Annotated in this window: 51 protein-coding genes (2 of these 51 cut by a window edge); 19 read left to right on the top strand and 32 right to left on the bottom strand. The window is 71.8% G+C overall.

What is annotated here, in order from left to right; genetic code table 11:
* Both guaB and EBO15_RS10955 read left to right on the top strand, forming a co-directional pair.
* A protein-coding gene (gene guaB, locus EBO15_RS10950) for an IMP dehydrogenase (protein WP_122194224.1) crosses the window boundary here: on the top strand, positions 1–1209 show its 3' portion. 291 nt of this gene lie to the left of the window's left edge; only the last 1209 of its 1500 coding nucleotides appear in the window; its start codon lies off the left edge, out of view; its stop codon occupies positions 1207–1209.
* Positions 1210–1339: 130 nt separating this feature from the next.
* Complete coding sequence (locus tag EBO15_RS10955; protein WP_122194225.1) at positions 1340–2449, top strand: GuaB3 family IMP dehydrogenase-related protein; 1110 nt, start codon at positions 1340–1342, stop codon at positions 2447–2449.
* A 113-nt stretch (positions 2450–2562) separates the two neighbouring features.
* Here the strand turns inward: EBO15_RS10955 and EBO15_RS10960 are convergent, their stop codons facing one another.
* Positions 2563–3153: a hypothetical protein gene (locus EBO15_RS10960; protein WP_122194226.1), complete on the bottom strand. Its 591-nt coding sequence runs from the start codon at positions 3151–3153 to the stop codon at positions 2563–2565.
* A gap of 148 nt (positions 3154–3301) precedes the next feature.
* On the opposite strand from EBO15_RS10960, the gene glpD reads away from it, so the two are divergent.
* Positions 3302–5041 (top strand): glycerol-3-phosphate dehydrogenase, encoded by a 1740-nt coding sequence (gene glpD, locus EBO15_RS10965; RefSeq protein ID WP_122194227.1) that lies wholly within the window; start codon positions 3302–3304, stop codon positions 5039–5041.
* A gap of 622 nt (positions 5042–5663) precedes the next feature.
* A complete protein-coding gene (locus EBO15_RS10975) occupies positions 5664–6878 on the top strand; it encodes a phospholipase D-like domain-containing protein (RefSeq protein WP_122194229.1) in 1215 nt (404 codons plus the stop codon).
* A 57-nt stretch (positions 6879–6935) separates the two neighbouring features.
* Here EBO15_RS10975 and EBO15_RS10980 read toward each other — a convergent pair whose 3' ends face one another.
* Positions 6936–7655 (bottom strand): TetR/AcrR family transcriptional regulator, encoded by a 720-nt coding sequence (locus EBO15_RS10980; protein WP_122194230.1) that lies wholly within the window; start codon positions 7653–7655, stop codon positions 6936–6938.
* A 264-nt stretch (positions 7656–7919) separates the two neighbouring features.
* On the opposite strand from EBO15_RS10980, the gene EBO15_RS10985 reads away from it, so the two are divergent.
* The 3 genes from EBO15_RS10985 to EBO15_RS10995 all read left to right on the top strand — a co-directional run bounded on the left by EBO15_RS10985 (position 7920) and on the right by EBO15_RS10995 (position 12122).
* On the top strand, positions 7920–9503 hold the full coding sequence (locus EBO15_RS10985; RefSeq protein WP_122194231.1) for a succinic semialdehyde dehydrogenase: 1584 nt from the start codon (positions 7920–7922) through the stop codon (positions 9501–9503).
* 16 nt (positions 9504–9519) lie between these two features.
* Positions 9520–11322 (top strand): GMC oxidoreductase, encoded by a 1803-nt coding sequence (locus EBO15_RS10990; RefSeq protein ID WP_122194232.1) that lies wholly within the window; start codon positions 9520–9522, stop codon positions 11320–11322.
* A gap of 62 nt (positions 11323–11384) precedes the next feature.
* Entirely contained in the window at positions 11385–12122 is a 738-nt protein-coding gene (locus tag EBO15_RS10995) for a DNA alkylation repair protein (RefSeq protein ID WP_122194233.1), read from the top strand.
* An 88-nt stretch (positions 12123–12210) separates the two neighbouring features.
* On the opposite strand, the gene EBO15_RS11000 is transcribed toward EBO15_RS10995, so the two are convergent.
* Positions 12211–13008 carry a zinc metalloprotease gene (locus EBO15_RS11000; RefSeq protein WP_158628182.1) on the bottom strand — a complete coding sequence of 266 codons (798 nt, stop codon included), beginning with the start codon at positions 13006–13008 and terminating at the stop codon, positions 12211–12213.
* A 542-nt stretch (positions 13009–13550) separates the two neighbouring features.
* On the opposite strand from EBO15_RS11000, the gene guaA reads away from it, so the two are divergent.
* Together guaA and EBO15_RS11010 are read left to right on the top strand one after the other, a co-directional pair.
* Positions 13551–15116, top strand: a complete 1566-nt coding sequence (guaA, locus tag EBO15_RS11005; protein WP_233616110.1) for a glutamine-hydrolyzing GMP synthase — start codon at positions 13551–13553, stop codon at positions 15114–15116.
* A 184-nt stretch (positions 15117–15300) separates the two neighbouring features.
* Positions 15301–16989, top strand: a complete 1689-nt coding sequence (locus tag EBO15_RS11010; protein WP_122194235.1) for a cation:proton antiporter — start codon at positions 15301–15303, stop codon at positions 16987–16989.
* A gap of 92 nt (positions 16990–17081) precedes the next feature.
* On the opposite strand, the gene EBO15_RS11015 is transcribed toward EBO15_RS11010, so the two are convergent.
* Together EBO15_RS11015 and EBO15_RS11020 are read right to left on the bottom strand one after the other, a co-directional pair.
* Positions 17082–17624, bottom strand: coding sequence for a carboxymuconolactone decarboxylase family protein (locus EBO15_RS11015; RefSeq protein WP_122194236.1), 543 nt, complete (start codon positions 17622–17624; stop codon positions 17082–17084).
* 162 nt (positions 17625–17786) lie between these two features.
* Entirely contained in the window at positions 17787–18347 is a 561-nt protein-coding gene (locus EBO15_RS11020; RefSeq protein WP_122194237.1) for a peroxiredoxin, read from the bottom strand.
* Positions 18348–18526: 179 nt separating this feature from the next.
* On the opposite strand from EBO15_RS11020, the gene EBO15_RS11025 reads away from it, so the two are divergent.
* The 3 genes from EBO15_RS11025 (at position 18527) to EBO15_RS11035 (ending at position 26574) form a co-directional block, all read left to right on the top strand.
* Positions 18527–19453: a hydrogen peroxide-inducible genes activator gene (locus EBO15_RS11025; RefSeq protein WP_122194238.1), complete on the top strand. Its 927-nt coding sequence runs from the start codon at positions 18527–18529 to the stop codon at positions 19451–19453.
* Positions 19454–19570: 117 nt separating this feature from the next.
* The gene (locus tag EBO15_RS11030) at positions 19571–22897 is read left to right on the top strand and encodes a bifunctional glycosyltransferase/CDP-glycerol:glycerophosphate glycerophosphotransferase (protein ID WP_122194290.1); all 3327 of its coding nucleotides are present in this window, start codon (positions 19571–19573) and stop codon (positions 22895–22897) included.
* 179 nt (positions 22898–23076) lie between these two features.
* Positions 23077–26574 (top strand): bifunctional glycosyltransferase/CDP-glycerol:glycerophosphate glycerophosphotransferase, encoded by a 3498-nt coding sequence (locus EBO15_RS11035; RefSeq protein ID WP_122194239.1) that lies wholly within the window; start codon positions 23077–23079, stop codon positions 26572–26574.
* 4 nt (positions 26575–26578) lie between these two features.
* Here the strand turns inward: EBO15_RS11035 and EBO15_RS11040 are convergent, their stop codons facing one another.
* The 9 genes from EBO15_RS11040 to EBO15_RS11080 form a co-directional block, all read right to left on the bottom strand.
* A complete protein-coding gene (locus EBO15_RS11040) occupies positions 26579–28138 on the bottom strand; it encodes a DUF6056 family protein (protein ID WP_122194240.1) in 1560 nt (519 codons plus the stop codon).
* 104 nt (positions 28139–28242) lie between these two features.
* Positions 28243–28971 carry a class I SAM-dependent methyltransferase gene (locus EBO15_RS11045; protein ID WP_122194241.1) on the bottom strand — a complete coding sequence of 243 codons (729 nt, stop codon included), beginning with the start codon at positions 28969–28971 and terminating at the stop codon, positions 28243–28245.
* A gap of 122 nt (positions 28972–29093) precedes the next feature.
* Positions 29094–29924: an SRPBCC family protein gene (locus EBO15_RS11050; protein WP_122194242.1), complete on the bottom strand. Its 831-nt coding sequence runs from the start codon at positions 29922–29924 to the stop codon at positions 29094–29096.
* Between the two features lie 133 nt (positions 29925–30057).
* Positions 30058–30918, bottom strand: a complete 861-nt coding sequence (locus EBO15_RS11055) for an FAD binding domain-containing protein (protein WP_122194243.1) — start codon at positions 30916–30918, stop codon at positions 30058–30060.
* Positions 30915–33254 carry a xanthine dehydrogenase family protein molybdopterin-binding subunit gene (locus EBO15_RS11060; protein WP_122194244.1) on the bottom strand — a complete coding sequence of 780 codons (2340 nt, stop codon included), beginning with the start codon at positions 33252–33254 and terminating at the stop codon, positions 30915–30917. Before EBO15_RS11060 ends, EBO15_RS11055 begins: the two co-directional genes overlap by 4 nt.
* Complete coding sequence (locus tag EBO15_RS11065; protein WP_122194245.1) at positions 33251–33736, bottom strand: (2Fe-2S)-binding protein; 486 nt, start codon at positions 33734–33736, stop codon at positions 33251–33253. Before EBO15_RS11065 ends, EBO15_RS11060 begins: the two co-directional genes overlap by 4 nt.
* Before the next feature lie 102 nt (positions 33737–33838).
* Entirely contained in the window at positions 33839–34471 is a 633-nt protein-coding gene (locus EBO15_RS11070; RefSeq protein ID WP_122194246.1) for a Type 1 glutamine amidotransferase-like domain-containing protein, read from the bottom strand.
* 2 nt (positions 34472–34473) lie between these two features.
* Entirely contained in the window at positions 34474–35184 is a 711-nt protein-coding gene (locus EBO15_RS11075; RefSeq protein WP_122194247.1) for an alpha/beta hydrolase, read from the bottom strand.
* 145 nt (positions 35185–35329) lie between these two features.
* Entirely contained in the window at positions 35330–36058 is a 729-nt protein-coding gene (locus tag EBO15_RS11080) for an alpha/beta fold hydrolase (RefSeq protein WP_122194248.1), read from the bottom strand.
* An 80-nt stretch (positions 36059–36138) separates the two neighbouring features.
* Here EBO15_RS11080 and EBO15_RS11085 point away from each other — a divergent pair, with 80 nt between their 5' ends.
* Complete coding sequence (locus tag EBO15_RS11085) at positions 36139–37104, top strand: helix-turn-helix transcriptional regulator (protein WP_122194249.1); 966 nt, start codon at positions 36139–36141, stop codon at positions 37102–37104.
* On the opposite strand, the gene EBO15_RS11090 is transcribed toward EBO15_RS11085, so the two are convergent.
* Positions 37093–37692: a hypothetical protein gene (locus tag EBO15_RS11090; protein WP_233616111.1), complete on the bottom strand. Its 600-nt coding sequence runs from the start codon at positions 37690–37692 to the stop codon at positions 37093–37095. The two genes, EBO15_RS11085 and EBO15_RS11090, sit on opposite strands and share 12 nt — an antisense overlap.
* Before the next feature lie 204 nt (positions 37693–37896).
* Here EBO15_RS11090 and EBO15_RS11095 point away from each other — a divergent pair, with 204 nt between their 5' ends.
* Positions 37897–38619 (top strand): hypothetical protein, encoded by a 723-nt coding sequence (locus tag EBO15_RS11095; protein WP_199744458.1) that lies wholly within the window; start codon positions 37897–37899, stop codon positions 38617–38619.
* A gap of 415 nt (positions 38620–39034) precedes the next feature.
* On the opposite strand, the gene EBO15_RS11100 is transcribed toward EBO15_RS11095, so the two are convergent.
* The 3 genes from EBO15_RS11100 to EBO15_RS11110 are packed head-to-tail and all read right to left on the bottom strand — an operon-like array spanning position 39035 to position 41279.
* The gene (locus EBO15_RS11100) at positions 39035–40492 is read right to left on the bottom strand and encodes an MFS transporter (RefSeq protein WP_122194250.1); all 1458 of its coding nucleotides are present in this window, start codon (positions 40490–40492) and stop codon (positions 39035–39037) included.
* Positions 40489–40938, bottom strand: coding sequence for an SRPBCC family protein (locus EBO15_RS11105; RefSeq protein WP_122194251.1), 450 nt, complete (start codon positions 40936–40938; stop codon positions 40489–40491). Before EBO15_RS11105 ends, EBO15_RS11100 begins: the two co-directional genes overlap by 4 nt.
* Complete coding sequence (locus EBO15_RS11110) at positions 40935–41279, bottom strand: ArsR/SmtB family transcription factor (RefSeq protein WP_199744459.1); 345 nt, start codon at positions 41277–41279, stop codon at positions 40935–40937. The genes EBO15_RS11105 and EBO15_RS11110 overlap by 4 nt, the downstream gene beginning before the upstream one ends.
* A 155-nt stretch (positions 41280–41434) precedes the next feature.
* On the opposite strand from EBO15_RS11110, the gene EBO15_RS11115 reads away from it, so the two are divergent.
* Positions 41435–42229, top strand: a complete 795-nt coding sequence (locus tag EBO15_RS11115) for a nucleotidyltransferase domain-containing protein (RefSeq protein ID WP_122194253.1) — start codon at positions 41435–41437, stop codon at positions 42227–42229.
* Positions 42230–42237: 8 nt separating this feature from the next.
* On the opposite strand, the gene EBO15_RS44120 is transcribed toward EBO15_RS11115, so the two are convergent.
* The 7 genes from EBO15_RS44120 to EBO15_RS11145 form a co-directional block, all read right to left on the bottom strand.
* A complete protein-coding gene (locus EBO15_RS44120) occupies positions 42238–42384 on the bottom strand; it encodes a hypothetical protein (protein WP_158628183.1) in 147 nt (48 codons plus the stop codon).
* A 17-nt stretch (positions 42385–42401) separates the two neighbouring features.
* Positions 42402–43010, bottom strand: a complete 609-nt coding sequence (locus EBO15_RS11120; protein WP_325051893.1) for a DUF6879 family protein — start codon at positions 43008–43010, stop codon at positions 42402–42404.
* Entirely contained in the window at positions 43003–43272 is a 270-nt protein-coding gene (locus tag EBO15_RS11125; RefSeq protein ID WP_122194255.1) for a hypothetical protein, read from the bottom strand. Before EBO15_RS11125 ends, EBO15_RS11120 begins: the two co-directional genes overlap by 8 nt.
* 407 nt (positions 43273–43679) lie before the next feature.
* On the bottom strand, positions 43680–44582 hold the full coding sequence (locus tag EBO15_RS11130) for an aminoglycoside phosphotransferase family protein (RefSeq protein ID WP_122194256.1): 903 nt from the start codon (positions 44580–44582) through the stop codon (positions 43680–43682).
* A gap of 75 nt (positions 44583–44657) precedes the next feature.
* The gene (locus tag EBO15_RS11135) at positions 44658–45116 is read right to left on the bottom strand and encodes a hypothetical protein (RefSeq protein ID WP_122194257.1); all 459 of its coding nucleotides are present in this window, start codon (positions 45114–45116) and stop codon (positions 44658–44660) included.
* A 104-nt stretch (positions 45117–45220) separates the two neighbouring features.
* Positions 45221–45781 (bottom strand): class IV adenylate cyclase, encoded by a 561-nt coding sequence (locus EBO15_RS11140; RefSeq protein ID WP_199744460.1) that lies wholly within the window; start codon positions 45779–45781, stop codon positions 45221–45223.
* Entirely contained in the window at positions 45768–46628 is an 861-nt protein-coding gene (locus EBO15_RS11145) for a helix-turn-helix domain-containing protein (RefSeq protein ID WP_122194259.1), read from the bottom strand. Before EBO15_RS11145 ends, EBO15_RS11140 begins: the two co-directional genes overlap by 14 nt.
* A 529-nt stretch (positions 46629–47157) precedes the next feature.
* Between EBO15_RS11145 and EBO15_RS11150 the strand changes: the two genes are divergently transcribed.
* From EBO15_RS11150 to EBO15_RS11165, 3 genes are all read left to right on the top strand, one after another.
* Positions 47158–47610, top strand: a complete 453-nt coding sequence (locus EBO15_RS11150) for a hypothetical protein (RefSeq protein WP_122194260.1) — start codon at positions 47158–47160, stop codon at positions 47608–47610.
* A 651-nt stretch (positions 47611–48261) separates the two neighbouring features.
* Positions 48262–49146 carry a radical SAM/SPASM domain-containing protein gene (locus EBO15_RS11160; protein WP_122194262.1) on the top strand — a complete coding sequence of 295 codons (885 nt, stop codon included), beginning with the start codon at positions 48262–48264 and terminating at the stop codon, positions 49144–49146.
* 12 nt (positions 49147–49158) lie between these two features.
* Positions 49159–50289 (top strand): methyltransferase domain-containing protein, encoded by a 1131-nt coding sequence (locus EBO15_RS11165; protein ID WP_122194263.1) that lies wholly within the window; start codon positions 49159–49161, stop codon positions 50287–50289.
* A gap of 50 nt (positions 50290–50339) precedes the next feature.
* On the opposite strand, the gene EBO15_RS11170 is transcribed toward EBO15_RS11165, so the two are convergent.
* Entirely contained in the window at positions 50340–51938 is a 1599-nt protein-coding gene (locus EBO15_RS11170) for an alkaline phosphatase D family protein (RefSeq protein WP_233616112.1), read from the bottom strand.
* A gap of 330 nt (positions 51939–52268) precedes the next feature.
* Here EBO15_RS11170 and EBO15_RS11175 point away from each other — a divergent pair, with 330 nt between their 5' ends.
* Positions 52269–52718 (top strand): cupin domain-containing protein, encoded by a 450-nt coding sequence (locus tag EBO15_RS11175; RefSeq protein WP_122194265.1) that lies wholly within the window; start codon positions 52269–52271, stop codon positions 52716–52718.
* A 116-nt stretch (positions 52719–52834) separates the two neighbouring features.
* Here EBO15_RS11175 and EBO15_RS11180 read toward each other — a convergent pair whose 3' ends face one another.
* From EBO15_RS11180 to EBO15_RS11200, 6 genes are all read right to left on the bottom strand, one after another.
* The gene (locus EBO15_RS11180) at positions 52835–54721 is read right to left on the bottom strand and encodes a Vgb family protein (protein WP_147481450.1); all 1887 of its coding nucleotides are present in this window, start codon (positions 54719–54721) and stop codon (positions 52835–52837) included.
* Positions 54722–54991: 270 nt separating this feature from the next.
* Positions 54992–55525, bottom strand: coding sequence for a hypothetical protein (locus tag EBO15_RS44125; RefSeq protein ID WP_122194267.1), 534 nt, complete (start codon positions 55523–55525; stop codon positions 54992–54994).
* A gap of 211 nt (positions 55526–55736) precedes the next feature.
* Positions 55737–57053, bottom strand: a complete 1317-nt coding sequence (locus EBO15_RS11190) for a dicarboxylate/amino acid:cation symporter (protein WP_158628185.1) — start codon at positions 57051–57053, stop codon at positions 55737–55739.
* 185 nt (positions 57054–57238) lie between these two features.
* Positions 57239–57325, bottom strand: coding sequence for a putative leader peptide (locus tag EBO15_RS47270; RefSeq protein ID WP_378236937.1), 87 nt, complete (start codon positions 57323–57325; stop codon positions 57239–57241).
* Between the two features lie 91 nt (positions 57326–57416).
* Positions 57417–57641 (bottom strand): hypothetical protein, encoded by a 225-nt coding sequence (locus EBO15_RS11195; RefSeq protein WP_122194269.1) that lies wholly within the window; start codon positions 57639–57641, stop codon positions 57417–57419.
* Positions 57638–57671, bottom strand: the 3' end of a protein-coding gene (locus EBO15_RS11200; protein ID WP_158628186.1) for a PspC domain-containing protein. 1322 nt of this gene lie beyond the right edge of the window; 34 of the gene's 1356 nt are visible here — the last part of the coding sequence; its start codon lies off the right edge, out of view — the gene reads right to left on this strand; the stop codon is at positions 57638–57640. The genes EBO15_RS11195 and EBO15_RS11200 overlap by 4 nt, the downstream gene beginning before the upstream one ends.

The following is a 57671-nucleotide window of genomic DNA, read 5'->3' on the forward strand; positions in this document are numbered from 1 at the left end:
GGGATGATCACCAACCCGGTGACCTGCCTGCCGGACGCGACGCTCGCCGACGTCGAGCAGATGTGCGCCCGCTACCGGATCTCCGGCGTCCCGGTGACCGATGTGCGCGGCGTCCTGGTAGGAATCGTGACGAACCGCGACATGCGGTTCGAGACCGACCTCTCCCGGCCCGTCCGCGAGGTGATGACGGCGATGCCGCTGATCACCGCGCCGGTGGACGTGGCGAAGGACGAGGCGTTCCGGCTGCTCGCCACCAACAAGATCGAGAAGCTGCCGCTGGTCGACGACCAGAACCGGCTGCGCGGCCTGATCACCGTCAAGGACTTCACCAAGAGCGAGCAGTACCCCGCGTCCAGCAAGGACGCCGAGGGCCGCCTGCTGGTCGCCGCCGCGGTCGGCGTCGGCCCGGACGCGCTCGCCCGCGCCTCCGCCCTGATCGAGGCCGGCACCGACGTGATCATCGTGGACACCGCGCACGGCCACTCCAAGGGCGTCGCCGACACCATCGCCACGATCAAGGCGAACGCGAAGGGCGTCCAGGTCGTCGGCGGCAACATCGCCACCTACGCGGGCGCGAAGGCCCTGGTCGAGGCGGGCGCGGACGCCGTCAAGGTCGGCGTCGGACCGGGCTCGATCTGCACCACGCGCGTCGTCGCCGGCGTCGGCGTCCCGCAGGTCACCGCCATCCACGAGGCGTCCCGGGCGGCCCAGGAGGCCGGCGTCCCGGTGATCGGCGACGGCGGCATCCAGTACTCCGGCGACATCGCCAAGGCGCTCGTCGCGGGCGCCGACACCGTCATGCTCGGCAGCCTGCTCGCGGGCATCGAGGAGTCGCCCGGCGAGCTGATCTTCGTCCACGGCAAGCAGTACAAGTCGTACCGCGGCATGGGCTCGCTCGGCGCGATGCGCAACCGCGAGCGCGGCGGCTCGTTCTCCAAGGACCGGTACGCCCAGGCGGACGTGTCGTCCGAGGAGAAGCTGATCCCCGAGGGCGTCGAGGGCCAGGTGCCCTACCGCGGCCCGCTCGCGAACGTCGCCCACCAGCTGGTCGGCGGCCTGCACCAGTCGATGTGGTACGCGGGCACCCGCACCATCCCGGAGCTCCAGCGCACCGGGCAGCTGATGCGCATCTCCAGCGCCGGGCTGCGCGAGAGCCACCCGCACGACATCCAGATGACCGTCGAGGCCCCGAACTACCAGGGCCGCTGACCGACGGTAGTCTCACGGGCGTGTTCTCCGGTCCGACGGGGAATGCCGTAGACCATGGCGTCCGCCGCGCGCGGCGGACGCCTCTTCGCGACACCGAGACTGGGGAAAAGGAACCGCTGTGGCTGCAGAGGTGGAGATCGGCCGGGGTAAGAGCGGCCGCCGGGCCTACGCGTTCGACGAGATCGGCATCGTGCCGTCCCGCCGGACCCGCGACCCCGAGGAGGTCAGCGTCGCCTGGCAGATCGACGCCTACCGGTTCGAGATGCCGCTGGTCGTCGCGCCGATGGACAGCGTCGTCTCGCCCGCGACGGCGATCGCCGTCGGGCGCCTCGGCGGCCTGGCCGTGCTCGACCTCGAGGGCCTGTGGACCCGCTACGAGAACCCCGAGCCGCTGCTCGCCGAGATCGCCTCGCTGGACGACGTCCGCGCCACCCAGCGGCTCCAGGAGATCTACTCCGCGCCGATCAAGGAGGAGCTGATCGGCCGCCGGATCGCCGAGGTCCGGGAGGCGGGCGTCACGGTCGCGGCGCGGCTGTCCCCGCAGCGCACGGCCCAGTTCCACAAGGCCGTGATCGACGCCGGGGTCGACCTGTTCGTCATCCGCGGCACCACGGTCTCGGCCGAGCACGTGTCCGGACGCGCCGAGCCGCTGAACCTCAAGCAGTTCATCTACGACCTGGACGTCCCGGTCATCGTCGGCGGCTGCTCCACCTACACCGCCGCCCTGCACCTGATGCGGACGGGCGCGGCGGGCGTGCTGGTCGGCTTCGGCGGCGGTTCCGGCCACACCACCCGCACGGTGCTGGGCGTGGCCGTCCCCATGGCGACCGCGGTCGCCGACGTCGCCGCCGCGCGCCGCGACTACATGGACGAGTCGGGCGGCCGCTACGTCCACGTCATCGCGGACGGCGGCATGACCAACTCGGGCGAGATCGCCAAGGCGTTCGCGTGCGGCTCCGACGCCGTCATGGTCGGCTCCCCGTTCGCCCGCTCGACCGAGTCCCCCGGCCGCGGCTACCACTGGGGCTCCGAGGCGCACCACGGCGACGTCCCGCGCGGCACCCGCCTCGACCTCGGCACGATCGGCACCCTGGAGCAGATCCTGCACGGCCCGTCCCACGTGGCGGACGGCTCGATGAACCTCATCGGCGCCCTCCGCCGCTCGATGGCCACGGCCGGCTACACCGAGCTGAAGGACTTCCAGCGCGTCCAGGTGGTCGTGGCCCCGCACGGCCACTGATCTCTTCGAAGTTCCTCGAATTCGAGCGGCCTCGCCCCCAACGGGCGAGGCCGCTCGAACGTTGTTATGGGTGAGGGCCGTCGGAGGGGGCTGGTCGGGCGGGTCGGGCGGGGTTACGGGTGAGGGGTCTGGAGGGTGAGGGTGTGCGGGCCGCTGGGGAAGTGAGGTGATGTCAGGGTCGCGCGGGAGTAGTAGAGGGCGCCGCTGTGCTGGGCGGGGGCGCTGAGGGTGAGCGTGGACGGGGTGCCGTGTTCGCAGTCCGGTGTGCACCAGAGCGCGTCGACGCGGGCGTCGGCGACGGCCGTCCGCCCACCCCAGCGGTGCCAGCGCAGGTCACCGGCCACGGTGAACTCGTCCAGGGCCAGCTCACGCGGCTGGATGAGCTGCTTGCCCGAGTCGTCCAGCACATAGGTCACCGGCGCCCCCGCCCTGCGCTCCGCCGCCCCGGACACCGGGTCATGGACAGGCGAGCCGACGGGGGAGCGGGTCGGCGGGCCGGTGTAGGCGAGGGCGTGGACAGGCGGGCCGGTATGGGTGTGGGCCGGCCGGTCGGCAGGGGTGCGGGTCGGCGGGCCGGTGGGGGGGTGGGGTGCCGGGATGGTGAACGGCGTGGACAGGGGGTGGGAATTTCCGTGGGCCGCCAGGGGCGGGGGCAGGACGGTCAGCAGTGCGGTCGCGAGCGCGATCTTGGCAGGTCGTCGCATGGGTGGCCTCTCCCGTCGGCGTCCCATTGTCGGTGCGGGGGACGGGGCGAGGGCGGGCTGACACGCGGGCGGTGGTGGCCCGGGGGTGGCGCACTCCTTACTGTTGGGTAGGAAACGGACCTGACGACCGGGTGCAAGGGGAGACGCGATGACGGGATCACCGGTGACCGCTCTCGGGAGCTCGCGGCTCGGGCCCGCCGAGCGCGCGGCGGCGTGGGACGAGATGGTCCGCGAGGAGTACGACGTCGTGGTCGTCGGCGGCGGGATCGTCGGCGCCGGCGCGGCGCTGGACGCCGCCACCCGCGGCCTGTCGGTCGCCGTCGTCGAGGCGCGCGACTTCGCCTCGGGCACCTCGTCGCGGTCGTCCAAGCTCATCCACGGCGGGCTGCGCTACCTGGAGCAGTACAACTTCGAGCTGGTCCGGGAGGCGCTGACCGAGCGGAGCCTGCTGCTCCAGCAGATCGCGCCGCATCTCGTGCGACCGGTGCCGTTCCTGCTGCCGACCACGCACCGGGTGTGGGAACGCGGGTACTTCGGCGCGGGCGTGGCGCTGTACGACGCGCTGGCGTTCCAGATGGGCAGCACCCGGGGCGTCCCGCACCACCGGCACCTGACGCGGCGCGGCGCGCTGAAGCTGGCCCCGTCCCTGCGCAAGGACGCGTTCGTTGGAGCGATCCAGTACTGGGACGCGCAGATGGACGACGCCCGCTACGTGATGATGGTGCTGCGCACGGCCGCCGAGTACGGCGCGCGGATCTCCTCGCGCACCCAGGTCACCGGCTTCCTGCGGGAGGGCGAACGGGTCACCGGGGTGAAGATCCGCGACCTGGAGAGCGGCACGACCGGCGAGGTCCGCGCGAAGCAGGTCGTCAACGCGACCGGGGTGTGGACCGACGACATCCAGGAGCTCGTCGGCGGGCGCGGGCAGATCCACGTCAAGGCGTCCAAGGGCATCCACCTCGTGGTGCCGAAGGACCGCATCCACTCGGCCACCGGGATCATCCTGCGCACCGAGAAGTCGGTCCTGTTCGTCATCCCCTGGGGACGGCACTGGATCATCGGCACCACCGACACCGCCTGGGACCTGGACCGCGCGCATCCCGCCGCGTCCAAGGCCGACATCGACTACATCCTCGACCACGTCAACTCCGTCCTGAACACGCCGCTCACGCACGACGACGTGGAGGGCGTGTACGCGGGGCTGCGGCCGCTGCTGACGGGCGAGACCGACGAGACGTCCAAGCTGTCCCGCGAGCACGTCGTCGCGCACCCGGTGCCGGGGCTGGTCCTGGTCGCGGGCGGCAAGTTCACCACCTACCGGGTGATGGCCAAGGACGCCATCGACGCCGTGGTGCACGGCCTGGACGGCAGGATCGCCGAGTCCTGCACCGACCGGGTCGCGCTCGTCGGCGGTGACGGATTCCTCCCGATGTGGAACTCTCGGCACCGGCTCGCGGCGCGCTCGGGGCTGCACGTCGCGCGGATCGAGCACCTGCTGCGCCGGTACGGCACGCTCACCGACGACCTGCTCCGGCTGATCGCCGACAAGCCGGACCTCGGCCGTCCGCTGGGCGGCGCCGACGACTACCTGCGCGCCGAGATCGTCTACGCCGCGACCCACGAGGGCGCGCGCCACCTGAACGACGTCCTGGCCCGCCGCACCCGCATCTCCATCGAGACCTGGGACCGCGGCGTCGGCGTCGCCGAGGAGGCCGCCGGCCTGCTCGCCCCCGTCCTCGGCTGGTCCGAGAGCCAGCGCGACCGCGAGATCGAGTACTACCGCAAGCGCATCGAGGCCGAGCGCGAGTCCCAGACCCAGGACGACGACCAGGAAGCGGACGCCCGCCGTCGAGGCGCCCCCGACATCGTCCCCGTCACCACCCCCTAACCCCCACCACCCCCTAACCCCCACCATCCCCTCACCCTCTTCCCGCCGCCCCGCCCGCCCGTTCTGCCAGGTCCGCCCGCCCGTCCCGCCCGTTCTGCCAGGTCCGCCCGCCCGTCCCGCCCGTCCTGCCAGGTCCGCCCGCTCGCCCGGCTGCCAGGCCCGCCTGCCTGGCCGGCTCACCGGCCGGGCCGACGGGTGGGCCGGCGGGTGGCTCAGCGCCCGCGGCTTGCCCGCGCCGCGCAGTCCGTTCAGCCGCGCGGTCGCGGGGGCTGTCGTCCTCTCTCGTTGTGCCCGGTCCGGCCCGCTGGCCTGGGCCTGTCGGGCGCGTTCGGCTCAGCCGACTCACGTGACTCGTCGGGCCGCTTGCGCTGCTGCGTTCTGTTCGTCGTGTTCGGCCTGGGCGCGGGTTGGGGTGGTCGGTTTTGGGTGGGGTGTAGCTGTTTGTCGGGGTGGGTTGTGGTGGGGCGCCAGGGGCGGCGAGAACTGTTGGTTTGGGGGATTTTCTTGGGGGGTGATTGTTGGTAATGTCCCGAACTTGTCGTGTTCGGTGGACGTGGGGGGTCTCTTGCGACGTGTCGCCCTTGCCTTGAGTGGGCTGGTCGTTGCGGGCGCGGTGACGGGGATGGGGACCGCTTCGGCCGCGGAAGGCGTGCGCCCGGCGGATCCCTCGCCCGGCGGGAAGCGGGTCGCGACTCCCGGACGGGACGTCATCGAGTCCGGCAAGCGGGTGTACGTCACCCAGGGGCCGCGGTTCAACCTGCCCAGCAAGGACAAGCAGAAGGCCGGGGCGCTCGACCTCTACGTCAAGAGCCTGATCCAGCACACGCCCGCGAAGGCGGAGATCGACGTCGCGCTGTTCCGGCTGCGTGAGACGAGCATGGCCAAGGAACTGGTCGCCGCCAAGAAGCGCCAGGTGCGGGTGCGCGTCGTCGTCGACAACGACTCCCTGTCCCAGAACCGGGACGTCTACAACTACCTGGCCAAGAACCTGGGGACGAAGACCAGCGCGTCGTCCTGGATCATGGTGTGCCCCAAGAACCGGGGCTGCATCGCGCCGTCCACCCAGGGTGTCTGGGGCAAGAACCACAACAAGTTCTACGCGTTCTCGCGCACGTTCGACTCGCGGAACGTGGTCGTGCAGACGTCCGGGAACGCGACCGGCGGCATGTACGCGGACTACAACGACGCCTACACGCTCGTCGACACCAAGCTCTACGCGGCGTACCGCAGCTACTTCTACACGCTGGCCAGGCACCAGGCGAACGGGGACTACTACCGGCAGATCTGGTCCGGGAAGCGCGCCGTCGCGTTCTTCCCGAAGGCCGCCGGCGACCCCGTCCTGGACGTCCTGAACCGGGTGCGGTGCTCGGGCGGGACGAAGATCCGGCTGTCCAGCGGCATCTTCAACCGCGCCGAGGTCGCGACGGCGCTGTCGCGGCTGGACGACCAGGGCTGTGACGTGCAGGTCGTCGCCGCGACCTTCGGGGTGGCCACGCTGAAGGCGCTCTCCAAGCCGGGCAGCCACGGCGGGCCGAACGTGCACTACTTCACGGGCGATTCCGTGAACCGGGCCCACTCCAAGTACCTGCTGATCGACGGGTTCTACAACGGGGCACGGCACCGCGTCATCCTCACCGGCAGCCACAGCTACACGGTGGACGCGCTGCGGCACAACGACGAGGCGATGCTGAGCCTCATGGACAGCTCGGCGTTCCCCGCGTACGTCTCCAACTTCGGGAAGGTGTTCGGCGCGGCCAAGGGCAAGCTGTGGATCCTGCCGGGCGTCCAGTCGCAGGGCAGCGTCCCGACGGCCGGGGCCGGCGCGTCCGACGACTGACGTCCGCAGACCGGAATTCCGGGCCGTGTCAGAGTCGGGCACGGCCCGGACGCGTGATCAGCCCTCGCCGAGGATGAGGCGCATGGCGGTCCCGTACAGCTCGGCCGGGACGCGGTCGGGGTCCAGCAGGTGCTGGAGGGCCAGGCCCGCGTCGAGGGCGACCGCGAGCGTGGCGCGGTCGCGGGGGGACACCCCGCCCGACTCGGGGAGGTCGCGGGCGAGGTCGTCGCGGCACTCGGCGTACCAGTCGGCGATCCGCCATCCCGCCGCGTAGTCGCGCATCCCGAACAGCCAGAACTCGACCAGCAGGAGGGCGGTCAGGCGGGCCTGCCCGCCCTCGTGGCGGCGGCGGAAGGCGGCCGCGGCGCGCTCGTAGCGCTCCTCGGGCGGACGGCCGGTGTCGTGCAACTCCGCGCATGGCAGGGGGCCGACGCGCTCGCGCGTGCAGTGCTCGAGCAGGGCGAGGAGCAGGTCGGTCTTGCCCGCGAAGTTCGAGTACACCGCCCCTTTGGTCAGCCCGGCGGCGGACGCCACGTCGTCCAGGGACGCGCCATGGATGCCGTGCTCGGCCCACAGCCGCTCGGCGGCCTCGAGCAGCGCGGCCCGCGTCAGCTCGCGCCGCTCCTGCCGCGTCGCCTTCCGCTCCCCCTGCCCTGGCGAAGGAACCGCGCTCAGCCCGCCTCCGTACGCGCCGGGGCCATGGGAGCCGGGAGTTCGGGGGGTGGTGCTCTGCCCGGGGGGTCGGTCCTGTTCCGTCGCGCCGCCCGCGAAGGTCATGGGGGTTCCCTTTCGTCGGGCACGCTGCCGCCGGGCCCGGGTCGGGCGGCAGCGGTACGGCCCGGGCGGCGCGACGGCGACGCGCCTGGTGTCTCCTCCTGCGTCCGGCTTACACCGCCCGGACGTTCCCGGTCAGGGCAACTGACCAAGTCGGTCAACCTGGAACGTTCCGTTCCTTCGCAGGTGAGATGTGCCGTATTTCACGGAAAGCAAGTCGTTACTCGTGGGTAGCCACCGGCGGGCGGGGAGTCATAGTCTGCACGCATGGCAACTCCGACGGTCCCCGCCCCGGGGGCGGCCGCGTACCGGCTGCCGCAGCACAAGATCGACCGGTTGGCCTCCCACATCGCGTCCGGTGAGGACGCGCCCACGGCGACCATCCCCACCCCCTTCACCGGGGAACCCCTCGCTGTCCTGCCGCTGACCACGTCCGGCGACATCGCGCGCGCGTACGAGCGTGCCCGGCGCGCCCAGAAGGAATGGGCGGCGCTCCCCGTCCGGGAGCGCGTCAAGCCGTTCCTCGCGCTGCCGGAGGCGCTGGTCGCGCGGCGCTCGGAGATCCTCGACGTCATCCAGATGGAGACGGGCAAGGCCCGGCGGCACGCGCTGGAGGAGTTCCTCGACGTCGCGCTCTGCTCGCTGCACTACGCGCGCCGGGCCGAGAAGCTGCTGAAGCCGCAGCGACGCCGCAGCACGATGCCCGGCCTCACGCGCGTGCAGGAGCTGCGCCACCCGAAGGGCGTCGTCGCGCTCATCTCGCCGTGGAACTACCCGTTCTCGCTCGGCGCGTCCGACATCGTCCCCGCGCTGCTGGCCGGGAACGCCGTCATCCACAAGCCGGACACCCAGACCTGCCTGTCCAGCCTGTGGGTGCTGGACCTGCTGGTCTCCCTCGGCCTTCCCCGCGACCTGTGGCAGGTCGTCATCGGCGACCCGGCGGAGATCGGCGACCCGCTGCTGGACGGCGCCGACTACGTGTCGTTCACCGGGTCCACGCGCGGCGGCAAGGCGATCGCCGAGCGGGTCGCGCCGCGCCTGGTCTCCTACTCGCTGGAGCTCGGCGGCAAGAACCCCATGATCGTCCTGGACGACGCGGACGTGGAGCGCGCCGCGCGCGGGGCCGTCCGGGCGTGCTTCACCAACGCCGGGCAGCTGTGCATCTCGATCGAGCGCCTGTACGTCCACGAGGCGATCCACGACCGGTTCGTGCCGCGGTTCGTGCAGCTCGTCAAGGAGATGCGGCTCGGCACCGGGCTCGACTTCGAGACGTCCATGGGGTCGCTGACGTTCCAGCGGCAGCTCGACAACGTCACGGCGCACGTCGACCAGGCCGTCAAGGAGGGCGCGACCGTCCTCGCCGGTGGGAAGGCCCGCCCGGACATCGGGCCGCTGTTCTACGAGCCGACCGTCCTCACCGGGGTCACGTCCGACATGGACCTGTGCGCCAGCGAGACGTTCGGGCCGGTCGTCTCGATCTACAAGTACTCGGACGTCGACGCGGTCATCGACCTCGCCAACGACACGCCCTACGGGCTCAACGCGTCCGTCTGGACCAGGGACGTGGCGCGCGGACGCCGCGTCGCCGCCCGCATCCAGGCCGGGACGGTCAACGTCAACGACGGCTACGGCGCCGCGTTCATCTCCTACGACGCGCCGATGGGCGGGTTCAAGCAGTCGGGCGTCGGACGCCGCCACGGCTCCGAGGGCCTGCTGAAGTTCACCGAGCCGCAGACGGTCGCCAGCCAGCACTGGATGGACCTCGAACCCCCGGGCGGGCTCGGCTACGAGCAGTTCGCCGACCTGCTGGCGAACAGCGTGAAGGTCATGAAGAAGCTCCGGATCAAGTAGAGGGACGGCGCGGGCGATGCACGACAACCGGGCACACGGCCACGAGGACCGGACGCACGACTACGACGTCCTGGTCGTCGGGTCGGGGTTCGGCGGCAGCGTGACCGCGCTGCGGCTGACCGAGAAGGGCTACCGCGTCGGCGTGATCGAGGCGGGCCGCCGCTTCGACAGCGGCCAGCCGGGGACGGCGGGGACGGCGGGCGCGGCAGGCCCGCGGCACCCGGGCCTGCCGAAGACCAACTGGCACGTCGCCCGGTACATCTGGGCGCCCGCGCTCGGCCTGACCGGCATCCAGCGGATCCACCTGATCCGGGGCCGCAAGGCCAGCCGCGTCATGGTGCTCGCGGGGGCCGGGGTCGGCGGCGGATCGCTGAACTACGCCAACACCCTCTACGTCCCGCCGGAGCCGTTCTTCAAGGACCGGCAGTGGGCGCACATCACCGACTGGCAGGCCGAGCTCACCCCCCATTACGACCAGGCGAAGCGGATGCTCGGGGTCGTCCGGAACCCGACGATCACGTCCGCCGACAAGGTGATGCGCAGCGTCGCCGAGCGGATGGGCAAGGGCGACACGTTCGTCCGGACGCCCGTCGGGGTGTTCTTCGGGGACGGCCCGGGACGCGCGTCCGACGACCCGTACTTCGGAGGCGCGGGCCCGCGGCGGCGCGGCTGCACCGAATGCGGCGAATGCATGGTCGGCTGCCGGCACGGCGCGAAGAACATGCTCACCGAGAACTACCTGTACCTCGCGGAGAAGGCGGGCGCGCGGATCATGCCGCTCAGCCGCGTCACGCAGGTCACGCCGCTGACCGGCGGCGGGTACGAGGTCGAGATCGTCCGGACGGGGTCGTTCGGGCGCGACCGCAAGACGCTGACCGCCGGGCAGGTCGTGTTCGCCGCCGGGACCTACGGGACGCAGAAGCTCCTCCACAAGCTCAGGACGACGGGCAGGCTCCCGCGCCTCTCCGACCGGCTGGGCCACCTGACCAGGACGAACTCCGAGGCGATCCTCGGAGCGGGACGCCGCAACGGGCACGCCGGGGAGGACTTCTCGCGCGGCGTCGCGATCACCTCGTCGTTCCACCCGACGTCCGACACGCACATCGAGCCCGTCCGGTACGGGAAGGGCTCGAACCTGATGGCGACCCTCCAGACGCTGCTGGTCGACGGCGACCGGCCGGGCGAGAGGCACCGTCCGCGGTTCGCGAAGTTCCTCCGCGAGGTCACGCGGCGCCCGGCCGACCTCGTCCAGCTGCTCGACGTCCGGCACTGGTCGGAGCGGACCGTCATCGCGCTGGTCATGCAGACCCGCGACAACTCGATCACGCTGCGCCCGCGGCGCGGCCCGCTCGGCTGGGACGTCCGCGCCGAGGCCGGGCACGGCGAGCCGAACCCGACCTGGATCCCGGACGGGCACACCGCCGCGCGCGAGATCGCCGAGGAGATCGGCGGCATCGCGGGCGGCTCCTGGGGCGACCTGTTCGACATCCCGATGACCGCGCACTTCCTCGGCGGCTGCGTGATCGGCGACTCCCCGGAGTCCGGCGTCATCGACCCCTACCACCGCGTCTACGGCCACCCCGGCCTGCACGTCGTGGACGGCTCGTCGGTCTCGGCGAACCTGGGCGTCAACCCGTCCCTGACGATCACCGCGCAGGCCGAACGGGCGATGTCGCTGTGGCCGAACAAGGGAGAGGACGACCCGCGCCCGACCCTGGGGGCGTCCTACCGGCGGGTCCGGGCCGTCGCGCCGAAGAACCCGGTCGTCCCGTCCGACGCCCCGGCAGCCCTGACCCTCCCCATCGTCGACATCACCTGAGCCCACCCGGAAGCGGTGCGGTGGGGCGTCCTGAGGGGATGGACGCGCGTTAGGGTTCGGGCGTGGACGTGCCCGAAGAGGTCACCCGGATCGTTCGCGAGCTCCGCGCGCAAGGGAATCCCGTGCGCGCGGAGGCCGAGCGGCGTTACCTGAAGAGCTCCTTCGCGCACCTCGGGGTGCCGGTGCCCGCGGTGCGGCGTGTGGCGGTCGCGTCCGTGCGCGTCCGGCCGTCCCGGGACGACCTGTTGGCGCTGGCCGACGGCCTGTGGACGGTCACGGAGTCCGGCCGTCCGGTGCACGAGGTGCGCCTCGCCGCCGTCGAGGTGCTGGCCCGGCGGGTGGACGTCCTGGAGGCGCGGGACCTCGCGGCCGTGGAGCGGCTCGTGCGCGACTCCAGTACGTGGGCCCTCGTGGACCTCCTCGCCGAGAAGGTCGTCGGAGTGATGGCGCTGAGTTGTCCACAGGTCGCGGGCGTGCTGGATACGTGGGTCGGCGACGAGTACATGTGGATACGGCGCACGGCGATCCTGGCGCTGCTGGCCGGAATCAGGCGGGAGACCCCCGACCTGGCACGCATCGATCACTACGGGGAGGTGTTGCTCGACGAGAAGGAGTTCTTCATCCGCAAGGCCATCGGCTGGGTGCTGCGCGCACTGTCCAAGAAGGACCCGGCGTGGGTCACGGACTGGACGTCCCGTCACCTCGCGCGCATGTCGGGCGTCACCTTCCGCGAGGCCGTCCGCCGGCTTCCCCCCGACACCGCCAAGGCCCTTACTCAGGCCCGGGCCGCCACCTCCTGACCGCGTCCGTCCACGCTGGGGCGGCCCCCTCCGCACCCCGGGCAGGCCGGGCCTTGGCAGGGCAAGTGGGAGGCTGGTCAGGTGCGGGTCAGGTGCGGTAGGCGGTGAAGACCTGGTGGGCGCGGACGCCCTGGCCGTGGGTGAACTGGTTCATGCAGATGTCCCAGGAGTAGTCCATGAAGTTGTGGATGGGGTCCGTGCCGGGGGCCGGGCAGGTGTCCTTGAAAGCCGGGCAGCCGTTGGTGGCGTCACGTTCGGGCGGGGTGTCGTCGACGTAGTCGCCGGGGGGCGTGCAGCCGCCCTCGAACGGGTGGAAGAGACCGAGCCAGTGGCCGGTCTCGTGGACGGCGCTGAAACCGCGGTTGAAGTGGTCGATCGTGCCGCCCGGCATGCTGCCGACGTGGACCACCACGCCGTCCATCTTCGGCGCGCCCTTGTACAGCCACGGGAAGGTGGACCAGCCGAGCAGGTCGTCGCCGAGGTCGGCGCTGTAGAGGTTGAGCGTGCCCGGGCCGCCGTGGCGGAGCCGGGGCTTGAAGTCGCGCTCGGTCGCCTCCGGATTGGAGTACCAGGACGCGTTGTCGGACCGGCTGATCGACTGGAGCTCGAACGAGAACCCGGTGTCGGCTCCGCCGTACCGTCCGCCGTAGGCCGCGTTCAGCGCGGCGATCTGCTTGCGGACGAGCGCGGCGGAGATGTCGCCGGTGCTCCCGTTGTGCAGCACGTGGAAGTACACCGGGATCCGCACCTGGTCGGACAGCCTCCGCCGTGCGCCGGACCCCGGAACCGGGGACGACCGGGGCAGAACGGTCACGGGTTCGCCCTTCCGCGCCAGCAACTCGTCCAACCGGCGCTGTACGGCCGCCGCCTGGCCGGGCCCTTCCACGTTCCGCTCCTGGACGTGGGACCCCGGGCGGATCCGAGCCTCGTCCCCGTCCGGCACCGTCGTGGTCGGGGTTCCGCCTCCGCTCCGGCGGGGCCCTGGCGAGTGGTCCCCCGGCCGCATCCGCGCCTCGCCGGTGCCCGGGGCCTGCGATGCCCGTGCTGGACGCCGACCCTCCTGTGACAGGAGGGCTGGGCGGCTCCTTGTCCCGGGCGTTCTGGGGGGACAGGAGGGCTGGTGGTGGGGGATGGCTTGGGGATGGAGGGCGGAAGGGGCGGGGAGCAGAGGGGCGGTCGCCAGGAGGATGGTGGCGAGGAGGGGCTTCACGGGGCTCCTTGGCGGACGGCGAAACGGACACGGTGCGTCGTCAACACGTATCAGAGGGTGGCCGGAAGCGCTCGCGTCGGGGGCGTTTCGGTGCCGTCCGTTACCGGACAGGTTCTCAGCGTGGCGGGCGCCACCCCGGGGCGGGGCATCGGCGCAGGCAGAGGGCCCCTAAACTGGAAGGACTCTCCGCCTCGTCCGTACCGCGAAAGGCGCTGTTGGTGGCAGTAGACCAGTCCTTTGACACCGTTCTCGTCGTCGACTTCGGCGCGCAGTACGCGCAGCTGATCGCGCGGCGTGTCCGTGAGTGCCACGTGTTCTCCGAGATCGTCCCGTCGACCATGTCGGCGGAGGAGATGCTCGCGAAGAAGCCGAAGGCGATCATCCTGTCCGGCGGCCCCGCCTCGGTGTACGAGGAGGGGGCCCCGGTCGCGTCGGACGGCCTGTTCGACACCGGCGTCCCGACGCTGGGCATCTGCTACGGCCACCAGGTGATGGCCCAGGCCCTGGGCGGGACGGTCGCGAACTCCGAGGTCGCCGAGTACGGCGGCGCCGAGATCGCGCTGGCCACGCCGGGCCTGCTGCTCGAGGGGCTCCCCGAGCGGCAGAAGGTGTGGATGTCGCACCGCGACTACGTGTCCGCCGCGCCCGAGGGCTTCACGGTCACGGCGTCCACCGACGTCACACCGGTCGCGGGCATGGAGGACCGGGAGCGCGGCCTCTACGGCGTCCAGTTCCACCCCGAGGTGCTGCACACCGAGCACGGGATGGAGGTGCTCCGCCGGTTCCTCTACGAGGGCGCGGGCTGCCGTCCCGGGTGGACCATGGTCAACATCGCCGAGGAGTCGATCGAGGAGGTCCGCCGGCAGGTCGGGACGAAGCGGGCGATCTGCGCGCTGTCCGGCGGCGTCGACTCGGCGGTCGCGGGCGCGCTCGTCCAGCGCGCCATCGGGTCCCAGCTGACCTGCGTGTTCGTCGACCACGGGCTGCTGCGCAAGGGCGAGGCCGAGCAGGTCGAGAAGGACTTCGTCGCCGCCACCGGCGTCAACCTGCACGTCGTGGACGCCCAGGAGCGGTTCCTCACCGCGCTGGACGGCGTCACCGACCCGGAGACCAAGCGGAAGATCATCGGCCGCGAGTTCATCCGGGTGTTCGAGGAGGCCGCGCGGGAGGTCGTCGGCACCTCGGACGGCGAGGTCGAGTTCCTCGTCCAGGGCACCCTGTACCCGGACGTCGTGGAGTCGGGCGGCGGCACCGGCGCGGCCAACATCAAGTCCCACCACAACGTCGGCGGCCTGCCCGAGGACCTGCAGTTCACGCTGGTCGAGCCGCTGCGGACGCTGTTCAAGGACGAGGTCCGCGCGCTCGGCGAGCAGCTCGGCCTGCCCGCCGAGATCGTCTGGCGGCAGCCGTTCCCCGGACCCGGCCTCGGCATCCGGATCATCGGCGCCGTGACCCGCGAGCGGCTGGACATCCTGCGCGAGGCCGACGCGATCGCCCGCGAGGAGCTGACCCGCGCCGGACTGGACCGCGAGATCTGGCAGTTCCCGGTCGTGCTGCTCGCCGACGTCCGCTCGGTCGGCGTCCAGGGCGACGGCCGCACCTACGGCCACCCGGTCGTGCTGCGCCCCGTGACCAGCGAGGACGCCATGACCGCGGACTGGGCCCGGCTGCCCTACGACGTCCTGTCGAAGATCTCCACCCGGATCACCAACGAGGTCCGCGAGATCAACCGCGTCGTCGTCGACATCACCAGCAAGCCCCCGGGCACCATCGAGTGGGAGTGAGTCCCCGCACCTGCTGAGCCCCGCACCTGCTGAGCCCGGCGCTCGCGGAGTTCCGTACTCGCTGAGTCGCAGGGCGTGAGGAGGCCCCGGACGGTCTGTCCGGGGTCTTCGCGCGTTCATGGGTTGGGCAGGGGGCCGGGCGGCGCGTGGACCGGCGGGCCGGGCGGGCCGGAGGCTGCCGGGCATGGCGAGTGCGCTGGTCGCGGTGGTGGGGGTCGTCAGTCTGGTCGCGGTGGCGGCGTCCGCCGAGCGGCTGGGGCTGGCGGCGCCGCTGGCGCTGGTGGTGGTCGGGGGCGTCCTCGGGTTCGTGCCGGGGGTGCCGGAGCCGGTCGTCCCGCCGGAGCTGGTCCTGGCGGGGGTGCTGCCGCCGCTGATGTACGCGGCGGCGGTGAACATGCCCGCGGCCGACTTCCGGCGGAACTCCAAGGTGATCTTCGGGCTGGCCGTCCTGCTGGTGGTGGCGACGATGCTGCTGGTCGGCTGGCTGCTGAACTGGCTGATCCCCGAGATCCCGCTGCCCGTGGCGTTCGCGGTCGGGGCGGTGGTCAGCCCGACGGACGCGGTGGCGGCGACGTCGGTGGGACGGCGGCTGGGGCTGCCGGCCCGGCTGCTGACGATCCTGGAGGGCGAGGGGCTGGTCAACGACGCGACGTCGCTGGTGCTGCTGAGGTCGGCGGTCACGGCGATCGCGGCGTCGGTGTCGGTGGGCGGGGTGGCGGCGGAGTTCGTCTACTCGGTGGTCGTGGCGACCCTGGTGGGATGGGTCGTCGGGCGGGTCGTGGTGCTGGTGCGGGCCCGGCTCGGCGATCCGGTGATGGGGACGGCGCTGTCGTTCGTGGTGCCGTTCGTGGCGTTCCTCCCGGCCGAGGAGCTGGAGGCGTCCGGGATCCTCGCGGTCGTGGTGACCGGCCTGGTCACGGGCTCGCAGGCGCCGCGGGTGCTCAGCGCGGCGGACCGGCTGACCGAGCGGACCAACTGGCGGACGGTCGCGTTCCTGCTGGAGGGCGGGATCTTCCTGTTCATGGGGCTCGGCCTGCACGGGCTCGTGGACGAGGTCGGGCGGCACCACCTGAGCGTCGGGCACGCGCTGCTGCTGGGGCTGGCGGCGTCCGCGGCGGTGATCCTGGTCCGGATCGTGTTCCTGCCGTTCCTGATGGTGACGGTCCGGAGGGACGAGCAGCGCGCGGAGCGGGCCGTCCCGCGGCTGCGCGAGTGGCGTTCGCGGCTGGAGGAGCGGCCCGACAGCCCGCGCAAGGGGCAGGTCGAGCGGCGGCTGCGGCGGGCGTCCGCGGACGTCCGGTTCACGCTGGAGGACACGCTGGGCTGGCGCGCGGGCGCGGTGCTCGCCTGGTCGGGGATGCGGGGCGCGATCACGGTCGCGGCGGCGCAGACGCTGCCGGAGGACACCCCGATGCGTCCGGAGCTGATCCTGATCGCGTTCGTCGTCGCGGCGACCACACTGCTGCTCCAGGGGCTGACCCTGCCCGGGGTGATCAGGGCGGCGAAGGTCCCGCCGGACGACCCGGAGCGGCTGCGCGACGACTACCGGTCCCTGGTCCGCGAGCTGAACGGGCGCGGCGCGGAGGTGCTGGACCGGGTCGAGCGGGACGGGTCGTTCCCGCCGGAGGTGATCGCGAAGGTCCGCGCGGACGAGCGGCTCCCGTCCGCCCCGCCCGCCGAGCCCGCGCCGGACTTCGACCGGGCCCGCGAGCAGTACCGGGAGCTGCGGCTGCGGGTCGTCGAGGCCGAGCGGACGGCGCTCCTCGACGCCCACCGGGCGGGTTCGCACCGCTCGTCCTCGCTGAACCGCGCGCGCCGCCGCCTGGACGCCGAGGAACTCACCCTTCCCCAGCCTCCGTCCTCCTCGCACTGAGCGACCGCCGGGGTGGGGGCTCGGGGCGGACGTGCGCGAGCCCGGCTCGGAGGGGCTCCGTGCCGGGCTCGTGGGGCGCGTCGTGCTCGCGGTCAGACCGTGGCGGGAGCAAGGGCCTCTTCGGCCTCGAGGGTGAGGGCGGCGGCGTGGACGACGGCGGCGATCCGGAGGGCCTCCTGGATCTGCTCGCGCGGCATGCCCGCGTCGCGCAGGACCTTCTCGTGGGAGTCGAGGCACTTGCCGCAGCCGTTGATCGCGGACACCGCGAGGCTCCACAGCTCGAAGTCGGTCTTCTCGACGCCCGGCTTGCCGATGATGTTCATCCGCAGGCCCGTGCGGAGCGTCTCGTAGGTGTCGTCGCTCAGCAGGTGGGTGGAGCGGTAGTAGATGTTGTTCATCGCCATGATGGACGCGGCGGCCTTGGCCGCGGTGAACGCCTCGGCCGACAGGTAGTCGGCGGCGTCGTCGGCGATCTCGCGGACGACACGGGCGTTGCGGCTGGCCAGGGCGGAGACGAGCACGGTGCCCCAGAGCTGCTGCTCGGTGAGCGACGAGGTGGTCGTCAGCGAGCCCAGGTTCAGCTTGGTGTCCTTGGCGTAGTCGGGGAGGGCGGCCTTCAGCGCGTCGACGCTCATGTCGGGGTTCCTTTCGAGATGGCAGCGGCCAGCCGCGGTCGTCCGCGGCCGGCCGCTTCCTCGGGTGCCGCGCTCAGCGCGGCGGTGCCGCGGGTCACACGGGGTGCCGCCGTTCAGGCGGCGATGCCGCGGGTCACGCGGCGGGGTGGATCAGGGGTGCGCTCAGGCGTCGGCGCCGGACATCAGCTTGGCGGCGTCGAGGGTGGCCTCGCCCTTGTTCCAGTTGCAGGGGCACAGCTCGTCGCTCTGCAGGGCGTCGAGGACCCGGAGGACCTCCTTGACGTTCCGGCCGACCGAGCCCGCGGTGACCATGGAGAACTGGATCTCGTTGTTCGGGTCCACGATGAAGGTGGCGCGCTGGGCGACGCCGTCCTCGGTGAGGATGCCGAGCGCGGAGACGAGCTCGCGGTTCAGGTCCGACAGCATCGGGAAGGGGAGCTCGCGCAGGTCCGGGTGGTCCTTGCGCCACGCGAAGTGGACGAACTCGTTGTCGACGGAGGCGCCGAGGACCTGGGCGTCACGGTCGGCGAACTCCTCGTTGAGGCGGCCGAACTCGGCGATCTCGGTCGGACAGATGAAGGTGAAGTCCTTCGGCCAGAAGAACACCACGCGCCACTTGCCCTCGTAGGTCTTGTGGTTGATCGTCTCGAAGGCGTTGTCCGCGTCCAGCGAGACGCAGGCGGTCAGCTCGTACTCGGGGAACTGGTCTCCGACGGTAAGCACGCAAGGCTCCTTTGGTTTGCGACTCCAGAAGGACGGTCCGCGCCCGGGGGCGGGACGCGTCCTGGCAGGTCAGCGCGCGGGGGAGCCACCTCGGTCGCCCCCCGCCGACCGACGTTGACCAGGGTGCACCAGGTACGGTGAAAAGAGAAATCGGATCAGTGGGGACCGAGTGATAGGAGTTGGCTATCAGCCGTCCGAGCGTCGCCCAGCTGCGCGCCTTCCTGGCGCTGGCCGAGCACCTGCACTTCCGGGACGCGGCCGCCGCGCTGCGGATGAGCCAGCCCGCCCTGTCGGGGTCCGTGGCCGCCCTGGAGGAGGCGCTGAACACCCGGTTGGTGGAGCGTACGACACGGCGCGTCCTCCTGACACCCGCCGGGGAGCGGGTCGCCCGCCGCGCCGAGACCGTCATGGCCGAGCTGGACCGGCTGGTCGAGGACGTCGAGGCGGTGCGGGGGCCGCTGGTGGGGCCGCTGCGGCTCGGCGTGATCCCGACCGTCGCGCCCTACCTGCTGCCGGTCGTCCTGCCGCATCTGGCCGCGCGGTTCCCCGAGCTGGAGCTGTCGGTGCACGAGGAGCAGACCGGCGAGATCACCGCCGAGCTGCTCGCCGGACGGCTGGACGTGATCGTGCTGGCGCTGCCCGTCCCGGCGTCCGGGGTGACGGAACTCACCCTCTACGACGAGGACTTCGCGCTGGTCGCGCCCGTCGAGGCGGGGCTGCCGCCGACGGTCGAGCGGGACACGCTGAACGACCTGGACGTGATCCTCCTGAACGAGGGCCACTGCCTGCGCGACCAGGCGCTGGACGTGTGCCGTGAGGTCGGCGCGCGCGCCGGGTCCGCGACGTACGCGACGAGCCTGTCGACGCTCGTCCAGCTGGTGGCGGGCGGGCTGGGCGTGACGCTCGTTCCGGAGACGGCGCTCGCCGTCGAGACGCGCCGGGCGCCCGGGCTGGCCGAGCACCGGTTCCCCGCGCCCGCGCCGTCCCGGCGGATCGGGCTGGCGTTCCGGTCCACGTCGCCGCGCGCGGACGACTTCGCGACCCTCGCCGAGGCGTTCCGGGATGCCGCCGCGAAGGAGTGGCCGGGGTTGCGGACCGGCGGCTGACCAGGGCCGCGGGGGCGCGCCGGGCCTCGCCACGGACGGGTCAAGTCTGGGTCAGGGGGCGGCCTGGCAATGACGATCCGGGCCTGGATGGTCACCAAGTGTGACCATCCTGGAGGCATGTCCCCGAAGCTCAGCGTCGTCGTCCCGTTCCGCAACGCCGAGGAACGCCTCGGCGCCTGCCTGGCGGCGCTGGCTGAGCAGCGGCTGCGCGACCTGGAGATCGTCCTGGTGGACGCCGGGTCGGACGACGCGTCCCCGGTCGCCGCCAAGGAGGCCGTCGAGCGGGACGCCCGGTTCCGCCTCGTCGCGCCCCCCGAGCCGGGGGAACCCGGCGGGCTGGACGCGGCGCGCGACGCGGGCGTCCGGGCGGCGTCCGGCAGGCTGCTGGCCTTCGTGGACGCGGGCGACGCCGTCCCCGTGGAGTTCTTCGCCGTCCTCGCGTCCTCACTCGACCGCACGGGCTCCGACCTCGCCGTGTCCGGACGGGCGAACGCCGAGCGCACGACCCTCGTCCGGCGGCCCGCGCTGCTGGACGACCCGTCCCTCGCGGGGACGGTGTTCCGGCGGAGCTTCTGGGAGCGCTGCGACCTGACCTGCGCGAACGGGGAACGATCGACGGCCGTCCGCGCCCTGGCGCTCGCCGGGGGCATCGACGTCCTCGACGTCCCGTTCACCTCCGGCGGACGCCCGGACGAGCGTTCGCCGGCCGTGCGGCTGGCGCTGGCGGGAGCCGACCGGGACTTCCTGAGCCGCGAGGCCCCGGGCGCCGTCCGCGTCCACGACGAGCGCGTGCTGGTGCGGATCGAGCTGGCCGCGCTGACGTCCGCGCTGGTCCACGCGGACGAGGCGGAGCGCTCGGGCCTGGTCGCGCTGGGCGCGGAGATCGCCGGACGGCTCGGCGCGTCGGTGACCGCCGGGCTGCCCGCGCTGACCCGGCTCAAGCTGCACCTGCTCGCGCGCGGGCTGGGCGGCGAGCTGCTGGAGGTCGTCCGGCAGGAGATCGCGGGCGAGGCCGCGAACGCGCCGGTCGTGCGCCGGGGCCGCCGCGCCCGCTGGTTCGCCTGCTACCCGTACTTCGAGGACGCGTCGCTCGGCGTCCCCGCGCACGTGTACGACGTGACCGACGAGATGCGCCCGGTCGCGCGCGTGGACCGCGCCGCCTGGGCCGGGGACCGGCTGCGCGTCGAGGGCCACGCCTACATCCCGATGCTGGACGCCGAGGGCAGCCGCGTCCGGCTGTGGCTTCTCGCGAGCGGACGGCCCGGCCTGGTGCGCGTCCCGGTCCGGCGGACGCGGCGTCCGGACGTGACCGCCGCGTCCGGGCAGGCGGCGGTCTGCCACGACGACTCGGGGTTCACGGCGGAGATCGACCCGGCGGCGCTGAAGCTGCTCGGCCGCTGGCGTGCCGGGGACTGGCGGCTGTGCGTGGAGATCGCCACGCAGGGGGTGCACCGGAGGCGGACGCTCGCGCCGCCGAGGGCGGGCGAGCGGTGGCCGCTGGACCGCGAGCTGTCGCCCGGGATCCGGCTCCAGACGGTCGCGGAGGACGGCCGCCAGCTGCTGCGCGTCCGGACGGGCGACGCCGTCCTGACCGGGCACGGGCGGAGCGGCGGGCACCTGGAGGTCCGGGGCGTGCTGCTCCGGGACCCCGGCCCGAAGGCGTGCCTGACGGCGACGGCGCGCGGCCTCGCGAAGCTGCGGGCGCGGATCGAGCGGGAGGACGAGGCCGAGCGCGAGGACGGCGGTGTCGGGTTCCGTGCGCTGCTGCCGCTCGCCGCGCTCACGGCCGTCCGGGCCGACTGGTCGTTCGAGGTCACCGGCGGGCTGCGGGTGGTCTTCCCGGAGGGCGTCCCCGAGGGCGGGTACGCCGTGGACGGCACCGAGCTCGCGCTGACCGTGTCCCGCTCCGGCGACCTCTGCGGGATCAGCCGCGTCCCGCGCCTGGTCCTCACCGAGGCGCTCTGGCGCGCCGACGGCACCCTGCACCTGGCCGGGACCTGCGCCGATCCCGGATCCGGCGTGGACGGCCTGACGCTGCGGAGGCGCGACTCGGGGGAGCGGTACACCGTTCCGCTGAGCTGGCAGGGACGGCTGTTCGTCGGGACGCTCACGCCGCGCCGGATGCGGTCGCTCGGGCTCGACCGCCCGCTCGTCCCGGGACGCTGGGACCTGCTGGCGGGCGACCTCCCCCTGCTCGCCGAGCGGCGCGCCGCCGCCGGGCTGCCCGGACCCCGGGTCAGCGGCCGGCACGAGCTGACGATGCTCGCGGGACGCGACGGCGCCGTCCTGCTCAAGGTCCGGACGGCGCTGGGCGAGGACGAGCGCGGCGTGTTCCGGCAGGCGAGGATCCAGCGGCGCCACTACGCCGCGCACCGCGTCCGTCCCGTCCGCGACCTGGTCGTCTTCGACTCGTTCCGGGGACGCCAGTACTCGTGCAACCCGCGCGGCCTGCACGACGAGCTCCGCCGGCGCCGCAGCGACCTCGACTGCGTCTGGGTGACGCGGAACGCCGACTTCGGCACCCCCACGGGCGCGCGGACCGTCCTCGCCGGGAGCCGCGAGCACTACGAGGCGATGGCCCGCGCCCGCTACCTGTTCGGGAACTGGTCGCAGCCGGAGTGGTTCGCGAAGCGCGACGGCCAGACGTACGTGCAGTGCTGGCACGGGACGCCGCTCAGGGCGATCGGCTGGGACGTCCCCGACCGTCCCGAACGGCGCACCGGGAAGCGGCCCTGGATGGAGCGCGACGTCCCCCAGTGGGACCTGCTGATCGCGCAGAACGAGTTCTCCGTGCCGCACTTCCGCCGCGCGTTCGGCTACGACCGCGAGGTGCTGGTCAGCGGCTACCCGCGCAACGACATCTTCGCCAGCGCGCACCGCGAGCGGATGGCGGACGCCGTCCGGCTGCGGCTGGGCATCTCGTCCGCCAAGCGCGTCGTCATGTACGCGCCGACCTGGCGGAACGACGCGCGGACCGGTGACCGGGCGGTCCGGCCGCCGCTCGATCTCGCGCGCCTGTCCGCCGCGCTCGGCCCGCATCACGTCCTGCTGCTGCGGGCCCACCACCTGGCCCCCGCGCGGACGCCCGTCCCGGCGGACGGCGCCGTCCTGGACGTCTCCGCCTACCCGGACATCGCCGAGCTGTACCTCATCGCCGACGTGCTGGTCACGGACCACTCGTCGGCGATGTTCGACTACGCCGTGACCGGACGTCCGATCCTGTTCCTCGCCCAGGACGACGAGGAGGGAGGCGGCCTCTACGTCGACCTGGACGCCGAGGCGCCGGGCCCGGTGCTCGGCACCCAGGACGACCTGGCCGACGCCCTCCGCGCGCTGGACACGCTCGCGCCCGCCTACGCGGACCGCTACGCCGCCTTCCAGGACCGGTACTGCCGCCACGACGACGGACGCGCCGCCGCGCGCGTCCTGGACGCCGTCCTCTGACCCGGCGGCCGGCCCTCGAAACGCCTCGCCTTTAACCGAACTCGACCGAACCCGACCGAACCCGACCGTTCCGCCTCGACCCTGCCCGCCTCGACCCTGCCCGCCTTCGATCCCGTCGACCCGCACCCGACGACACCTGCGCCTGATGTCCTCTGGCCCGCCTCACCCTGGAGCGCCCTGTGACACCGAAGATCAGCATCGTCGTCCCGTTCTACGACGTGGAGGAGTACCTGGAGGAGTGCCTGGCCTCCCTGGCCCGGCAGACCCTCGACGACCTCGAGGTCGTCATGGTGGACGACGGGTCGCCGGACAACTGCGCGGTCATCGCCAAGGCGTACGCCGACCGGGACCCCCGCTTCCGGCTCGTCCAGCAGGAGAACCAGGGGCTCGGACCGGCGCGCAACACCGGCGTCCGGTACGCGACCGGCGAGTACCTGGCGTTCGTGGACAGCGACGACGTCGTGGCCAGGTACGCCTACGAGCTGATGACCGAGTGCCTGGACCGGACCGGTTCCGACATGGCGTGCGGCAACGTCCGCCGGTTCAACGGGGCGCGGACCTGGCAGTGCTGGGCGCACGAGGAGCCGTGCGAGCGGACCGTCGAGCGGACGCACGTGTCCCGCCAGCACAACCTCATGCAGGACCGGATGGTCTGGAACAAGGTGTTCCGGCGCGCGTTCTGGGACCGGAACGAGCTGAGCTTCCCCGGCATCCTCTACGAGGACTCGCCGGTGATGGTCGCCGCGCACGTCCTCGCGACGGCCGTGGACGTGTTCTCGCAGCCCGTCTACTACTGGCGTGAGCGGCAGGGGTCCATCACCAAGCGCAAGGCCGAGCTGTCCAACCTGGAGGACCGCATGACGTCGGTCCGCCTGGTGCACGCGTTCCTGGACGAGCACGACCCCGCCCTCAAGGTCGCCTACGACCGGTACGCCCTGGACGTCGACCTCGGCGTCCTCACCGAGACCCTCGCGCTCGCCACCGAGGAGGAGCGGGAGCGCATCGTCGACCTCGGCGTCGGATGCCTGCGGGACTCCGCGCCCGGGGCGCGCGCGCTGCTGCCGATGCGCAAGCGGCTCCGCTTCCACCTGCTGGAACGCCGGATGGTGCCGGAGCTGCTGGAGGTCCTGCGGTTCGAGAAGAGCGGCGACCGGGACGCCGAGGCCGTCCGGCGCGGACTGTTCCGGCGCCGCTGGTACCTGCGGTACCCGTACTACGGGGACGCCGCGCGCGGCATCCCCGACCAGGTGTACGACGTCACCTCCGACCTGCGCCTCAAGGCGTTCGTCGACGACGTGCGCTGGGAGGACGGGCGGCTCCGGATCGACGGGCACGCCCATTTCACGCGCATCCCGGCGGCGACCCCGCGCGACCTGAGGATGCGCGTCTGGTTGCAGGACCGGCGCGGGCGGAAGCGGATCGAGCTGCCGCACGAACGGGTCGCCCGTCCGGACGTGACGGCCGGGTCCAGGCAGTCGTCCGCGAGCTTCGACCACACGGGCTTCTCCGTCCTGGTGGACCCGCGCCGCCTCAGGTCCGGGAACTGGCGCGGCATGAACTGGGACCTGCGGATCTCCGTGGACGCGCAGGGCATGCGCGGTGAGCAGCGCGTCGGCTCGCCCAAGCGGCCCCGCGCCGGTTGGGCGCCCGCCCGGACCGTCGCCCGGCGCGTCAAGGTCCAGCCCTGCTACGACCCCGAGGGGTTCGTCCTTCAGGTGAAGCCGGAGAAGGCGCTCGTCCTCGGCCACCGGACCGCCGGGGACGGCGTCCTGCGCCTGGACGTCTGGACGAGCGCCGACCCCGGCCCGGCCCCCGCCGTCCGCGTGCACCGCCAGTACGGGCAGGGGAGGGTCGAGGCCGCCGCCCGGGACGTCACGGCCGTGGACGGCGGGTCGCGCCTCACCGTCGACCTGCCGCTGGACGAGCTGCTCTCCGACCCGTCCGCCGAGGACCGCATCGCCCGCGCGACGCGCATCAGCGACGGCGTGAACTGGGAGTTCAGGCTGTGCGGCGCGGGCAGGCCGATCCGGATGATGTTCGCCGACGGGGTGGGCGAGGGGCGCTACCCGGCCGGGGCGCAGGACTTCGCGCTGACGCGCACGCGGTACGGGAACGTCCGGGGCGTCGAGCGGTTCCGGCGTCCGGTGGTGACGGGCGTCCGGTGGACGGGCGGCGACCGGCTCGTCCTGACGGGGGAGATGTCGCCGGGGCCGCTTCCCGCGGAGCTGATCGTCCGGCGGAGGCGGTCGAGCGAGGAGCATCGCGTCCCGCTGACCTGGGACGATCACGCGTTCAGCGTCGAGCTGACGCCCGGACGGATGCCGCTGTTCGGGTCCGGGCTGCCGCTCGGCAGCGGCCTGTGGGACCTGGTCGTCGACTCCGAGGTCGGCGAGACCATGGTCGTGATGGAGCGCGGCGTGATCGCCGGGCTGCCCGAGCCGAGGGTCGTCGGGCTGCACGAGGTCGCGTTCGGCCTGCACCAGGGCGACGCGCTCGGGCTCAGGATCCGGCAGGACCTCGCCGACGACGAGCGCGGCCGGCACGCGCAGCGGCGCATCCAGGAGGACGAGTACCCGCGCATGCGCGAGCGCCCGCTCCGCGACCTGGCCGTGTTCGACTCGTACGAGGGCGTCCAGTACTCGTGCAGCCCGCGCGCGGTGTTCGAGGAGATGCGGCGGCGGCGTCCGGACGTCGAGTGCGTGTGGGTGACGCGCGACGGGCAGTTCGAGGTGCCGGACGGCGCGCGCGGCGTGCTGATGGAGAGCCGCGGGCACTACGAGGTCATGGCGCGGGCGCGGTGGGTCGTCGGGAACTTCGGCCAGCTGCCGTGGTTCGTGAAGCGCGACGGCCAGACCTACCTCCAGACCTGGCACGGGACGCCGCTGAAGCGCCTCGCCTACGACCTGCGCGACATGCCGTACAAGCGGACCGAGACGCTCGACTGGATGGCCCGCGAGGTGCCGCGCTGGGACGTCCTGATCTCCCCGAACCCGTTCACGACGCCGATCATGCGGCGCGCGTTCCGGTACGACGGCGAGATCCTCGAGACCGGGTACCCGCGCAACGACGTGCTGAGCTCACCGGACGCCGGGGACATCGGACGGCGCGTCCGGGAGCGGCTCGGCATCCCGGAGGGCAAGAGGGTCGTCCTGTACGCGCCGACCTGGCGGGACGACCACCACCTCGCGCCCGGGCGCCGCGCGTTCTCGCTCGAACTCGACCTCGCGGCGCTGCGCGACCGGCTCGGCGACGACCACGTGGTCCTCGTCCGCGCCCACTACCTGATCACCGACCGGACCTGGTCGGACTCCGACGGGTTCGTGATCGACGTGTCCCGGTACGGCGAGATCGCCGAGCTGTACCTCGCCGCGGACGTCCTGCTCACCGACTACTCGTCGGCGATGTTCGACTTCGCCGTCACCGGGAGGCCGATGGTGTTCTACGCCTACGACCTGGAGGCGTACCGGGACACCGTCCGCGGCTTCTACCTCGACTTCGACGCGGAGGCCCCGGGGCCGATCGTCCGGACGTCCGGGGAGGTCGCGGACGTCCTCGCCGACCTGGACGCGGCCTGCGCGCCCCGCGCCGACGCCTACACGGCCTTCCGCGCGACGTACTGCCCGAACGACGACGGACGCGCGGCCGCGCGCGCTGTCGACCGCCTTCTCGCGGAGTGACCGCTCACCGCCCGCCCGCGGGCCTGACGGGCGTGGGCCTGGCAGGTGTGGGCCGGGCGGGGGCGGGCCGGGTGGGCGTGGGCCGCGTGGGCGTGGCGCGGGCGGGCGTGGCGCGGGCGGGTGTGAGGCCGTAGTACGCGGTCGCCCACGGGGACGGCCTGCCGTGAACGAACGGGACGGCCAGTTCCTCGATGGGGAGCGGGCCGATCACGGCGGTGCGCGCCCCGGCTCGCCCGGCCCGCTCCACGCGCGCGGTCTGGTCGTCGAACGCGGTGGCGCGGTCGGCCATGGACCTGGCCATGCTCTGGAGCCGGGCCGCGTGGCCGGTGAAGGCGGCCGCGACGAGGGCGAGGCAGACCGCGCAGGCCACCGTGCGCGGGCCGTCCGCCTGGAAGCGCATCCGGCGCACGATGTCGGCGGCGGCGAACCCGTAGAACGCCGCGACCAGCACCGCCGCGTAGCGGAACACGAACCAGGCGCGGTAGAACGTCCAGCCGTCGTGGCCCCAGCCGACGCGCAGCTCCCACATCACCGCGAACGTCAGCGCCAGGACCCCGGCCGCGCCCGCGACCAGCGCGAACAGCAGCCGCCCGGCCGGGAGCGGGCGGTGCGGACGCGCCAGCAGGCACACCAGGACGCCGACCGCCGCGGCGGCGGGCAGCGCCATGTCGGTCGCGAGGTGCGCCAGCGCCTGGTGCGTGGACGCCACGGAGTCGGCCATCACCCTGCCGCCGAACAGCGGCTCGCCGTGCGGGCGGAGGCGGAGGGAGCGGGCGTGGCCGGGCGAGGTGAGCACGATGACCGCGCCGGCCATCGTGCTCGCGCCGAACAGGACGCCCGCCGCCGGCAGCCGGGTCGGCCGCCGGACGAACAGCAGGTGCCCGACGCCGGCGAGGACGAGCAGGATCAGCACGGCCGCCGAGATCGTCCCGCTGGTCGCGCCGAGCAGGACGCCGAGGGGCATCGCGGCGACGCCCGTCCAGAGCCGGGCCCGCCGCGAGCGCGCGAGCAGCGCCACCGCGATCAGGCCGGTGACCAGCGCGGGCGGGAACGTGTACGTGATCGCCCCGGCGGGCCAGTAGAGCGTGTCGTACGAACGCGGCTGCGTGGCGAGCGCGAGCACGGCCGTGCCGAGGCCCGCGAGCGGCGCGGCGAGCGGGTGCGTGTGCCCGCCCCAGGAACGTCCGAGGACGGCGCGGGTGAGCAGTGTCGCGGCGAGGGCGAGGGCGAGCAGCGCGACGACGGGCGTGAGCTTCAGCCCCCATTCCGGGGACAGATAGACGAGCCCCGCGAAAAGGCCGTTTCCGACGCGTCCGGTGAGCGTTGTATAGAGGTATTCGGCCGGTCCGAACACGCCGTCCCGGCGTTCGAGGACGATGAAGCGGAAATCGTCGGCCGCGGGCCGGGTGAACGTCCCGAGAAAGCACAGGACGCCGGTGGCCGCGACGAACGCGACGAGCAGCGCGGACGCCGCCATCACCGCCGGACGCCGCGAGTCCGCCGGAGAGTCTCCGGTGTCGTTCCGGCGTGACGTCCGCGGAGTCCGTTCGACGATGTTGGCCATACGCGGAATTATTTCCGGCCGTCCCGGGCTCGTTCGCGGTAATGCTTCCCTCAAGGAGAAGCCTTGCCGCTTCTTTGTCGCCGTAGCCCCTCACATGGGCGTGCTCAGGATTCCGTGGATTCCGGGATCTCCCGGTCGTCCGGCGGACGGTGCGCACGCGCGATCAGCGTCGTCCCGGACAGGCCGTGCAGCGGCAGCAGGTCCTCGGCCTGGACGATCCAGCCGAGCATCCGGTCGGCGGCCGGACGGCGCGCCCGGGTCTCCCAGCCCGCGACGTGGTGGCGCCGCAGCCGCGCGAGCGGGCGCAGCAGGACGTTCCAGTTCCACAGCCGGTCGATGACCAGGCCCGCCCCCGCGAGCAGCGCCGTGAACGCGTCCCGCGTGTAGCGGCGGACGTGCCCGCAGGACAGGTCGTGGGCCGACCACAGCCGCATGTCGTGCGGGACGCTCACCAGGGCCGTCCCGCCGGGACGCAGTACGCGCGCGATCTCGGCGGCGGCGCGGCGGTCGTCGTCGACGCGGGCGAGCGAGTCGAACGCCACCGCGAGGTCGACGCCGCCGGTCGCCAGGGGCAGATGGCACAGGTCGGCTTGCAGCGCCGCGACGCCGAGGGCCTGGGCGGCTGCCGGGTCGGGGTCCAGCGCGGTGGTGCGCCAGCCGTGCCGGTTCAGGCGGAGGGTGTCGCCGCCGTCGCCGCAGCCGAGGTGCGCGGCGTGCCCGGGCGGGCCGAGGCGGCGCAGCTCGCGCGAGAGGATCGCCCGCCGCTCCCGGTACCACCAGGCGTCACGGGGACGCGGCGGTCCGCCGGGCCGTCCATCGGTGTGGGTGTGCACGGGTCAAGCGGACCGGAACCCGCCCGCGCACCGCCAACGTCGCGACCGTAACGCGGACGATCATTGACCTTCCCTTGGGGATCCGATCGGACGCGCGAGCACCCGGCCGGTGCCGGCGATCGTCAGTGGCGGCGACGGCGGAGCAGGTAGACGAGCGCGAGCAGCAGCGCGACGGCCCCCGCGACCGGGAGCGCCCGCTTGGCGATGGACGGACCGGCGACCTCGAGCAGGTCGATCGCGTCGTCCTCGCGGCGCGGATGGATCCGGGTGACCGGCGCGGGCTCCTTCGCCCCCGCCCCCGCCTCGGCGGCGGCGAGCGGCGCGTCCCGCTCGGCCGGGCTCACCGGACGCGGATGCGGCACGACCGGGACGCGCGGCGTCTCGGCGGGCGCCTCGGCCGGAGTCTCGGCGGGCGTCTCGGCGGGTGTCTCGCCGCCGGACGGGACCTCGGCGGCCGGAGCCACGGCCGGACGGCTCGCCTCGGCCTCGACCGCCACCAGCGAGGCCTCGGCGGTCTCCAGCTCCTCGGCGAGGGCCTTGGCGAAGCGGCCGATGAGCTTCCCGCCCACCTCGGACAGGATGTTCCGGCCGAACTGCGCCGGACGGCCCGTCACGTTCAGCTTGGTGTGGACGGTGACGCGGGTCGTGTCGCCGTCGTCGTGCAGCCGGGCCTGGACGGTCGCGTTCGCGGTGCCGGAACCGCGCGCCTCCTTGCCGCGCGCGTCGATCGTGAGGGTCCGGGAGCCCTCGTCCGCGACGACGATCCGGGCGACGCCGCGGTAGGTGATCGTCATGGCGCCGACCCGCACCCGGAGCCGTCCCTGGTACTCCTCGTCCGCCGCCGAGTCGAGGGTCGCGCCCGGCATGCACGACGCGACGCGCTCCACGTCGAGCAGCACCGACCAGGCCCGTTCCACCGGGACGGGGACGGCGAATTCGTGGTCGAGCTCCATGGTTTCGGGTCCTTCTCTTCGTCCGGGGGTTGACGCGACCCTACGTGCCCCCGCACGTCCCCGCCAGACGGGGACGTGCGGCCGGGCGGGCGGGGAGGCCCGGCCGCACGTCCCGCCCACGTCGGCGCCGGGGTCAGCGCGCGGTCGCGGCGCCGAGCGCGCGGCGGGTGAGCACACGGGCCAGATGGCTCCGGTACTCGGCGGATCCGTGCAGGTCGGCCGGGGGTGCGGTGTCCTCGGCGGCGAGCTCGGACGCCTCCCGCAGCGCGCCGTCCGACAGCGCGTTGCCGCCGAGCCGCTCCTCGACCGCGGACGCGCGCACCGGAACCGACCCCATGTTGGTCAACCCGATCCGGACGTCCTCCACCGCGCCCTGGACGCGCCGGACCGCGCACGCGACGCCGACGATCGCCCACGCCTGCGCCGTCCGGTGGAACTTCTCGTAGTGGAAGCCCCAGCCGGGCCCCGCCTTCGGGAGGCGGACGCCGGTCAGCAGCTCGTCCGGTTCGAGCGCGGTGGTCATCCAGTCGACGAAGAAGTCGCGCGCCGGGATCTCGCGGTCGCCGCCGGACGCCGAGCGCGCCAGCATCACCGCGTCCAGCGCGAGCGCGACGGCGGGCAGGTCGCCCGCGGGGTCGGCGTGCGCGAGCGAGCCGCCGAACGTGCCGCGATGCCGGACGGCCGGGTCCGCGACGGTCGCCGTCGCGGCGGCCACCAGCGGCGCGAACCGCCGGACGAGCGGATCGTTCATCACCTGGTGGTGCGTCGCCGTCGCGCCGACGACGAGCGCGTCGCCGTCGTCGCGGATCTCGCGCAGCGCCGCGACCCGGTCGAGGTCCACCAGGGTGTCCGGGTAGGCGAGCCGGAGCCGCAGCAGCGGCATGAGCGACTGCCCGCCGGCGAGGACCTTGGCGTCCTCGCCCGCGTCGGGCAGCATCCGGAGGGCCTCGCCGAGCGACTCCGGACGCAGGTACTCGAAGGTCGGGGGGATCACCGGGCGCCTCCCTCGCGCAGCGCCGTCCAGACGCGTTCGGGTGTGCAGGGCATCGGGACGTCGCGGACGCCGAACGGGCGCAGCGCGTCGACGATCGCGTTCACCACGGCCGGGGTCGAGGCGATCGTGCCCGCCTCGCCGACGCCCTTCACGCCGAGCGGGTTCCCGGCCGCGGGGGTCTCGGTGCGGTCGGTCGTGAAGGTCGGCAGGTCCGCCGCCGAGGGCAGCAGGTAGTCGGCCATCGTGGTCGTGGTGAGGTTGCCGTCCGCGTCGTACACGGCCTCCTCGTAGAGGGCCTGCGCGATGCCCTGGGCGAGCCCGCCGTGCACCTGCCCCTCCACGATCATCGGGTTCACGACGGTGCCGACGTCGTCCACGGCCACGTACTCGCGGATTTTGGTGAAGCCGGTCTCGGTGTCGACCTCGACCGCGCACAGGTGGGTGCCGTGCGGGAACGAGAAGTTCTCCGGGTCGTGCGTCACGTCCGAGTCGAGCGACGGTTCGACGCCGTCGGGCAGGTTGTGCGCGGCGAACGCGGCCTGCGTGACCTCCTGGATCGTCAGGCCCGCCTCCTCGACGCCCTTGACGCTGAACCGGCCGCCGCCGAACTCCAGGTCGTCCTCGGACGCCTCCAGCAGGTGCGCCGCGATCGTCCGGGCCTTCTCCACGACCTTGTCGCAGGCCCGGAACAGCGCGACGCCGCCGACCGCGAGCGACCGCGACCCGTAGGTGTCCATGCCCTTCGGGGCGACGGCGGTGTCGCCGTGCAGCACCTTCACGTCCTCGAACGGGACGCCGAGCCGGTCCGACGCGATCTGCGCCCAGGCCGTCTCGTGGCCCTGCCCGTGCGCGGACGACCCGGTGACGACCTCGACCTTCCCGGACGGCAGGACCCGCACCGACGCGTGCTCCCAGCCGCCCGCGCCGTAGGCGAGCGACCCGAGCACCCGGGACGGCGCGAGCCCGCACATCTCCGTGTACGTCGAGACGCCGATGCCGAGCTGCACCGGATCGCGCCGCTCGCGCCGCTCGTCCTGCTCGGCGCGCAGCTCGTCGTACCCGAACAGCGCGAGGGCCTTGTCGGTCGCGGCCTCGTAGTTGCCCGTGTCGTAGGTCAGCCCCGCGATCGAGTCGTACGGGAACTCCTCGTGGGTGATCCAGTTGCGGCGGCGGACCTCGATCGGGTCGACGCCGAGCTCGGCGGCCAGGTCGTCCATGAGCCGCTCGATCGCGAACGTCGCCTCGGGACGTCCCGCGCCCCGGTAGGCGTCCGTGGGCGTCTTGTTCGTGAACACGCCCGTGCAGCTGAACGAGTACGCGTCCATCTTGTAGATGCCGGGGAACATGAACGCGCCGAGCAGCGGGACACCGGGCGTGACCAGCATCAGGTACGCGCCCATGTCCGCGAGGAGCTCGACCTTCAGGCCGCGGACGCGCCCGTCCCGGTCGGCGGCGAGCGCCACCCTCTGGATCTGGTCGCGCCCGTGGTGGACGGCCATGTTGCCCTCGCTGCGCGACTCCGTCCACTTCACCGGACGGCCGAGCCGCCGCGCGAGCAGCAGCGCGAGGACCTCCTCGCCGTACACCTGGAGCTTCGAGCCGAACCCGCCGCCGACGTCCGGCGCGACGACGCGGATCCGGTGCTCGGGGATCTCCGTCACGACCGACAGCATCAGCCGCAGGATGTGCGGGATCTGCGTCGCCGAGTGGAGCGTGAAGTCCTCGCCGTCGGGCTCGCAGAGCACGGCGCGCGGCTCCATCGCCGTCGGGATGAGCCGCTGCTGGACGAACCGGCGCTCCAGCAGGACGGGCGCGTCCCGCATCGCCGCGTCCATGTCGCCCTGCTCGAACACCCACGTGTACGACTCGTTCGTGCCCATGTCGCCGTGGACGAGGTCGGCGCCGTCCTGGACGGCGCGTTCCATGTCCACGACCACGGGCAGCGGCGTGTAGTCGACGTCGATGTCCTCCAGGGCGTCCACGGCCGAGTACCGGTCGCGGGCCACCACGCACGCGACGGGCTCGCCCGCGTAGCGCACCTCGTCGACGGCCATCGGCGGATGCGCGGGAAGCCTCATGTCCTCGGTGACCTGCCACGCGCACGGCAGCGCGCCCTGCTCCGCGGCGAGATCGGCCCCGGACAGGACGGCCACGACGTTCGGCCTCCCCTTGGCGGCCTCGACGTCGACGCGGTCGATCCGGGCGTGCGCGTGCGGGCTGCGCAGGTACGCCACGTGCAGCGTCCCGGCGGGGGTGAGGTTGTCGGTCCAGCGCGTCCGGCCGGTGACCAGGCGCGCGTCCTCGGAGCGGAGCCTGGCCCGCCCGATCTCGGTCACGGGGCCACCTCGCGTGTACGCATCTCGGCCGCCGCCCCGCGGACGGCCCGCACGATGTTCTGGTAGCCCGTGCAACGGCACAGGTTGCCCTCCAGGCCCTCCCGGACCTCCGCCTCGGACGGGTCGGGGTTGTCCCGCAGCAGGTCGAGCGACGCGATGATCATGCCCGGTGTGCAGTACCCGCACTGGAGCGCGTGCTCGCGGTGGAAGGCCCGCTGCAGCGGATGGTCGCCCGCGCCGTCCAGGCTCAGCCCTTCGACCGTCGTGACCGACCGCCCGTCCGCCTGGACGGCCAGGACCGAGCAGCTCTTGGCGCTGAGCCCGTCCAGCAGGACGGTGCAGGCGCCGCAGTTGGTGGTGTCGCAGCCGACCGGGGTCCCGACCTTCCCCAGCCGTTCACGCAGATAGTGGACCAGCAGGAGCCGCGGTTCGACGTCGTCCTCGTACGTCTCCCCGTCGACCTCGACACGGATTCGTGGCATGCGGAGTCACTCCCCTCAGGGCCGTGCGACTCCACGAACGTATGTCGCTCCGATCCCGCCGACCACCCCTTCACGTGATCTGACTCACAGGTATGGCGTGACTCAAGGGACGATCGAGGAGGTTTCTCCGTCGACGACGAGCACTTGGCCGTCCCTCAGCGCCCGGTAGGGAACCCCGCTCGCGCGGTAGACGCCCGCGACCTGGGTGAGCGCCTCGCACTCGGGGTGGCCGGGGGAGTCGACGTGCGGGACGAAGGCGAAGCCGAGCACGCCGAGGCCGTCCCAGATCGTCTCGGGCGCGGCGTCCGGGGCGTCGCAGGCGTCCAGGCCGCGCAGGCCGGGCGCGAGGACGCAGGCCCCGGCGCTGTACCCGGCGTAGACGATCGCGTCGTCCTGGATCAGCTTGGTCAGCAGGACGTCGGCGCCGCTCCGCGCCATCGCGTACCGCAGCGCGAACACGTTCCCGCCCCGCACCCACACGGCCGGGAACCGTTGGAGTTCGCCGGCAAGGTCGCCGGGGCGTCCGGCGTAGTCGCGCAGGTCGATCTCGGTGCCCGCGAACCCGAGTGCGTCCAGCGCGGCGATCTCGCGCCGGACGCACTCGGCACGCGTCTCCTCAGGCGCCGCGTCGAGCGCGTCGGCGATGACGGCGATCTCGCGGCCCGCGCCGCCGCACAGGCCGAGCAGCAGGTCCGGGCGATCGCCCGTCCGGAAGGACGACAGGTAGAGGCGCATGGTCAGCCCAGGGTCTTCCTGAGGAACGCGTCGATGGCCGGACGCGCCCTGTCCTGCAGCATCACGAGCGAGTACCCGTGGTCGTCCCCGTCGAAGTACAGGCTCTTCGCCCCGCCGGGATGCCGTCCGATCAGCGCCTGGACGGTGCTCACCGGCGCGTCGTTGTCGGACTTCGACTCCAGCAGCAGCATCGGCCCCTTGTACCCCTCCGGGCCGGGACGCTGCGACCACACCTCGACGGGGCTGACCGCGATCACGCCCGCGGGCGCCGGGCTGATCGCGCCCGCCTGGTCGACGACGAGCCCGCCCCCGGCGGACGCCCCCATCAGCACGACCTTGGTCGCCCCGTGTGCCATCAGCACCTGGACCGCCGCCGGAAGCGACTTCGACCGGTCGTCCTCGTAGGAGACGACCGCCACCCGGTACCCGGCCTTGGCGAGACGGTGCATCTCGTCCGTCCAGCTGCAGGCGTTCCCGTCGATCTGCGGCGCGAGGACGACGCCCTTGGTCCCGCCGCCGAGCATGAGGACCTCGCTGTCGCCCGCCCAGGTGAACGTGCCGGTCGGATCGTCCCCCAGGCAGGTCGGACGGGCCGTCGAATGCACCTTCGGCGGGGTCGTCGCGGCGACGGGATCCCCGCCCCCGGAGCCGCCGCACCCCGCCGCGAACAGGGCCGCCGCCACCACGACCCCCGCCGACCGGAAACCCCGCACGTCAGGCCCCTCTCCGCGATATTGCCCGGAATCATGACGGAAAGGAGACAGCCGGACAAGCCTCCGTCGGAGTCGCGCGCTACCGCGTCAGAGACGCGCGAGCTACCGCGTCGGAGACATGCGAGCTACCGCTCGGTGGCGAGTGCTAGGAGACGGCGGTGTCGAGGAGATCGGCGAGCGCGGCGGGCGCCGACGTCATCGGCCAGTGGCCCGTGGCCAGGGTGAAGCGCCGCCACGGCGGCTGGTTCAGGTAGGCCAGCATCGGCACTCCGGCGTCCAGCAGGCCAGTGAAGTCGTTGCAGGTGATCAGGACGCGGTCCACGTCGTCGCCCGGCTCGGCGAGCCCGGTCAGGGGTTGCGTGTAGGTGCCGAACGGGTGCGGGGTGGCGCGCTTGCGGAGCTGGTCCAGCCGGCTGTCGTCGAGTCCGTCGAGGCTGCTGGACAGGCCCAGGACGTCCTCGAAGGGCAGCCGCCATCCGTCACCGGACGCCTCCACCCGCTCGCGCAGGTGCTCCGCCGCCGGCGGCGGCATGAGGTCCAGCATGCGCATGCCCTCGGCGAACGGGGCGCTGTCGACGTAGACGACGCGTTCGAGCCGGTCGCCGAGACGTCCGGCCGCGCCGGTCACGGGGGCGGCCGCGTAGCTGTGGGCGACGAGCGTGACGTCGCGCAGGTCGTTGCGCTCGACGAAGCCGGTGATGTCCGCGATGTGCGTGTCCAGGTCCGTCCGCGGTCCGCCCTGGTCGGCGTTCTCCGCGAGGCCCGTGAGCGTCAGCGGCAGCGCGGTGTGCCCCTGCTCCCGCAGCGGGCGGACGGTGTCGTCCCAGGCCCAGGCCCCGAGGCAGGCGCCGGGAACGAGTACGAAGGTGGCCATGTGATCTCCCAGAAGTGAGGTGCCGCTGGGAGCGTAGGCTGAATACAGGACAACTTCCGCCCTGAAATGCCGAGTGATCCATGTCATACCCCCTGACCCGTGTGCTGACCCTGCTGGAGCTCCTCCAGGCGAACGTCCGGCTCACCGGGACGGAGCTCGCGGGCCGCCTGGACACCGACGTCCGTACCGTGCGCCGCTACATCGCCCACCTGCGCGACCTGGGCATACCCGTCGAGGCCGAACGCGGACGCCACGGCGGTTACCGGCTGGCCCGCGGCTACCGGATGCCGCCGCTCGTCCTCAGCAACGACGAGGCCCTCGCCGTCGTCCTCGGACTGCTCGCCGCGGAACGCCTGGGCATGGGCACGGCCGCACCCGCCGGCGCCGGGGCCCTGGTCAAGATCGAGCGCGTCCTCCCGCACACCCTGCGCGAACCGCTCGCCGCCATGCGGGAGACCCTCTCCTTCACCGCGGACGCCGTGATCGGGCAGGCCCCGGGCACCGGCGTCCTGCTGGCCCTGGCCCAGGCGTCCCGCACCCGCACGACCGTGGGCATCCGCCACCGGTCCTGGCGGGACGAGGACACCGAACGCGACATCGACCCCTACGGCGTCGTCTTCCACACGGGACGCTGGTACGTCGTCGGCAACGACCACCTCCGCGACGGCCTCCGCACCTTCCGCATCGACCGCATCGCGTCCGTCACCCCGCGGGCCGGCCACTTCACCGTCCCCGACGGCTTCGACCCCGCCGTCCACCTGACCTCGACCCTGGCGAAGGGCGAGTACCGCTGGGAGGTCGAAGTGACGGTGCACGGTCCTCTCGACGAGATCGCGCGTCGGCTTCCCCGCTCGGTGGTCACGCTCACCGCGCAACCCACCGGCGTCCTCGTGCGCGGGCGGGCAGAACGCCTGGACGGCATGGCGCACATGCTCGCGTCCCTGGAATGGCCCTTCACCATCCACCGTCCCGACGAACTACGGCATGCCCTCCAGAACCTCGCCGACCAGCTGGCCGAGGCCGCCCGACGACCATCAAGCCCGTGACTCGGCCGCACGGCGACGGCGGTAGTAATGCACCGTGAGGACGCCGAGCAGCGGCCCCCAGAGCGCCAGCGGCCAGTACGCCCCGAAGAAGACGACCGCCCGCCAGCCATGGGGGACCGGGCCGGAACCGACCTCGCCGTTGACCTTGTGCCCCATGCTGATCATGGTCATCCCGTATGGCCAGAGCAGCGTGTTCAGCGTCGCGCCGATCCCGGCCGGGACGACCGCGGCCAGGATCGGGATCCGCCGTCCGCCCAGTCGCGGGACCCACCCGGGCACCCGCTGCCCCCACTCGCTGACCAGGCCGACCGCCAGGAACGCCAGCGCCTCGCTGACCAGGCTCAACCCGATGACGTACCACCACTCCCCGCCGAACCACTCCGGCGGCGGAGGGCCATCGGCCGACGTCTCCATGAGCGGTATCCGCAGATCGACGCTCAGAATCCGCCAAAGCCCAGCGGGCAGCACGGTCAGGCTGACGGCATAGGCCGTCCACACGGCCCACCGGGGCACGTCCGCCGCAGTCCGGCCGTGCAACCTGGCGAGAACACCGGTCATCGGATTCGGGCGCAGTTCGGTCGCGGTCACAGGGAACTCCTCACAAGGCACGGCGCTGCTCGCACAACCCTCGTCCAGCCCGCGCCCCCGCACCTCCCCCAAACCTCGTGACCCTTTTCCCCCATCCGGGTGAACCGCGCTTCCCCCGCCCGCGCGACCCGCCGCCCGTCCCTCTTCATGTAGTGGTCGTACACCCCTTGACCACCTACATCGCCGACTCCTAGCGTAGGTGCCATGATGCGTAACGACACCTACACAGTCCTTGACCTCGCCCGGCGGCTCCAGGTGCTCGGGGACTGGGATCACGCCGCCGCGCTGCTCGCCGCGGAGGAGGGCGCCGAAGCCCTCGAACTGAGGGCCGAGGTCCTGTACGAGCGGTTCCTGTTCCAGCTCGACGGCATGGAGGCCGCGGCCGAGGCGATCGCGGCGCTCGACCCGGAATCGGTGCAGGCCCGTCTGCTCGCCGCCCGTCTCGCCTACACCCGCGTCATGTTCAAGCTGGACCCGCTGCCGGACGACTACGCGACCGCCGAGGCCGGATACCGGTTCGCCTCCGCCGACCCGAAGACGCACGGCTGGGCGGAGTTCCACTGGGGCGCGCTTCTCGACAACATCCGCGAGGACGGAGCGGCCGCGAAGGTGCACTACGACAAGGCTCTCCAGGCGTCCTTCCAGGAAGGCGACCTGATCCTTGAGTCCATCGTGCTCCGCCACGTCGCCTGGCGCGTGATCGAGGCGGGTGACCCCGAAGAGGGGATCCGCATGCTGCGCCGCTCGCTGCACCTGCGCGCCGCGGTCGGCATGCGTCCGCAGATCGCCGCGGCCCAGCTCCTCCTCGCCGCCGAACTGCCCGAGGACGACCCCGAGCGCGCCACCCTCATCGAGGCCGCCCGGCACGCGGCCGAAGACCTGAACCTCACCTGGGTCCGGACCGGCCTGGAAGAGCTGGCGGCCTGAGAAACCGGTGGCCCGGCTGGGACGTCCCGCGAAACCGGCGGTAGGGCTGGGACGTCCCGCGCGTTACGTCAGCGACCGCCTCGCCGGTACGACATCCACGAAACGTCCTGGCCGATGTTCCCCGCCGAGCCCCGTTCCCATGCCTTGATGTCCCGTCGGTTGGCGCGGAACGCCGCCGACCACTCCCCGCCGTCCCGCACCCGGTGCCCCCGACGGCGAGCCCGTCGGTCGTACACGGCACCGGCCACCAGCAGAATGGCAAAAGCGCCAACAAAGGACATCAGTAGCCACATAAGTCGATCATCGCCCACTTGCCCGCAACCCGCCAGAAGGCCAGGTCCGAGCTCCGGCGCGGCACGGCACGGCACGGCGAGGTGCGTGTGTCGGGTGACGTCCCGCATCCGCGTCCGATAGGTCAGGGCGAGGCCGAAGGTTCCCTGGTGGGCGTGCTCTCACCCGCGTCCGTCGCCACCGTGCGGGGACGGGCGGAGCGCTGCCTGAGGAGTCCCAGCGCGGTGAGCAGGCCGAGAGCGGCGAAGACCGCGGCCGTTGCGAAGGCGGCGTGGTGTCCGGCGGTGAGTGCGAGCGGCGCCGGTCCGCCGGTCGCGGACGTCCGGGCCGTGGCGACGCTGGTGCAGATGGCGGCTCCAAGGGCGGTGCCCACGGCGAAGGAGGTGTCGGCGAGGCCGGCGGCCAGGCCCGAGTCGCTTTCGCGCACGCCGGTCAGCGCGGCGATCTGCCCGCAGACCGTGGCGACGCCCATCCCCGCCCCGAAGAGGCACAAGGCGATCGGCAGGACGATCATCGAGCCGCCGACCGGGATGCGGGTGAGCAGCAGGCAGCCGCAACCGAGCAGGACGGTCCCGGCGGTGGCCACGCGCCGCGGGCCGAGTCTCGTCACGACCCGCTGGCTCAGCAGGGCGCCGATCACCGCGGCGACGGTCATCAACGCGGCCACCAGCCCGAACCGCGCCGCCGACCAGCCGAGCACCTGCTGCGCGAAGGACGTGAGGGTGATGAGCATGCCGTCCACGGCCATGCCGGCGAGGAGCAGAAGAAGGTCGCCGCCGATCAGCATGCGCGAGCGCAGCGTCCCCAAGGGAACGAGCGGTGCCGCCGATCGCCTCTCGACCAGGACGAACACCCAGACCAGCACGATCGCGACGGCCAGCAGCCCGACGGTCGTCCCGCTCGCCCACCCGGACGTCTGCATCCGGGTGATGACATAGACGAGCAGGACGAGCGCCGGGGTGATGGTGAGCGCCCCGGCGATGTCGAAAGAACGAGAGCCGGTCAGATCCCGGCTCTCGCGCAGCAACCCGGGGGCGAACGCCAGCACCAGGACGCCGACGGGGATGTTGATCCAGAACACCCACTGCCAGCCGAGCGCGTCCGTGATGAGGCCGCCGAGCAGAAGACCGGCGGTCGCGCCGAGCCCGCCGAGGCCGCCCCAGATCCCGAGCGCCTTGTTCCGCTCGCCTCCTTCCGGGAAGGCGTTCATCACCATCGACAACGCCGCGGGGGCGATGATCGCGGCCGAGACGCCCTGCAGCGCGCGGGCGGCCACCAGGACCTGGATGGACGGGGCGAGCCCGCAGGCCAGGGAGGCCGCGACCCGCAGCAGCATCCCGGCGACGAACATCCGCTTGCGTCCCAGCAGGTCCGCGGCGCGGCCGCACAACAGCACCAGCCCGCCGAACGCCAGCGCGTAGGCCGTCACGGTCCACTGGACGGCGGGACCGTGCAGGCGAAGGTGCCGTTCGATCGCGGGCAGCGCGGTGAGCAGAGTCGTGCCGTCGAGGATCGTCATGAAGAACGCCGCGCCCAGCAGCGTCAGCATCCACCAGCGCCTGGCCTGTGCGGGGACGGTCATCGGGCCGCACGCGACAGGTCGGTGGCCAGCGCGTCGAGCCAGTCGCCGGTGCCCTGCTCCCGCCAGCTCGGTTCCTCGCGGCCGTCCAGGAAGGTGCCCTGCTCGGTGAGCAGCAGCCGGGTGCCGTCCTCCTCGGGGGTGAACTCCACCGTCGTCAGCGACACCGTCGCCAGCTCCGTCCCCGCCGACAGCGTGGAGGTGTAGACGATCCGTTCGTCCGGGACGATGTCGCGATACCAGGCCTCGAACGTCAGCATCGGACCGGCGTCGCGGCGGCCGCGGTTGACCTCCCGTCCACCGACGCGGAAGTCGAGCTCGTGTTCGGCGTCCGGCCCGGCGAACCAGCGCGCCTTGGCCTCGGGGTCGGCCCACGCGGCGAACACGGTGGCCGGTGAGGCGGCGTAGCGGCGTTCGAGGACGAAGGTCGAGTGAAGGACTTCGCTCATGGTGTGCTCCCATGGTCCGGGCGGTCGGTCAGGTGGGCGTCGAGTCGGTCGAGGCGCTGCTCCCACACGGTGCGCCGGCCGACGATCCACTCCTCGGCCGTCCGCAGCACCCCCGGCTCGATATGGCACGTGCGAACCCTGCCGGTCTTCTCGGACCGGACCAGCCCGCACGCCTCCAGCACCTGAAGGTGCTGCATCACCGCAGGTAGCGACATGTCCAGCGGCCGCGCCAGCTCGCTGACCGACGCGGGCCCGCGAACCAGCCGCTCCACGATCTCCCGGCGACTACCGTCCGCCAGCGCTTGGAACACCCGGTCCAACGATCCAGGTTGGTTAAGCATGTGCCTAACTATCAGTCCCCACCGCCAAATAGTCAAGCAACCTATTAACCTTCCGAGAGTCGCGCCCCTCCCTCACCGACGCCAGGACCGTTCCGCGCTTCCCGCCCGGACGAGTGTTACGTTGATCTGCTTTGCTCCGATCGGAAGGAAAGCAGATGGACGTCCCTTCCCTGCACAGCCGCTTCCTCAGCGACGCGCTGCCCCGGATTCAACAAGACGCGCGCGTGGCAGGCGTGGCGGTCACCGGATCGATCGCGGACGGGCGTCCGGACGTGTACTCGGACGTAGACCTGGTCCTTGTCGTCGATGACGAGGCATACGACGCGGTCATGCGGGAGCGGCTCACCCTGATCGGCTCGTGGACCTCCCTGGTGGCCGGATTCACCGGTGAGCACGTCGGCGAGCCACGCCTGATCATCACGCTGGTAGGGCCGCCCCTCCTGCACGTCGACTTCAAGTTCGTCCGGGCCTCCGACTTCGCCGAGCGGACCACGGACCCGGAGATCCTCTGGGACCGCGACGGCCTGCTCACGGGCGTCCTGGCCCAGCAACCGCCGGCCACTCCGGCGCTCGACCTTCAGTGGATCGAGGACCGGTTCTGGGTCTGGGTGCACTACGGCGCGACGAAGCTGGGCCGTGGCGAACTGTTCGAGACCATCGGCTTCCTCGCCTACCTGCGTGACACCGTGCTCGGCCCCCTGGCCGCCCGCCAGGTGGACGCGCCCCCGCGCGGCGTCCGCCACCTGGAGACCATCGCCCCCGAACAGGCCCGCGACCTTCAGGCAACACTGTGCGGCCACGACCGCCACGAGGCCGCCCAGGCCCTCCTCGCCGCCGTCGCCCTCTACCGCCGCTGGTCGGATGCCGACGGAACAACCATCAACCGAAACCACAACGCCGAGAACCTCGCCGTCCAGTACCTCCACACCGTCATCGACCAAACCCGCTGACGGCAGGTCTACCTGCGGGTCCTGCGATCGGCGAGCCAGCGCAGCCCCGCGACCAGGCCCGTCGCGAGAACGATCACGATGAGCAGCAGCGTCGTGACCAGCGTTCGGTGAGCGGCGCGGCCGACCGCGACGTGCCTGGCCGGACGGACTCTCACCGGTCGGGCCTTCCGTCTCAGGCGTGTCCATGGGGAGCTGGCAGCGGAGCGATCTCCCGTTCGAAGTAGGTCAGCAGCCGTTCGCCCGCGCCGTGGAGCTCGACGAGTTGCCGGTGGCAGGCGTGGATCACTTCCGGGTCGTCGTGACGGCGGCCGCCCGAGTGCGTGCCGTCGCTGTCGTAGAGGACCTCGTACATCACCGTGGTGCCGAGGAACACCAGCTCAGGAAGGTGATGCTCGGCCTCCAGCCCGGTGAGCTCCGCCGCGTCCAGGATCCGAATGTCCTGGACGCCCGACTCCGCTCTCACCTGAAGCACGTGCAGTTCCCACTGGAGGTACGGGCTGACCGGCCGTTCGACGATCCGGAGGCGGTGGCTCTCGCGTCCGGTCACCGTTGCGTTCGCCGACCTGCTTGCGGACCGTTGCTCCTCGATCAGGGCGAGGGCACGTCCCCAATCGCCGGTACTCATCGCGATCCACCCGGGTTCGTCAGGCTCACGAAAGGACTGCCGCCGCTCCAGCTTCCAGAAAGCGCCGTCGGTACGTTCGTGGTAGCGCCAGAAATCATTGAGATACCCCTGGGCGTCCAACTCGACGGCAGGGAGCTCTCCGACGCGATCAAGCATCGGGAATGTCGGGCTTGGCGGCGATCAACATGTTCCGGGGAAGGACGACGAGGCGTTCGCCGTCGCCGACCGAGACGTCGGCCGGCAGACGCTCGGAATACTGCTCGGTGAGGTCACGGCCGATCACTGCGATATCACCGTTGTCCAACTCCCAAATATCTGGACACGTCGGATCTCCTGTGGTGTTCCCCAGCTCGAGCGCCGACTTGCCGAGCCTACGCCTGAACCCGGTAGTCGGGTCGGCCTCCCACGGTCGAGGCATCGCGAGACTTCCTAACCGTAAAGCAAGGGTGTCCCAAAACGGTCTCACGCGCCTTGTGGACGGGCAACCCCCGGTAGAAATTCGCAGTCACAACACCTGCTGCCACGTTCCCAACTCCACCGATTCTGGGCGCTTGTAGCCTTACCGTCCATCCGAGCATCCGTCACCAAGCGGATCTGGAATCTCACCGACCTGCCGGGCCGAAAGAACCACCGACGGCTCGCTGAAGATCCGCTTCCGCCGGACGCCCCTTCCCCTGCGCGCCTGCCGTCCTCTTCGCCCCCTGAGAGGGCGCAATCCGATCAGCGCTACCTTCGTCCCTGATTGGGGGTTCTTCCTGGCCCGCGATGCCTTGGCGTCCGGATGGTCGCTCGGTATCCGGCTCATCACTTGTGCCGGAGGCGCGATCAGCGTGCGGAAGGAGGGTGCCAGCTGGTGGATGTGTCGCCTCGGCGGAGTGAGCGCACACGGCCGGCCACCTCGTCGCGAGACCACGGGTCGTCGTCCGCCTTCCTGATGTAGGCGCTCAGTCCGCTGATCTCCCGAATCTGGATCAGCGTCTCAAATGACCTCGATTGCCGGACGTCGTATCCGTACCGGTGGGCGAAGTCGTCGAGGTCCTTGGCGCTGTGCCGGGAGAAACGGCGGGCCATATAGAAGGGTTGGATCAGGTCCCATTCGCGCGGACCGTGTGCTGCATGGTCCCAGTCTCCGAGGAGGACGCGTCCGTCGACGGTTCTGATCAGGTTGTTGGAGTGCGCGTCCCCATGGATCAACCCGGGCGGCAGGTCCGTCCCCAGTTCGGACCACGCGTCGCGGAGTTCGCCGATCCGGCTCAGCAACCAGGCTCGTGCCTGGCCGTCCAGGCTTCTGCCCTGGTTCTGGACGGCAGCGCTGACACTCGCGAGCGGGTCGTCCAGCGTGGTCAGGGTGACGGGCGGATCAGGCTGCTGATGGAGGTCGCGGAGGAGCGTGGCGAGGTCACTCGCTGACCCCGGACGGTCTGCGACCGTATCGAGAAGCCGCCAGACCGAGACGATGAGACCGGCGGCCTTGAACGGAACGAGCAGTGCGGGCTCGACGCAGGGGTAGCCGCGAGCGTGAAGCCATCGGGTGAGGCGCACGGACCCCTTTACTCGTTCGAGGGCGTCGGGGTTGCTCGCGATGCGGATTACGATCCCGGCCGACGGAAGTGCCACGACGGTGTTGCTGTGTTGGTGGACGACCCGCGCGTCACCGAGATCGGCATCGCACTGCTCGGCCGCTCGGCATAGCGCGTCCGCAACGTTCCTTGGAAGAGCATCACGCATGACACCGATGTCCCCGAACTCGGCCAGGAGAACCCGTCAACCGGGGACGAGCGTCTTCCGAGGCGCGGCCGCCTGTCATACCGGCAGCACAAGGTGTGGTTTGTCCTGGGATGCCGCGTAGTCCAGCGTGTAGTGGGTGCCGCCGCCGGGGCTTCCTGCTCGAGGGAAGCCGATCACGAGGTCGCTGCGGTCGACCATGTAGCGATTGCGAGCGTGATACCCGGATGTTCGGGTCTCCCCGCACAGTTCGACCACTTCGCCGAGGCGTCCGGCGTCCCGTGAGATGGCGATGGCCTGACGGGCGTCGGCGGGCTGGTCGGCTTCCCTTGCCGGGACGGCCACAATGATCGAGACCTGGGTCTCCCAGGTCAGCCACAGGAGCGACAGCGAGTCGATCCCGGACGCTCCGCCGATGTAGTACCTGACTCCCGAGCCGGTGAAGGGGCGAAGGTACTCCTCGAAGAGCTGCCGGTACTCGTCCGGTGAACGGTGGGCGGTCGACCTGGTCCCGGTGATAGTCACGCTCTGCGGCATCGGCCCTACCTCAGACGGCTGCGTGGCGGTCGTCACCGTCGTCGCCCACTCCTCTCGGGGGCGAAACGCCTCTGGGGGGTGGTGCCCTTGAGCGCAGGCGTCCCTCAGGGGAGTGTGCGGGCGTGGATGACGGCGTTGGTGTACTGCTCGGTGGTGAAGTCCGCCGGGTCGATGCCAAGGTCGGCCATGACAGCTCGGACGTCGCTGAGGGCGGAGCCGACACTCTCGGCGTTCGTCATCGTCTCGACCTCTACGAAGGTGCCCTTGAGCTCGGGGACGGTGACCACGGTGGCAAGCATGTCGCGGCCTCGCCTGGTGAACCGGTAGTTCACGCAGTGCTTGGTCAGCCGGACGTGTTCGACCGCGCCCAGGGCGCGAAGCACCATGTCGATGGCTTCGTCGTCGCCGACCTCGGTCTCGTGTTCGGGTTTGCTGCCGGACGCGGCGTCGACGGGGGGTTCCTTGTAGGTGAGCAAGGTCTGCCGGGTTCCGGAGCGGTCGATGCTGCGGAGGCGCAGCTCTCGTCCCTCGCGGGTCAGAGAGCCATCCGGCTCGTCGTAGTAGGTGTCCCGGTAGACGCTCGTCTCGCCTCGGGCAAGCTCGCGGAGCCGAATGTGCAGGGCCTCGGGGTCGCGGACCCGGGCCTTCAGCTCAGCCTCGATCACGGGATGCCCCCTCCCAGCGCCGACTCCGACGCCACAGGTCCTCGTAGTGCCGACGGAATCCAGCGTGCAGGACGCCATCGGTCGCGGCGGTGAGCTTGTACACCCCCGACCGGTGTCCTTCGTGGTCGACGCCGAAGGCACTGAGGAACAGCATGTCGTCGAACGCCAGCATGCGCCAGATGGGGAGCTCCTCGTAGAGACGGATCTCGATGTCGGTGTGCGGCAGTTCGGCCAGCTCCGCCAGCCTGGTCAGCGACAGGCGGATACCGGCTGAGAACGACTCAGCCGACTCAGCGATCTCCGCCGCACGGACTAGCGCTGCGGGTGCTGCCGGGTCCAACAGCAGCACGCGAACCGCGACGCTCTCTTGGCGGGTCATCAATGGCCCACGTAGCAGCGAGTCGTTGAGCGCGACGAGGCCCAGGACGCGGACGGCGAGGATGTCGACCCGTTTGGCCGTTTTGGCTTGTCTGCGCAGTTCGTGTTCGACATCGGCCTGGCTGGCGTAGACGTGGGCGATCTCCACCGGACCGGCCAACGCACCCACTGTCAGGCGATGTGGTGCCAGGCCCAGCAAGGCGCGGGCGTGGTCCGGCATCACAAGGCCGTGAGCAATGCGTTCAAACACATCCAGCTGGGAAACGGCGCGTTTGCCATTGATGATCTCGTTGACACGGCCCTGTCCCATTCCGAGTGCAGCCGCGAGTCGCGCCTGGCTGACTCCTGTATATCGCTGGGTTAGGCGCAGTAGGGCCGGAATGTCGCGTGTGGTGAGGGCGTCGCGGACATCACTCCGTTGCCAAGCCGAGGAGGGGAGTTCCACTGGTCCGTACGCTCCGGTCTCCATCTGCCTGAGCGTACATCTCACGGTGAGATACCCGCTGGGGAATCGAGAACGGCCATAGCTCAGCGTCACAGTTGAAGGTGTAGGCGCACAATCGCCTGCCCAGAGGCGTCGAGCGTGGGTGCGGATTTCCTGGCAGGGGAGCTCCCCGCCCAGCGGTTGGGCACTCCCGGCCATCTGCTTCAGGCCAGGGAGAAGTGCTCGGAAATATGTTCCCTGGGCGGCGTGATGGACGCGTGTTGGTGCGCTTCATGCCCTAAAGCGGCCCCGGCCCGCTGCGGTAACAGCGGGGGATCCGGGGCCTTGACCGGACGTAGGAGGTCCGATCCGTGGGAGATCTTAGGGGAAATCCGGACGTTTCTGGGCTGAGTGTTCAGGAGCGTAGGGAACTGGAGCTTCTGAGTGAGGAGTTTCCTGGGTGGTGGGTTCGCTGTTCTGTTGGTCTGCCGGTTTTGCGGTGGGGTGCGCAGCGGAAGGCGGCTGAGGGCTGGCCGCAGCGGCTTCTCGTCCAGGCTTCGGGGACGGACGTGTCGTGAGCCTTGTCGTGGAGGCCGACCCGGAGGTTCTGCTGGCTGCGTTGCACCGTGAGTTTCCGGGTGTGGTGTCGTGGCGCGGCGAGTTCACCGGGACTTGGTGGGCGCTGCTGGGTGACCGGCTGGTGGAGGCTCCGACGGCGCGTGAGCTGGCTGCGTCCATCCGGCAGACGCTTCTGCCGTCGTGGCCGCCGCTGCGTCGTCCGCTGATGGACGTCCGTCCCGTCCAGGATGAGGCGTCGTCTCCGCCGGTGGTCAGGGTGGCGGCTCGGCTGGTGTCGGCGGAGGTTCCTTCGGCTCGGACGCGAGTGGAGCGGTATCCCGATGCATATCGGGTGCGTGGGCCCGTCCGGCGGGGGTCTGGGCGGCGGGTGTTCGCGCTGGTGGGGGCCGCCGCTGCTTTGGTCGGGGCGGTTGTGGCGTGGGATGTGGTGAGTGTGCTGTGCGGCTGACTCGAACGTCCTCACGCGAGCGGTACCTGAGCGAGCTGGCCGAGTTGCTGGCTGCGGCGGGGTGGACGATCGTCCCTCGGTTTGAGTTGTCGCCTCCGCTTGTGCGGGTGAGTCATCCGGCGCTGCATCGGACGGGCTTGTCGGTGCATGTCGAGCCGCTGCTGAGCGGGTGTGACGAGGTCGCGTGGTTCTGTGACTCGTCCGGGCGGTTCTTGGGGACGCGGTATCAGTTGCCGCAGGTGCTGGCCGCCGTCCATGACGTCCTGGGGCCGCTGGTCGCTGATGCTGGGTGGCCCGTCCCGTCCGATGAGTCACCGGTGCGTCGTCCTTGGCCGTTGCTCGGGAGGTGGGCTCGGTGATCGAGCACGACGACTCTGCCGAGCTGGCCGTGGCGGGGCTGAAGCCTCAGGTCCAGGCCCATGGCTTCCTGGCCGAATGGAGTGACGGCGGCCTGCGGGTGTCGGTTCGTCCTGCCGGGGCGTCCGCGGGGCACGGCCTTGGCCTGATCACTTGCGTGCGGCGGTCGGACGACGGGGGTCGCTGGTGGTGGCTGCTGGACGGGCTCCGCTGGCCGAAGTCGATCAGCCGTACGAGGCGATCACCGCGCTCAAGGGCGCGTTCGCCAGCCGACTCAACGTTGAAGGAGCGTGAATGGCCATCCCTGCGACCACCCCCATGGCAGCCTCCCGAACCGGATGGGATCGGCTGTGGCTGGAGGTCACTCGGCGCTGCCAGCTGGAGTGCGGCCACTGCTACAACGCGTCCGGCCCCCGCTCGTCGTCCGGCAGGATGACGTCCGCTGACTGGCATCGCGTTGTCGACCAGGCCGCTGACCTGGGTGTTCGGGACGTGTGTGTGATCGGTGGTGAGCCGACCCTGTACCCGGGCCTGGCGACTCTGATCAATCACGCCATCGGGGTCGGGCTCGGTGTGGAGGTGTATTCCAACCTCGTCCGCATCAGTGACGACCTGTGGCGCGTCCTCGCTCAGGACGGCGTTCGGCTGGCGACGTCCTGGTACAGCGACGACCCGGAGCAGCACCTCGCGATCACTGGACGGCCGACCTGGCGGCAGACGCGCGCCAATATCGACCGCGCCGCTGAGCTGGGTGTTCCGCTGCGTGTCGGGATGGTCCAGGTGTTGGGCGAGCAGCGTGTGGTTCAGGCGCGTGACCAGCTGCGTTCCATGGGTGTCACGGATGTTTCGACGGACCGGGCGCGGAGTATCGGGCGCGCGGCCGAGTCGGGTGTCGATGCGTTCGGTGAGCTGTGCGGACGTTGCGGGGACGGGCGGGCCGCGGTCGGGCCGGACGGGGACGTCTGGTTGTGCGTGATGGCTCGCAGCGTTTCCGCAGGCAACGTTCGTGACAGCGCCCTCGGTGACGTCCTGTCCGGGCAGGCTTGGCGGGAACTGCGCGCGCGGGTATCGCGCAGCGCCCTCGACGACTCCGGGTGCAAGCCGAACCTTGACAGCGGCGACTGTGCGCCCGCTGAGACCGAGTCCTGCAACCCGTCCTACTGCAACCCCGACCGTTAGGAGGGACAGCCCATGTCGAACACCTGGGAGTCACACGCCCAAGCACTCGCCGCCAAGGTCACTCACCCCGGTTCGCGCTGGTGGGGGCCGGTTTGTTCGACGCCTCGCCATCTGCTGGTCCCGCGCTGGTGGGAGGACGACGACAGCAGTTGGACGATGCGCGACGGCTCGGACGACAAGTCCGCATGGCTTCGGGCGGTCTACAGCGATCGCACGCTCGTCACCAGGGTCGGCCCGCGCCATGCCGACCACGCCGCCCCGGACGACATCACAACCGGGCCTCCCACGTCGTCCTCCACGCTCCCCGGCCTCCTGCTGACCATGTACCGGCACGCTCAGCTTTACAACGGAGCCGACGTCCTGGACGTCGGTGTCGGGTCCGGCTACGGGACCGCGTTGCTGTCCGCCGCGCTTGGCGGCCACGCGATCACCGCCGTGGATATCGATCCCTACCTGGTCGAAGCCGCCGCCGAACGCCTCGCCGACCTTGGCGTTCAGGCCAAGCTCGCAGTGGCGGACGCGACCGGCCCACTGCCCGGAAGCTATGACCGCATCGTGTCCACGGTCGCCGTCCGTCCCATCCCGCCGTCCTGGATTCAGGCGCTCAGGCCCGGCGGACGGCTCGTGACGACCCTCACCGGCATTCGCGCGATCCTGACCGCGACCAAAACCGGCGACGCGGGCGCGATGGTCGCCGAGGGACGCTTCGAATGGGACCGTGCCGGGTTCATGTCGACCCGCACCGGGCCCGACTACCCGCCCGCACCCGTCGCAAAGCCCAACGAGGCCGAAGGCGACGAGGGCATCGGGCGCTATCCGGTCGTCGATGTCGAGGAGTCCTGGGAGCTGCGTTCGATGCTGGAGATCGATCACCCCGGCCTCGTGCACCGCTTCGAGCGCAGCGGCGACCGGAAGACCGCCTGGATGATCCATCCCGACGGCTCGTGGGCGCGTGCGACCGCGACCGGCGACGCCCTGCCGATCGTCCGCCAGGCGGGCCCTCGGCGTCTCTGGGACGCCTTGGACGATCTTCGCCACCGCTGGCTGATCGACGGCGAACTCCCGCTCTTCGGTGCCCGGGCCTGGGTCTCCGCCGGCGGGACGGTACATCTCGCGCGCGGTTCCTGGCGTGCGCGTGTCTGAGGAAGCGGGCCGGCCCCCGCCTGAGGACGGGGGCCGGTGCTCGGGAGGGCTTAGCGGACGGGGGTCAGCGGCTTGGTGTACAGCGCCTTGCCGTCCAGGTCGCGGAGGGTGACGGTCAGCGTCTCGGACGCGGCGTCGATGGCGACCTGGCCGAAGAACTGGAAGCCCTCGGCCGGGGACGTGTTGGCGTGCGGCGGGGCCTGCTGGAACTTCAGGGTCGCGCCGAAGGTGCCGTCCAGGGCGTTGGGGCCGAAGGCGCCGGCGTTCAGCGGGCCCGACACGAACTCCCAGAACGGGTCGAAGTCGGAGAAGGCGGCCTTCGCGGGGTCGTAGTAGTGCGCCGCCGTGTAGTGGACGTCGGCGGTCAGCCACACCATGTTCCGGACGCGGTGCTTCTTCGCGTAGCCGAGGATGTCGGCGAACTCGCGCTCGCGGCCCAGCGGCTTGCCGTTGTCGCCCTGCGCGACGCCTTCGAGGTTCGGCTTGCCCTCGGTGCCGTCGGGGACGACGAGCCCGAGCGGCAGGTCGTTCGCGATGATCTTCCAGGTGGCCTTCGAGGCGCGCAGCTCGCGCTTGAGCCAGGCGACCTGCTCCGCGCCGAGCAGGCCGGGGCCGGACTTCTCGGTGTCGGTCGTGTTCGGGTTCTTGTAGGTGCGCATGTCGAGCATGAACACGTCCAGCAGCGGGCCGTAGGAGACCTTGCGGAAGATCCGGCCGCCGACCTGCGCGCGGACGGTCGTCGGCGTGTACTCGAACATCGCGCGGCGAGCGCGCGCGGCCAGGACGTCCACGCGCTTCTCGGTGTAGCCGGGGCGGTCGATGACCTCGCCCGGGTACCAGTTGTTCAGCACCTCGTGGTCGTCCCACTGGTAGAGCATCGGGACGCGCGCGTTGAAGGCGCGGAAGGCCGTGTCCTCGAGGTTGTAGCGGAACTGGCCGCGGTACTCGGCGAGGGTCTCGGCGACCTTCGTCTTCTCCGGGGTGACCAGGTTGCGCCAGGTGCGGCCGTCCGGCAGGGCGACGGTCGGCGTCATCGGGCCGTCGGAGTAGACCAGGTCGCCGCTGCACAGGAAGAAGTCCGGGTTCACCGCGGCCATCGCGTCGAAGATCCGGTATCCGCCGAGTTCGGGGTTGATGCCCCAGCCCTGCCCGGCGAGGTCGCCCGACCACACGAACGAGACGTCGGCGCGCTTGCGGGGCGCGGTGCGAAGGCGTCCGACGACGGGCGCGGACGTCACGCCGTGCCGGTCGAGGTCGGCGAGGACGACCCGGTAGTGCAACTCCTCGCCCGCCGGGAGGCCGCGCAGGAACGTCTTGCCGGTCAGGTCGGTGTCCGGGGTGAGGACCGGGCCGCGGAAGCGGTCGGCGCCCCGGAAGTCCGGCCGCCGGGACACCTCGACCAGCATCCGGGCCGGACGGTCCGACCGCGTCCACACGACGGCCTCGCGCGCGGTCACGTCACCGGCCTGCACACCGTGCGTGACACGGGCCCGGCCCGAGCGCACGAAGGCCGGGGCCGTCCGTGCCGCCGCGCCCGCCGTCCCACTGGACAGCAGGCCGAGCGCCGCGCCGCCGCCCGCCACCAGCCCGCCGCGCAGCAGATTCCGCCTGTCCAGCTCCATCGCCGACTCCGATCGTCTTTCGGTCATGCCGCTCCGCATGCTTCCCGTGTCCGGAAGCGGATTTCGGGACCAGGCGTGATCAATCGGTGAACACCAGGCGAAACCGGAATCCCGGTCGTCTCGCGCCGTTCGACTTGACAACGGACGGTCACGGAGTGTGTCCTGGTGTGCATGTCGGCGCGCGTTTTCTCTGGATGCCCCGTGGCCTTCGGCCGGGCGGCCAGCGCGCTGTGTCCTTCGTGTTGTTGTCGCTGATCCCCGACGCCCCGTCGTCGCCGATCCCCGACCACCGACCCGACAGCCCGTTCGCCCCGCTCCCTTCCGTGGACGAGGCGCAGCCGAAGGACTTCTCCACTCGTGGACCTCGATCTGGCTCCCGACCTCATGATGCGCGGTCAGGACGACCCGCACGGCCGTGACCTGCGAAAGCGCCCGCCCACCGTGGGACAGCTCGCGTCCCGCATCCGCGATCTCGCCGCCCGTCCCGCCCAGTGGTGGCACCGGGTCGGCTTCGACCCCGCCGGGCCCGTCCGCGTCCCGTTGGACGAGGTCGACGGCGTCCGGCTGTGGCTCACGACCTGGCCGCCCGACCATCGCACCGGCGTCCACGACCACAGCGGCACCGAGGTCAGCATCCTGCTCGCGGGCGAGCTCGTCGAGGTCTCCATTGCGGAGGAGGGCGTCTCCGAACGTCCGCTCCGCGCCAACCGCGTCCGCGTCCACGGCGGCACGCACACCCACGAGCTGACCAACGCGGGCCCCGCGTTCGCGATCACCCTCCACGCCCAGCTCAGCCCCACCCCCTGACCTGCCCGGCCCCACCCCTGACCTGCCCGGCCGACCCCGGAAACGCGGCGGTCCGCCGTCGTCCGCGGGGAGCGGACGGCGGCGGACCGGTCTGACGGTCGCGCTGGGTGCGCGGGTCAGTGGCGAGCGGTCAGGTGGAGCTTGACCGTCTTCGGGGCCTTCGGCAGAGCGTTCGCCTTCGGCTTCTTGAACAGCAGCTTCTGCAGCGCCGGGGACAGCGTCGACGACTTGGCCGACAGCATGTGGTCGTTGGACGGGTTGGTGCCCCCGGCCATCGAGAAGATGCCGTTGAGGGACATCATGTTCTTGGACTTGTCCGAGGGCAGGCCCATGAGCTGGTCGATGACGCCGTTCAGGAGACCGAACGGGCCGCAGCCCTTGGCGGACGGAACGGCCACCGGGGCCTTGATCGAGACCGGTCCGGCGTTCCAGCCGACCGCGGGGTCGCTGGTCATGCCGCCCGCGGTCATCTCCGGCTCCAGGGAGGCGTTGACCGGGCCGATCACGCAGCTGTCGCCGAGCAGCGGGTTGTTCAGCTTCAGGTTCAGCGACAGGCGCGCGCCGAGCCCGCCCGTGCTGGTGAAGTACGCCACGGCCGGGGCCGCGAGGGACTGGGTGACGGTCAGCTTGTTGACCGCCCACAGCGCCGCGGGGGACTGGCCGAGGATCGGGCCGACCAGCGGCAGCTGGCCGATGAGGCCGCCGGGGACCTCGAGCTCCTTGGACTCCAGCGTGTTCCCGATGACCGGGGGGTTCATCGGGATGTTCGACATGTCGCTGAGGTCGTTGATCCCACCGGTGACCCGGATCGAGCCCGCCGGCAGCTTCTGGACGAAGTTGCCGATCTTCATCTCGCCGCCGGTGACGATCTGGGTCTGGCAGATCTCACCCACCTGGCAGCGGTTGGCCCAGCCGGGCGCCGACGCCGGGTTGCTGCCCATGGTCAGCGGCGGCGTCGCCCCGTGCGCGGCGCCGGTCGGCGGGTTGGCCAGGTCGAACGAGCCGATGCGGCCACGGCCGGGGGCGGAGTACCAGAGCTTCCCGCCGGGGCCGAGCATGACGCTCCGCGGCGCCGACAGGGTCGACGGCAGCGGGTACTCGGTGACGGCCCCGGTGGCCGGGTCGATCGTGGCGATGTTGCTGGCCGCGGCCTCGGCGAACCAGATCTTGCCGTCCGGGCCGGCGACCAGGCCGGTCGGCTTGGTGTCGGCGATCGCCAGGTTGTGCTGGCTGACCTCGCCGGTGGCGGGGTCGACCGACCCGAGGCGGCTCACGCCCGACTCGCTGAACCAGATCTTGCCGTCCGGGCCGTTGATGATGTCGGTGAACGCGGGGCTGCCCTGCGCCGAGCCGGGAACGTCGAACTTCTTGACCGCGCCGGTGGCGGGGTCGAGGCGTCCGATGCTGCCCTGCGCGTCGGGGTACCAGATCGCGCCGTCCTTGCCGGTCACCACGGACGTGGGGTAACCGCCGGCGGCGTACAGCGTGACGTTGCCGCCCGCGTCGATCTTGCCGATCGCGCCGGAGTTGATGCCGGAGAACCACATCGTCCCGTTCGCGCCGGGCGTGATGGAGTTGACCGAGCTCCAGGCGAAGTTCAGGGCGCCGGACGTCGGCAGCTCGAACATCGTGGACTTGCCCGTCGCCGGGTCGACCTTCCCGACGCGCGGAATCGCCTGGGACATGTCGGTGAACCAGATCGAGCCGTCGGAACCGTTGGCCATCCCGGAGGGGAGGGCCTTCAGGTTCTTGGAGTTGTCCGGAACGGCGTACTCGATCACCTTCCCGGAGGCGGAGACCTGACCGATGCCGCCCGCGTTCTCGGTGAACCAGACCGAGCCGTGGGGTCCCTTGGCGAGCCCGGAGGGCATCACGTCCGGGATCGGGACGGAGAACTCGGTGGCGGCGACCGCGTGTGCGGCCCCGGCCGTGACCGAGAGGAACGAGGTGGTGCTCAGGGCCGCGGCGACTGCCACGGCCCCCGCGCGCGTCCTACGACGCATGCTTCGCCTCCTTCTGGGACCCCGGCCTAACACGCAGGCAGGACGCGGGTGGGGTGGGGTCCGGGGGGTCGATCAAAAACGTGAAGGCCCATACAAACCCGTCAGTAACTACTGATGTCAACAAGATCGTTTCCGCGTGGCCGGATGTGGCCACCATGACAACCGGCCGCCTGACCTGTCCGTCTTTGCGCGATCAAGGCCGAAAACGGCCGAACGGCCCCGCATCCCAGGGGGACGCGGGGCCGTTCGGCCGGAGTTCGCGGGGTGTTCTCAGCTCTTGCGGGTGAGGGTGTCGACCGTTCCGCTCGCCCAGGTCACCTTCAGCGACGATCCGGACACCTCGGCCTTGCCCTGCGCGCGCTCGGTGGAGTGGTCGGCGCACGTCAGCGTGATGGTGTTCTGGGGGTCGACGGTGCCGGTGCAGAAGTTCGGCGAGTTGAGCGCCGCCGCGCCGCGGTAGAAGAACATCTTGACCCTGCTGGACGCCCACGTCCCGTCCAGGCTGGACGGCGCCGCGCGGCCGGGCTGCACGCCGTTGATCGTGACCGGGGCGCCCGGGACGCCGGAGGACGGCGCCGGCGTGGACCCCGCGGGCCCGCCGCCCGGCTCGCTGGAGGGCTCCTGGGAGGAAGGCGCCGAGGACGAGCCCCCTGGGGCCTGGCCCGGACCGGAGGAGGGAGCCTGCGCGGTGCCCGCGGCGCGGTCCGTCCCGGACCCGCCGTCGCCCCCACCGCTGTCGCCACCGCCTCCGCAGGCGGTGGCCAAGGCCAGGATCAGCGCCGTCGCGGCGATCGGTCGAAGCAAGGTCGGCCTCCTCGGGCAGGGGGTGAGACCGCCGTCCGTGCCGGGGATGGCGGGCCGTCAGACTAGCGCCGCCCGGCCCCGGGCGGACAGGGCCCGTCCGGCGGGAGGGCCGCTGACGTGGTGGAACGCGGAACGGCCCCGCGTCCGGGTGGGGACGCGGGGCCGTTCGGCCGTGCGGGGCGGCCGGGTGGGGCCGCCCGGGACGCGGGCGTCAGGCGGGGACGGGGACCGCCTCGCGCGGGGCGGCCGGGACGTCCTTCGGGGCCGTGCCGAGGTCGCCCTTGGGGGCGTTGAAGAGGTCCTCGTCGAGGAGCTTCTCCGACCGGGACACGATCACCGGGATCGCGATCTGGCCGGTCACGTTCAGCAGCGTCCGGGCCATGTCGATGATCTTGTCGATGGCGATCAGGTAGCCGACCGCGGTGAGCGGCAGGCCGACCGTGGTCAGCGTCAGGGTGAGCGCCACCAGCGCGGGGCCGGGGGTGCCGCCGGTGCCGAGCTGGCCGATGACCGCGGCGAGCGCGATCAGCAGGTAGTCGGCGATGCCCAGGTGGATGTTCATGTACTGGGCGACGAAGACCGCCGCGACCGCCGGGTAGATCGCGCCGCAGCCGTCGAACTTGATGGTCGCGCCGAGCGGCTGGGCGAAGCTGGCGTACGCCGGCTGGACGCCGTTGCGCTCGATCTGGACGCGCTGCGCGATCGGCAGCGTCGCCATCGAGGACGAGGACACGAACGCGAACTGGAGCGCCGGCCAGGAGTTGCGGAAGAACTTCAGCGGCGAGACGCGGCCGAACACGCGCAGCAGGACGGGGTAGCCGACGACCAGCATGATCGCGACGGCCAGGTAGATCGCGCCGGTGAACTTCGCCAGCGGCTCCAGCGTGGACGGCCCGTAGGTGGCCACGACCGAGCCGATCAGGAAGAACGAGCCGACCGGGGTCAGCCGGACGACCCACCAGACGACATTCTGCATGACGCCGTACAGGTCGTCCACCAGGGCGGTGATGCGCTCACCGCGCTCGCCGACCGCGACCAGCGCCGCGCCGAACAGCACCGCGAAGGTCACCACGCCGAGGACGTTGCCGTCCGCCATCGCCTTGACGATGTTGGACGGGAACAGGTTGTGCAGGACCTGCGTCCAGGTGACCGGGTCGGTCTCGGTCTTCTCGCTCGCGAGCTGGCCGAGCCCCTTGCCGGGGTTGATGAGGAAGGCGACGCCGAGGCCGACCGCGGTGGAGATCGCCGAGGTGATGACGAACCAGCCGAGGGTCTTGCCGGTCAGGCGGGCGACGTTGCCGACGTGGCGCAGCCGGCCGATGCTCACCACGATCGCGGCGAACACCAGCGGCACGACCACGATCTTCAGCAGCGACACGTAGACGTCGCCGAACGGGTCCAGCCAGTCGGTGGCGATCTTGCTGCCGTCGGCGGCGGTGTTGTTGATGACGGCGCCGACGGCGACGCCCAGCACGAGCGACAGCACGATCTGCTGCCAGAACTGCCATTTCCAGACGCGAAGGTTCACAGACACTGCTCCAGGGACGGTTCACCGGCGGCCGGATACGCGGGCGCGCCCCGTCAGGGGACGGAATCAGGCGCGCGTTTGACCCGTGAGCGGGCGTGCGAGAGGAGGCACGATCCGTGGGCGCGCGCGTTCGGGGCGCGGTCCGCCGACGGCGGGTGAACGAGGGTAAGGACGAGAGAGGGGCGTCAGCCGTTACACAGCACGCTGGCGACGCGGCACAGGTCGACGTGCAACCTGGCGACGAGCCAAATCTTCTTCTCGGAGAACCTCACGAGAAAATTTAACCCCAATGTCCGGTTTGCTTGTTCCCCTGGAGGGGGGTGACGCTGATCACACTTTGGGGGAATCCGTCCCGGACGGGTCTCAGGACCGGTCGCGGCGCCGGGCCTTGAGGACGGCCCTCACGATGCCGAGCAGCCCCATCAGGACGAGCACGACCCCCGCGACGATCATCGGGTCCCCGACCGGATGGCCCTGGACGGTCCCCGCCACGAACAGTCCCGCGACGGCGAGGTAGAATACGCCGGCGACCGGGGCGGCGAGGTCCGTCCGCCGCTTCTCTTCCTTGGTCACGGTGGAGTTCGTCATCGGTTCACCTGCACATCTCCCAGAGTTCCG

Source organism: Actinomadura harenae, from assembly GCF_003696215.1.
Taxonomy (GTDB): Bacteria; Actinomycetota; Actinomycetes; order Streptosporangiales; family Streptosporangiaceae; genus Spirillospora; species Spirillospora harenae.

Bases quoted from the DNA above. Each gene is read 5' to 3' on its own strand.
- EBO15_RS11050 (WP_122194242.1), bottom strand. From the start codon at position 29,924: ATGGAGCTCGACCACGAATTCGCCGTCCCCGTCCCGGTGGAACGGGCC.
- EBO15_RS11065 (WP_122194245.1), bottom strand. From the start codon at position 33,736: ATGCCACGAATCCGTGTCGAGGTCGACGGGGAGACGTACGAGGACGAC.
- EBO15_RS11165 (WP_122194263.1), top strand. From the start codon at position 49,159: ATGTCGAACACCTGGGAGTCACACGCCCAAGCACTCGCCGCCAAGGTC.
- EBO15_RS11160 (WP_122194262.1), top strand. From the start codon at position 48,262: ATGGCCATCCCTGCGACCACCCCCATGGCAGCCTCCCGAACCGGATGG.
- EBO15_RS11015 (WP_122194236.1), bottom strand. From the start codon at position 17,624: ATGAGCGTCGACGCGCTGAAGGCCGCCCTCCCCGACTACGCCAAGGAC.
- EBO15_RS10960 (WP_122194226.1), bottom strand. From the start codon at position 3,153: ATGCGACGACCTGCCAAGATCGCGCTCGCGACCGCACTGCTGACCGTC.
- EBO15_RS11040 (WP_122194240.1), bottom strand. From the start codon at position 28,138: ATGGCCAACATCGTCGAACGGACTCCGCGGACGTCACGCCGGAACGAC.
- EBO15_RS10975 (WP_122194229.1), top strand. From the start codon at position 5,664: ATGGGGACCGCTTCGGCCGCGGAAGGCGTGCGCCCGGCGGATCCCTCG.
- EBO15_RS11030 (WP_122194290.1), top strand. From the start codon at position 19,571: ATGTCCCCGAAGCTCAGCGTCGTCGTCCCGTTCCGCAACGCCGAGGAA.
- EBO15_RS11010 (WP_122194235.1), top strand. From the start codon at position 15,301: ATGGCGAGTGCGCTGGTCGCGGTGGTGGGGGTCGTCAGTCTGGTCGCG.
- EBO15_RS10980 (WP_122194230.1), bottom strand. From the start codon at position 7,655: ATGACCTTCGCGGGCGGCGCGACGGAACAGGACCGACCCCCCGGGCAG.
- EBO15_RS10985 (WP_122194231.1), top strand. From the start codon at position 7,920: ATGGCAACTCCGACGGTCCCCGCCCCGGGGGCGGCCGCGTACCGGCTG.
- EBO15_RS11085 (WP_122194249.1), top strand. From the start codon at position 36,139: ATGTCATACCCCCTGACCCGTGTGCTGACCCTGCTGGAGCTCCTCCAG.
- EBO15_RS11135 (WP_122194257.1), bottom strand. From the start codon at position 45,116: ATGCCGCAGAGCGTGACTATCACCGGGACCAGGTCGACCGCCCACCGT.
- EBO15_RS11120 (WP_325051893.1), bottom strand. From the start codon at position 43,010: ATGCTTGATCGCGTCGGAGAGCTCCCTGCCGTCGAGTTGGACGCCCAG.
- EBO15_RS11180 (WP_147481450.1), bottom strand. From the start codon at position 54,721: ATGCGTCGTAGGACGCGCGCGGGGGCCGTGGCAGTCGCCGCGGCCCTG.
- EBO15_RS11195 (WP_122194269.1), bottom strand. From the start codon at position 57,641: ATGACGAACTCCACCGTGACCAAGGAAGAGAAGCGGCGGACGGACCTC.
- EBO15_RS11070 (WP_122194246.1), bottom strand. From the start codon at position 34,471: ATGCGCCTCTACCTGTCGTCCTTCCGGACGGGCGATCGCCCGGACCTG.
- EBO15_RS11125 (WP_122194255.1), bottom strand. From the start codon at position 43,272: ATGCCTCGACCGTGGGAGGCCGACCCGACTACCGGGTTCAGGCGTAGG.
- glpD (WP_122194227.1), top strand. From the start codon at position 3,302: ATGACGGGATCACCGGTGACCGCTCTCGGGAGCTCGCGGCTCGGGCCC.
- EBO15_RS11095 (WP_199744458.1), top strand. From the start codon at position 37,897: ATGATGCGTAACGACACCTACACAGTCCTTGACCTCGCCCGGCGGCTC.
- EBO15_RS11170 (WP_233616112.1), bottom strand. From the start codon at position 51,938: ATGACCGAAAGACGATCGGAGTCGGCGATGGAGCTGGACAGGCGGAAT.
- EBO15_RS11100 (WP_122194250.1), bottom strand. From the start codon at position 40,492: ATGACCGTCCCCGCACAGGCCAGGCGCTGGTGGATGCTGACGCTGCTG.
- EBO15_RS11080 (WP_122194248.1), bottom strand. From the start codon at position 36,058: ATGGCCACCTTCGTACTCGTTCCCGGCGCCTGCCTCGGGGCCTGGGCC.
- EBO15_RS11145 (WP_122194259.1), bottom strand. From the start codon at position 46,628: ATGGAGACCGGAGCGTACGGACCAGTGGAACTCCCCTCCTCGGCTTGG.
- EBO15_RS10990 (WP_122194232.1), top strand. From the start codon at position 9,520: ATGCACGACAACCGGGCACACGGCCACGAGGACCGGACGCACGACTAC.
- EBO15_RS11110 (WP_199744459.1), bottom strand. From the start codon at position 41,279: ATGCTTAACCAACCTGGATCGTTGGACCGGGTGTTCCAAGCGCTGGCG.
- EBO15_RS11105 (WP_122194251.1), bottom strand. From the start codon at position 40,938: ATGAGCGAAGTCCTTCACTCGACCTTCGTCCTCGAACGCCGCTACGCC.
- EBO15_RS11130 (WP_122194256.1), bottom strand. From the start codon at position 44,582: ATGCGTGATGCTCTTCCAAGGAACGTTGCGGACGCGCTATGCCGAGCG.
- EBO15_RS11115 (WP_122194253.1), top strand. From the start codon at position 41,435: ATGGACGTCCCTTCCCTGCACAGCCGCTTCCTCAGCGACGCGCTGCCC.